This is a genomic window from Sphingomonas panacis, from assembly GCF_001717955.1.
Taxonomy (GTDB): domain Bacteria; phylum Pseudomonadota; class Alphaproteobacteria; order Sphingomonadales; family Sphingomonadaceae; genus Sphingomonas; species Sphingomonas panacis.
Genome location: NZ_CP014168.1, coordinates 2132844 through 2188641, shown reverse-complemented (window position 1 = coordinate 2188641; position 55798 = coordinate 2132844). Strand labels below are relative to the sequence as shown.

The 55798-nt window shown below is 66.8% G+C and carries 58 protein-coding genes (2 of these 58 only partly in view); 21 read left to right on the top strand and 37 right to left on the bottom strand.

Features of this window, described 5'->3' with window-relative positions; genetic code table 11:
- A protein-coding gene (locus tag J0A91_RS09925) for a LacI family DNA-binding transcriptional regulator (protein ID WP_069204789.1) crosses the window boundary here: on the top strand, window positions 1-1037 show its 3' portion. 1 nt of this gene lie to the left of the window's left edge; only the last 1037 of its 1038 coding nucleotides appear in the window; its start codon straddles the left edge of the window (only 2 of its three bases are visible, at window positions 1-2); it ends in the stop codon at window positions 1035-1037.
- 115 nt (window positions 1038-1152) lie between these two features.
- Here J0A91_RS09925 and J0A91_RS09920 read toward each other — a convergent pair whose 3' ends face one another.
- The 17 genes from J0A91_RS09920 to J0A91_RS09840 form a co-directional block, all read right to left on the bottom strand.
- Entirely contained in the window at window positions 1153-1362 is a 210-nt protein-coding gene (locus J0A91_RS09920; protein ID WP_169833117.1) for a hypothetical protein, read from the bottom strand.
- A gap of 108 nt (window positions 1363-1470) precedes the next feature.
- Complete coding sequence (locus tag J0A91_RS09915) at window positions 1471-2460, bottom strand: SDR family NAD(P)-dependent oxidoreductase (RefSeq protein ID WP_069204787.1); 990 nt, start codon at window positions 2458-2460, stop codon at window positions 1471-1473.
- Window positions 2457-3758: a UDP-glucose dehydrogenase family protein gene (locus tag J0A91_RS09910; protein ID WP_069204786.1), complete on the bottom strand. Its 1302-nt coding sequence runs from the start codon at window positions 3756-3758 to the stop codon at window positions 2457-2459. The genes J0A91_RS09915 and J0A91_RS09910 overlap by 4 nt, the downstream gene beginning before the upstream one ends.
- A 67-nt stretch (window positions 3759-3825) precedes the next feature.
- Window positions 3826-5055, bottom strand: a complete 1230-nt coding sequence (locus tag J0A91_RS09905; protein ID WP_069204785.1) for an outer membrane beta-barrel protein — start codon at window positions 5053-5055, stop codon at window positions 3826-3828.
- A gap of 14 nt (window positions 5056-5069) precedes the next feature.
- Window positions 5070-6221 (bottom strand): glycosyltransferase family 4 protein, encoded by a 1152-nt coding sequence (locus tag J0A91_RS09900; RefSeq protein WP_069204784.1) that lies wholly within the window; start codon window positions 6219-6221, stop codon window positions 5070-5072.
- A complete protein-coding gene (locus J0A91_RS09895; protein ID WP_169833116.1) occupies window positions 6221-7216 on the bottom strand; it encodes a glycosyltransferase family 2 protein in 996 nt (331 codons plus the stop codon). Before J0A91_RS09895 ends, J0A91_RS09900 begins: the two co-directional genes overlap by 1 nt.
- A gap of 9 nt (window positions 7217-7225) precedes the next feature.
- Complete coding sequence (locus J0A91_RS09890) at window positions 7226-8374, bottom strand: acyltransferase family protein (RefSeq protein WP_069204782.1); 1149 nt, start codon at window positions 8372-8374, stop codon at window positions 7226-7228.
- The gene (locus J0A91_RS09885) at window positions 8371-9579 is read right to left on the bottom strand and encodes a glycosyltransferase family 4 protein (protein ID WP_169833115.1); all 1209 of its coding nucleotides are present in this window, start codon (window positions 9577-9579) and stop codon (window positions 8371-8373) included. The genes J0A91_RS09890 and J0A91_RS09885 overlap by 4 nt, the downstream gene beginning before the upstream one ends.
- A 100-nt stretch (window positions 9580-9679) precedes the next feature.
- The gene (locus tag J0A91_RS09880) at window positions 9680-10564 is read right to left on the bottom strand and encodes a glycoside hydrolase family 16 protein (RefSeq protein WP_069204780.1); all 885 of its coding nucleotides are present in this window, start codon (window positions 10562-10564) and stop codon (window positions 9680-9682) included.
- A gap of 72 nt (window positions 10565-10636) precedes the next feature.
- Window positions 10637-11905 carry a glycosyltransferase gene (locus J0A91_RS09875; protein WP_169833114.1) on the bottom strand — a complete coding sequence of 423 codons (1269 nt, stop codon included), beginning with the start codon at window positions 11903-11905 and terminating at the stop codon, window positions 10637-10639.
- A gap of 298 nt (window positions 11906-12203) precedes the next feature.
- Window positions 12204-12932 (bottom strand): exosortase C-terminal domain/associated protein EpsI, encoded by a 729-nt coding sequence (locus tag J0A91_RS09870; RefSeq protein ID WP_069204778.1) that lies wholly within the window; start codon window positions 12930-12932, stop codon window positions 12204-12206.
- Window positions 12929-13825: an exosortase/archaeosortase family protein gene (locus J0A91_RS09865; RefSeq protein WP_069204777.1), complete on the bottom strand. Its 897-nt coding sequence runs from the start codon at window positions 13823-13825 to the stop codon at window positions 12929-12931. The genes J0A91_RS09870 and J0A91_RS09865 overlap by 4 nt, the downstream gene beginning before the upstream one ends.
- A complete protein-coding gene (locus J0A91_RS09860; RefSeq protein WP_069204776.1) occupies window positions 13822-14640 on the bottom strand; it encodes a CpsD/CapB family tyrosine-protein kinase in 819 nt (272 codons plus the stop codon). The genes J0A91_RS09865 and J0A91_RS09860 overlap by 4 nt, the downstream gene beginning before the upstream one ends.
- A complete protein-coding gene (locus J0A91_RS09855) occupies window positions 14637-16031 on the bottom strand; it encodes a GNVR domain-containing protein (protein WP_083224602.1) in 1395 nt (464 codons plus the stop codon). Before J0A91_RS09855 ends, J0A91_RS09860 begins: the two co-directional genes overlap by 4 nt.
- Before the next feature lie 15 nt (window positions 16032-16046).
- Window positions 16047-16862, bottom strand: coding sequence for a polysaccharide biosynthesis/export family protein (locus tag J0A91_RS09850; RefSeq protein WP_083224601.1), 816 nt, complete (start codon window positions 16860-16862; stop codon window positions 16047-16049).
- On the bottom strand, window positions 16859-17734 hold the full coding sequence (locus tag J0A91_RS09845; protein ID WP_150126878.1) for a peptidyl-prolyl cis-trans isomerase: 876 nt from the start codon (window positions 17732-17734) through the stop codon (window positions 16859-16861). The genes J0A91_RS09850 and J0A91_RS09845 overlap by 4 nt, the downstream gene beginning before the upstream one ends.
- Window positions 17735-17861: 127 nt before the next feature.
- On the bottom strand, window positions 17862-18458 hold the full coding sequence (locus tag J0A91_RS09840) for a hypothetical protein (protein WP_150126877.1): 597 nt from the start codon (window positions 18456-18458) through the stop codon (window positions 17862-17864).
- A gap of 305 nt (window positions 18459-18763) precedes the next feature.
- Between J0A91_RS09840 and J0A91_RS09835 the strand changes: the two genes are divergently transcribed.
- Entirely contained in the window at window positions 18764-19858 is a 1095-nt protein-coding gene (locus J0A91_RS09835; protein WP_069204772.1) for an acyltransferase family protein, read from the top strand.
- A gap of 5 nt (window positions 19859-19863) precedes the next feature.
- Here the strand turns inward: J0A91_RS09835 and J0A91_RS09830 are convergent, their stop codons facing one another.
- The gene (locus J0A91_RS09830; protein ID WP_069204771.1) at window positions 19864-21198 is read right to left on the bottom strand and encodes an O-antigen ligase family protein; all 1335 of its coding nucleotides are present in this window, start codon (window positions 21196-21198) and stop codon (window positions 19864-19866) included.
- 178 nt (window positions 21199-21376) lie between these two features.
- On the opposite strand from J0A91_RS09830, the gene J0A91_RS09825 reads away from it, so the two are divergent.
- From J0A91_RS09825 to map, 3 genes are all read left to right on the top strand, one after another.
- Window positions 21377-22846, top strand: coding sequence for a lipopolysaccharide biosynthesis protein (locus J0A91_RS09825; protein ID WP_150126876.1), 1470 nt, complete (start codon window positions 21377-21379; stop codon window positions 22844-22846).
- A gap of 66 nt (window positions 22847-22912) precedes the next feature.
- The gene (locus J0A91_RS09820; RefSeq protein ID WP_069204769.1) at window positions 22913-23119 is read left to right on the top strand and encodes a ParD-like family protein; all 207 of its coding nucleotides are present in this window, start codon (window positions 22913-22915) and stop codon (window positions 23117-23119) included.
- A 1-nt stretch (window position 23120) separates the two neighbouring features.
- Window positions 23121-23900 carry a type I methionyl aminopeptidase gene (map, locus tag J0A91_RS09815; RefSeq protein ID WP_069204768.1) on the top strand — a complete coding sequence of 260 codons (780 nt, stop codon included), beginning with the start codon at window positions 23121-23123 and terminating at the stop codon, window positions 23898-23900.
- Between the two features lie 15 nt (window positions 23901-23915).
- Here the strand turns inward: map and J0A91_RS09810 are convergent, their stop codons facing one another.
- The 4 genes from J0A91_RS09810 to J0A91_RS09795 all read right to left on the bottom strand — a co-directional run bounded on the left by J0A91_RS09810 (window position 23916) and on the right by J0A91_RS09795 (window position 25596).
- Complete coding sequence (locus tag J0A91_RS09810) at window positions 23916-24266, bottom strand: DUF3147 family protein (RefSeq protein ID WP_069204767.1); 351 nt, start codon at window positions 24264-24266, stop codon at window positions 23916-23918.
- Window positions 24267-24315: 49 nt separating this feature from the next.
- On the bottom strand, window positions 24316-24534 hold the full coding sequence (locus J0A91_RS09805) for a hypothetical protein (protein ID WP_069204766.1): 219 nt from the start codon (window positions 24532-24534) through the stop codon (window positions 24316-24318).
- 116 nt (window positions 24535-24650) lie between these two features.
- The gene (locus J0A91_RS09800) at window positions 24651-25043 is read right to left on the bottom strand and encodes a MerC domain-containing protein (RefSeq protein WP_069207195.1); all 393 of its coding nucleotides are present in this window, start codon (window positions 25041-25043) and stop codon (window positions 24651-24653) included.
- 154 nt (window positions 25044-25197) lie between these two features.
- Window positions 25198-25596 carry a VOC family protein gene (locus J0A91_RS09795; protein ID WP_069204765.1) on the bottom strand — a complete coding sequence of 133 codons (399 nt, stop codon included), beginning with the start codon at window positions 25594-25596 and terminating at the stop codon, window positions 25198-25200.
- A gap of 86 nt (window positions 25597-25682) precedes the next feature.
- On the opposite strand from J0A91_RS09795, the gene J0A91_RS09790 reads away from it, so the two are divergent.
- The 4 genes from J0A91_RS09790 (at window position 25683) to rpsI (ending at window position 28753) form a co-directional block, all read left to right on the top strand.
- Window positions 25683-26414 (top strand): helix-turn-helix transcriptional regulator, encoded by a 732-nt coding sequence (locus J0A91_RS09790; protein ID WP_069204764.1) that lies wholly within the window; start codon window positions 25683-25685, stop codon window positions 26412-26414.
- Between the two features lie 122 nt (window positions 26415-26536).
- A complete protein-coding gene (locus J0A91_RS09785; protein WP_069204763.1) occupies window positions 26537-27586 on the top strand; it encodes a COX15/CtaA family protein in 1050 nt (349 codons plus the stop codon).
- A gap of 139 nt (window positions 27587-27725) precedes the next feature.
- Window positions 27726-28205: a 50S ribosomal protein L13 gene (rplM, locus tag J0A91_RS09780; protein ID WP_083224599.1), complete on the top strand. Its 480-nt coding sequence runs from the start codon at window positions 27726-27728 to the stop codon at window positions 28203-28205.
- Complete coding sequence (gene rpsI / locus J0A91_RS09775) at window positions 28205-28753, top strand: 30S ribosomal protein S9 (protein WP_083224598.1); 549 nt, start codon at window positions 28205-28207, stop codon at window positions 28751-28753. Before rplM ends, rpsI begins: the two co-directional genes overlap by 1 nt.
- Window positions 28754-29011: 258 nt before the next feature.
- Here rpsI and J0A91_RS09770 read toward each other — a convergent pair whose 3' ends face one another.
- From J0A91_RS09770 to J0A91_RS09750, 5 genes are all read right to left on the bottom strand, one after another.
- Window positions 29012-29824 (bottom strand): pyrroline-5-carboxylate reductase family protein, encoded by an 813-nt coding sequence (locus tag J0A91_RS09770; RefSeq protein ID WP_069204762.1) that lies wholly within the window; start codon window positions 29822-29824, stop codon window positions 29012-29014.
- Between the two features lies 1 nt (window position 29825).
- Window positions 29826-30326 (bottom strand): type III secretion system chaperone family protein, encoded by a 501-nt coding sequence (locus J0A91_RS09765; RefSeq protein WP_069204761.1) that lies wholly within the window; start codon window positions 30324-30326, stop codon window positions 29826-29828.
- 108 nt (window positions 30327-30434) lie between these two features.
- Window positions 30435-30701 carry an accessory factor UbiK family protein gene (locus J0A91_RS09760; RefSeq protein ID WP_069204760.1) on the bottom strand — a complete coding sequence of 89 codons (267 nt, stop codon included), beginning with the start codon at window positions 30699-30701 and terminating at the stop codon, window positions 30435-30437.
- 24 nt (window positions 30702-30725) lie between these two features.
- Window positions 30726-31283 carry a TspO/MBR family protein gene (locus J0A91_RS09755; RefSeq protein ID WP_069204759.1) on the bottom strand — a complete coding sequence of 186 codons (558 nt, stop codon included), beginning with the start codon at window positions 31281-31283 and terminating at the stop codon, window positions 30726-30728.
- Between the two features lie 89 nt (window positions 31284-31372).
- Window positions 31373-32122: a TlyA family RNA methyltransferase gene (locus tag J0A91_RS09750; RefSeq protein ID WP_069204758.1), complete on the bottom strand. Its 750-nt coding sequence runs from the start codon at window positions 32120-32122 to the stop codon at window positions 31373-31375.
- A 196-nt stretch (window positions 32123-32318) separates the two neighbouring features.
- Here J0A91_RS09750 and J0A91_RS09745 point away from each other — a divergent pair, with 196 nt between their 5' ends.
- On the top strand, window positions 32319-32996 hold the full coding sequence (locus J0A91_RS09745) for an RBBP9/YdeN family alpha/beta hydrolase (RefSeq protein WP_069204757.1): 678 nt from the start codon (window positions 32319-32321) through the stop codon (window positions 32994-32996).
- An 80-nt stretch (window positions 32997-33076) separates the two neighbouring features.
- Here the strand turns inward: J0A91_RS09745 and J0A91_RS09740 are convergent, their stop codons facing one another.
- Window positions 33077-33781 (bottom strand): Crp/Fnr family transcriptional regulator, encoded by a 705-nt coding sequence (locus J0A91_RS09740; protein ID WP_240502249.1) that lies wholly within the window; start codon window positions 33779-33781, stop codon window positions 33077-33079.
- A gap of 80 nt (window positions 33782-33861) precedes the next feature.
- Here J0A91_RS09740 and J0A91_RS09735 point away from each other — a divergent pair, with 80 nt between their 5' ends.
- Window positions 33862-34077, top strand: a complete 216-nt coding sequence (locus J0A91_RS09735) for a hypothetical protein (protein WP_069204755.1) — start codon at window positions 33862-33864, stop codon at window positions 34075-34077.
- Between the two features lie 81 nt (window positions 34078-34158).
- Here J0A91_RS09735 and J0A91_RS09730 read toward each other — a convergent pair whose 3' ends face one another.
- The 3 genes from J0A91_RS09730 to J0A91_RS09720 all read right to left on the bottom strand — a co-directional run bounded on the left by J0A91_RS09730 (window position 34159) and on the right by J0A91_RS09720 (window position 36654).
- Window positions 34159-34860 carry a hypothetical protein gene (locus tag J0A91_RS09730; protein ID WP_069204754.1) on the bottom strand — a complete coding sequence of 234 codons (702 nt, stop codon included), beginning with the start codon at window positions 34858-34860 and terminating at the stop codon, window positions 34159-34161.
- 138 nt (window positions 34861-34998) lie between these two features.
- Complete coding sequence (locus J0A91_RS09725; protein ID WP_206365011.1) at window positions 34999-35349, bottom strand: DNA primase; 351 nt, start codon at window positions 35347-35349, stop codon at window positions 34999-35001.
- 75 nt (window positions 35350-35424) lie between these two features.
- Window positions 35425-36654, bottom strand: a complete 1230-nt coding sequence (locus J0A91_RS09720) for a multidrug effflux MFS transporter (RefSeq protein ID WP_083224596.1) — start codon at window positions 36652-36654, stop codon at window positions 35425-35427.
- A 106-nt stretch (window positions 36655-36760) separates the two neighbouring features.
- Between J0A91_RS09720 and J0A91_RS09715 the strand changes: the two genes are divergently transcribed.
- The 4 genes from J0A91_RS09715 to J0A91_RS09700 all read left to right on the top strand — a co-directional run bounded on the left by J0A91_RS09715 (window position 36761) and on the right by J0A91_RS09700 (window position 41249).
- Window positions 36761-37261 (top strand): hypothetical protein, encoded by a 501-nt coding sequence (locus J0A91_RS09715; protein WP_069204753.1) that lies wholly within the window; start codon window positions 36761-36763, stop codon window positions 37259-37261.
- Window positions 37262-37423: 162 nt separating this feature from the next.
- On the top strand, window positions 37424-38377 hold the full coding sequence (locus tag J0A91_RS09710) for an isopenicillin N synthase family dioxygenase (protein WP_069204752.1): 954 nt from the start codon (window positions 37424-37426) through the stop codon (window positions 38375-38377).
- Window positions 38378-38542: 165 nt separating this feature from the next.
- Window positions 38543-39829 carry a homoserine dehydrogenase gene (locus tag J0A91_RS09705; RefSeq protein ID WP_069204751.1) on the top strand — a complete coding sequence of 429 codons (1287 nt, stop codon included), beginning with the start codon at window positions 38543-38545 and terminating at the stop codon, window positions 39827-39829.
- A 370-nt stretch (window positions 39830-40199) separates the two neighbouring features.
- Window positions 40200-41249: an aspartate-semialdehyde dehydrogenase gene (locus tag J0A91_RS09700; protein ID WP_069204750.1), complete on the top strand. Its 1050-nt coding sequence runs from the start codon at window positions 40200-40202 to the stop codon at window positions 41247-41249.
- Window positions 41250-41267: 18 nt separating this feature from the next.
- Here J0A91_RS09700 and J0A91_RS09695 read toward each other — a convergent pair whose 3' ends face one another.
- The 4 genes from J0A91_RS09695 to J0A91_RS09680 are packed head-to-tail and all read right to left on the bottom strand — an operon-like array spanning window position 41268 to window position 43417.
- Window positions 41268-41612 carry a hypothetical protein gene (locus tag J0A91_RS09695; RefSeq protein WP_069204749.1) on the bottom strand — a complete coding sequence of 115 codons (345 nt, stop codon included), beginning with the start codon at window positions 41610-41612 and terminating at the stop codon, window positions 41268-41270.
- Between the two features lie 57 nt (window positions 41613-41669).
- On the bottom strand, window positions 41670-41987 hold the full coding sequence (locus J0A91_RS09690; protein ID WP_240502248.1) for a PilZ domain-containing protein: 318 nt from the start codon (window positions 41985-41987) through the stop codon (window positions 41670-41672).
- 36 nt (window positions 41988-42023) lie between these two features.
- Window positions 42024-42452, bottom strand: coding sequence for a CoA-binding protein (locus J0A91_RS09685; RefSeq protein ID WP_069204747.1), 429 nt, complete (start codon window positions 42450-42452; stop codon window positions 42024-42026).
- Complete coding sequence (locus J0A91_RS09680; RefSeq protein WP_069204746.1) at window positions 42452-43417, bottom strand: Mrp/NBP35 family ATP-binding protein; 966 nt, start codon at window positions 43415-43417, stop codon at window positions 42452-42454. Before J0A91_RS09680 ends, J0A91_RS09685 begins: the two co-directional genes overlap by 1 nt.
- 71 nt (window positions 43418-43488) lie before the next feature.
- Between J0A91_RS09680 and hflK the strand changes: the two genes are divergently transcribed.
- The 3 genes from hflK to J0A91_RS09665 all read left to right on the top strand — a co-directional run bounded on the left by hflK (window position 43489) and on the right by J0A91_RS09665 (window position 47137).
- On the top strand, window positions 43489-44637 hold the full coding sequence (hflK, locus tag J0A91_RS09675; protein WP_069204745.1) for a protease modulator HflK: 1149 nt from the start codon (window positions 43489-43491) through the stop codon (window positions 44635-44637).
- Between the two features lie 41 nt (window positions 44638-44678).
- Window positions 44679-45497, top strand: a complete 819-nt coding sequence (gene hflC, locus J0A91_RS09670) for a protease modulator HflC (protein ID WP_069207190.1) — start codon at window positions 44679-44681, stop codon at window positions 45495-45497.
- Between the two features lie 98 nt (window positions 45498-45595).
- Complete coding sequence (locus J0A91_RS09665; protein WP_069204744.1) at window positions 45596-47137, top strand: Do family serine endopeptidase; 1542 nt, start codon at window positions 45596-45598, stop codon at window positions 47135-47137.
- A 96-nt stretch (window positions 47138-47233) separates the two neighbouring features.
- Here the strand turns inward: J0A91_RS09665 and J0A91_RS09660 are convergent, their stop codons facing one another.
- Window positions 47234-47824 (bottom strand): TetR/AcrR family transcriptional regulator, encoded by a 591-nt coding sequence (locus J0A91_RS09660; RefSeq protein ID WP_069204743.1) that lies wholly within the window; start codon window positions 47822-47824, stop codon window positions 47234-47236.
- Between the two features lie 129 nt (window positions 47825-47953).
- On the opposite strand from J0A91_RS09660, the gene J0A91_RS09655 reads away from it, so the two are divergent.
- The 3 genes from J0A91_RS09655 (at window position 47954) to J0A91_RS09645 (ending at window position 55404) form a co-directional block, all read left to right on the top strand.
- Window positions 47954-51367, top strand: coding sequence for an acyl-[ACP]--phospholipid O-acyltransferase (locus J0A91_RS09655; RefSeq protein ID WP_069204742.1), 3414 nt, complete (start codon window positions 47954-47956; stop codon window positions 51365-51367).
- Window positions 51368-51477: 110 nt separating this feature from the next.
- Complete coding sequence (locus tag J0A91_RS09650; RefSeq protein ID WP_069204741.1) at window positions 51478-53895, top strand: TonB-dependent receptor; 2418 nt, start codon at window positions 51478-51480, stop codon at window positions 53893-53895.
- A gap of 249 nt (window positions 53896-54144) precedes the next feature.
- Window positions 54145-55404 (top strand): MFS transporter, encoded by a 1260-nt coding sequence (locus J0A91_RS09645; RefSeq protein ID WP_069204740.1) that lies wholly within the window; start codon window positions 54145-54147, stop codon window positions 55402-55404.
- A 6-nt stretch (window positions 55405-55410) separates the two neighbouring features.
- Here the strand turns inward: J0A91_RS09645 and J0A91_RS09640 are convergent, their stop codons facing one another.
- Window positions 55411-55798, bottom strand: the 3' portion of a protein-coding gene (locus J0A91_RS09640) for a PilZ domain-containing protein (protein WP_069204739.1). 269 nt of this gene lie beyond the right edge of the window; only the last 388 of its 657 coding nucleotides appear in the window; its start codon lies off the right edge, out of view; it ends in the stop codon at window positions 55411-55413.

Here is a 55798-nt window from a genome sequence, read left to right as displayed (position 1 = left end):
TGGAGAAGACCGGCCAGCCCACCATCAACGATGTCGCGCGGATCGCCGGCGTGTCGAAAAAGACCGTCAGCCGCGTCATCAACCGCTCCCCCCTGCTCAACGAGGATACCCGCAAGCGCGTCGAGGAGGTGATCGGCGACCTCGGCTACATCCCCAACCCGCAGGCGCGCGCGCTGGCGCTGGGACGCAATTTCCTGATCGGCCTCCTCCACGACAACCCCAACGCGCAGACCGTGATGAACGTGCAGCAGGGTATGCTCGAAGCCTTGTACGATACCGAGTTCGAGATGATCGTGCGCCCGCTCGACCGTGGCTCGCTGACCATGCTCGAGGATCTGCGCCATTTCCTCGAACGCCAGCGGCTGTTCGGCGTGTTGCTGATGCCGCCGATCAGCGAGAATGACGCGATCGCCAAATTATGTGCCGATATCGGCTGCCGCTATGTGCGGATGGGGTCGGCCGAACTCGACAGCAACGAGCATATGGTCGCCTCGAACGATCGCGAAGCGGTGCGTGACGCGACTCGCTATCTGATCGATCTGGGGCACCGGCGCATCGGGCTGGTGTCCGGCCCGCACGGCTTTCGCTCGGCGCGTGAACGCCGGCTCGGCTTCGAGGATGCGCTGCGCGACGCCGGTATCGCGCTCCCGCGCAGCATGATCGCGGACGGCGACTATCGTTTCGAATCCGGGCTGGTCGCCGCCGACCGGCTGCTCGATGTCGTGCCGCGCCCGACCGCGATCTTCTCGTGCAACGACGAGATGGCGGCGGGCGTCATCCACGCCGCCTGCCAGCGCGGCCTCACCGTGCCGCGCGACCTTTCGGTGATCGGGTTCGACGATACGCCGATCGCCGCGCATATGTGGCCACCGCTGACGACGGTGCGCTGGCCGATTGCGACGATGGCGCGCTCGGCGGCGCTCAAGCTGATCGCGGGCGTGACCGCGCACGAAGCCGATGCGGCGGTGAGCGAACCGTCGCTGTTCCGCTCGACCCTGATCCGCCGCGCCTCGGTCTCGGCACCCGCAGCGGAGTGACACGGCGGACACTATGCCGGCGGCTACGGTTGCACTCGTCTGGTATCGCCGCGCCGATTATGCGCGTGATGGCGGAGGCGCGCACTGGCCGGCCAAGCCATCGCCCGTCAACGGATCAGCGCAACTCGTCCTTCTTGCGGCTGACGAGGCGCACCGCGATCGACACGCTCGCGAGGATCGCCGGGTAGAGCCATTTCCCGCGAATTGAATCCCACAGACCGCCAGGCTTGCGCCGCAATGCCTGCGGCCGCTTCGACGCGGCCCGCGTATCGGCAGACTGGCCGAGACCCGGCAGCCGGACGACCGGCGACCCGGCCTGAGACATGGAGCCTTTGCGCGACTTCGCCATCCGATACCACCGATCCCTGAAAACGCCCGTTACGCCGGAGCGCCCATATGCCACGGATCGGAGGAGATCGACACCTTTCCGACGTTATTCCGGCACCGCATAGAACGCGCGATACCAGTCGGCGAAGCGCTTCAGCCCATCCTCCAGCATCACCTGCGGATGATAGCCGGTCAACGCATGCAGCTTGGACACGTCGGCATAGGTCGCGGTCACGTCGCCGGGCTGCATCGGCCGCATGATCTTCCGCGCGGTCTGGCCGAGCGCGGCCTCAAGCGCTTCGATCATCTCCATCAGCCCGACCGGGCGGCTGTCACCGATGTTCAAGATGCGGTGCCCGTCCGTGGCCGGCGGATGATCGAGCGCGCCGATGATGCCGTCGACGACGTCGTCGATATAGGTGAAGTCTCGCGCCATCTTGCCCTCGCCATACACCTCGATGGCATCGCCCTTGAGGATCTTCTGCGTGAAGCCGAAATAGGCCATGTCGGGCCGGCCCCACGGGCCATAGACGGTGAAGAAGCGCAACCCCGTCTGCGGAAAGCCGTAGAGCCTGGCATAGCTCTGGCTCATCAATTCGCACGCGCGCTTGGTGGCGGCGTAGAGCGAGACCGGATCGATCGCCGGCTCGTCCTCGGTGAAGCCCGCCCCGCCCATCGGCTTGTCGCCATAGACCGACGAGGATGAGGCATAGACGAGATGCTCGAAATCGGGCGCGTGCCGGCTCGCCTCGAGCAGCGACAGATGCCCGGCGAGGTTCGAGCGTTCGTAGGCGAACGGGTTCTCGATGCTGTAGCGAACCCCCGCCTGCGCGGCGAGGTGGACGATCCGCTTCACCGCGTTGTCGCGCACCAGCGCGGCGATCGCGGCGGCATCGGCGATGTCGAGCTTGTGGAAGCTGAAGGTTTCCACCCCCTCGAACGTCGCCAGCCGCGCCGCTTTCAACGCCGGATCATAATAATCGTTGACGATATCGACGCCGATCACGCGCTCGCCGCGGGCGAGCAAGGCATGTGCGGTGGCGTGACCGATGAAGCCGGCGGCGCCGGTGACGAGCACTGGATCGGTACGGCTCACCGGCCCACCCCCGTGTAGGCGAAGCCTGCTGCCTCGACCATGTCGCGCGGATAGATGTTGCGCAGATCGACCAGGATCGGCTGCGACAACAGCCCCTTCACCCGCTCCAGATCGAGCGCGCGGAACGCATCCCATTCGGTGACGATGACGAGCGCATCGGCCCCCTCCATCGTCTCATAGGCATTGCCGCAATAGTCCACTTCGCTCAGCACCCGTTTCGCCTGTTCCATCCCCTCGGGATCATAGGCGCGTACCGTCGCGCCGGCATCCTGCAAGGTCTGGATAACCGAGATGGCGGGCGAATCGCGCATGTCGTCGGTATTGGGCTTGAAGGTGAGGCCGAGCACCGCGACCGTCTTGCCGCGCACGTCGCCCCCCATCGCCGCGATCACCTTGCGCCCCATCGCGCGCTTGCGGTTGTCGTTGACGGCAACCACCGCCTCGACGATCCGCTGCGGCGCGTCGTAATCCTGGCTGGTCTTGAGCAAGGCCAAAGTATCCTTCGGGAAGCACGAACCGCCATAGCCCGGCCCGGCATGGAGGAACTTCGCGCCGATCCGGTTGTCGAGACCGATGCCGCGCGCGACCTCCTGCACGTCGGCGCCGGCCTTCTCGCACAGATCGGCGATCTCGTTGATGAAGGTGATCTTCACTGCGAGGAAGGCATTCGCGGCATATTTGGTCAGCTCGGCGCCACGCCGGCTCATCTCCACGATCGGCGAGCGGTTGAGATACAGCGGGCGATACACCTGCCGCATCACCTCCAGCGCGCGCGGATCGTCACCGCCGATCACGATCCGGTCGGGCCGCTTGAAATCGTCGATCGCGGCGCCTTCGCGCAGGAACTCGGGGTTGGAGACGACCGCGAAATCGGCGTCGGGATTGGCTTCGCGCACGATCCGCTCGACTTCGTCGCCCGTGCCGACCGGCACGGTCGATTTGTCGACGATGACGGTGAAGCCGGTGATCGCCTGCGCGATCTCGACGGCGGCGGCATAGACATAGGACAGATCGGCATGGCCATCGCCACGCCGCGACGGCGTGCCGACCGCGATGAACACCGCGTCGGCGCCGCTCACGCCCGCCGCGATATCGGTGGTGAACGACAGCCGCCCGGCCGCGACGTTGCTGGCGACGAGCTGGTCGAGCCCCGGCTCGAAGATCGGGATTCGCCCCGCTTCGAGCGCAGCGATCTTCGCCGCGTCCTTGTCGACGCACACCACGTCATGCCCGAAATCGGCGAAACAGGCTCCCGATACCAGGCCGACATAGCCTGAACCGATCATCGTGACCTTCATGGAATAACCCCCGGTTGCGTGTGCGATATGCAGAAAAGGTTACGGATTTGGCGCGGTGTCGGTCGCATCACGAGCCGAACGCACGGGTGACGGAGAACGTCACCGCATCCGCGACATAGGGAAAGGCGACCTTGGTGGAATCGCGCTGGGCATGGTCGTAGGTGAGGCTCAGCGTGAATTTGGAGCCGGTGACATAGGAAAGCCCCGCGCTGGCCCGCGTCGTCACTTCGTTGCGATCGAGCGCGAGCGGCGCCGGCGCCTGCACGTCGTAGCGGAAGCGCCGGCTCCCCCGGCTCAGGGCGAGGTTGAAATTGACCCGGCCGAACAAAGTCTCGCTCGCGCTGATGCCGTAGCTCGTCACCTGCACGCCGTTGGAGAACACCCGGCTCTCGGTCGAAAAACCACGGCGGAAGCTCGGCGTGATGACGAGGCCCGGCAGCGGCGACCAGACCAGGGCGATATCGGCCTGGATGCCACGACCGTCCTTGTCGAGCACCGAGCGATCGTCATGCCAGGTATAGCCGAAGCTGCCGCGCAGACTGGTGATGCCGGTGAGCTGATAGTCGATGTACGAGACCACCGACCGTTCCCGGAAATCGCTGCGATAGGGCGCCAGCCCGGTGCCGGTCTGGATCTGCGTGGTGGCGAGCCCGTGCGCGCGTTGTTCCGCATATTCGAGCGTGACGCTGTTGCCGGTCGGCGAGAAATAGCCGAACCCGCCCGAAAAGCGGACGATGCGGGTGCCGTTCGCCTCAAGCTCGCGGCTGCCGATCGTCGAGCGCTGATAGCCACCGCGCCCGACCGCACGGAAATTGCCGAGCAGATTGCGCGAGGCGACGATATTCACATCGGCGGTCGAGCGCAGCGTCTTGTGGGTGATGAACGCATCGTCGAACACCACGGGCTCGTGCAGATAGGATGCTGTCGCATCGACCTGGCCCTGCCCGGTCTTGTACGTCGCCGACGCGCTGCCGGCGTAATTCAGCGCGTTGAAGCGCGGGTTGTAGGCGTGGATGCGCTGCCCGGCGGTGCCCTTGAGGTTGACCGCGACCACGCCGATCCGCGTCGCCACCCCGCCGCGCACGACGAGATAGGTGACGACTTCCTCGCCGCTGTTGGGCAGGGTTTTTCGCAAGCCCGAGGGGACGCGATACAGGTTGTCGTCATATCGGATCGACACGGTCGCGGCGAGATCGTGGCTTTGCGCCCGTGCTGCCGATGGCAGCGCCGCCAGCGCGAGGCCGGCGAGCAGCGCGCTCCCGGCACACGGCATCACGCCATTCGCCGGCGTCGGCATTCCCTCTCTCCCCTTCATGCGGAAACCCCGCCGAGCAGTTCCGGGAAACTGTCCCGCGCGCACTTCGCCCAGGTGAAGCCGCTCGCCCGGCCGCGCGCCGCCGCACCGCGATCCGCCCGCAACGTCGCGTCGCCCGCGTAGATCGCGATTCTCGCGGCGAAGCTCTCGATGTCGCCATCCGCGACGAGCGATCCGGTATCGCCCAGCACTTCGGGAATGCCGCCGGTCGCAGCGGCGATCGAGGGGCAGCCCTGCGCCGCCGCTTCGAGCAAAACGAGTCCGAACCCCTCGATCTTGCCCGGCAGCGCGCGCGCGAACAGCAGATGCGCGGCCGAACGGCGATAGACGCGCTTGATGTCGTCGATCGACAGCCGCCCAGGCATCACGATCCGCACGCCGACATCGCGCGCCGCGTCGCCGATCGCGCGCGCATAGCCCTCGTCCTCGGCGCGGCCGATCACGACATAGACCGGGTCGGCCATGCCGTGCCGGTCGCGCGCCAGCGCGAGCGCGGCGAGCGTCTCGACATGCCCCTTGCGCGGTTCGAGCCGGCCGACGCTGCAAAACAGCGGCGCGTGCTGCGGCAGAGCGGCCAGCGCCGCGTCGTCGAACGCGCCACGCGCTGGCGGATCGAACCAGTCGCGCCCAACGCCGAGATAGGCGATCGCCTCGCGTCGCGGCCGGCCGAGCTGCGCGCGGAAAATGTCGCGCGTCGCGCGCGAATTATAGGCGACCAGTTCGGCGCCGAGATAGGCGTTGCGCACGCTTGCGAGCTTCACGCCACCGCTGCGGAACTTGCTCGCCTCGCTGCCGTGAACCATCACGCGGTAGCGGCGACGGTGCAGCGGTTGCAGCAGCCGCACCAGCAACAGGCTGCGGATATCGGCGGCGAGCACGATCGCCCCGGCCGGCAGGCGCCGCAGGATCGCGAGCAGCGCCGGCACCGCGCGCGGCGGGATGGCATGGTGGCGCAGGATGCAATGATGTTCGACATCCTCAGGCAGCGCCGTCGCGGCGCCCTCATATGCCGGTGCGATCACGACGACGCGGCATCCGGCAGCGGCGAGCGCGCGTGCGAGTTCGACCGAATAGGTGCCGATCCCGCCCGAGAACGGTGCATATTCGCAGGTGATGATGGCGACGGTTCGCCCGGAGCGCTGCAACATCACGCCGCCCCCAGCGCGGCTTGCCGCGCGCGACCGCCGCTACCGAGCAACCGCAACGCCAGCGCGGGAAACAGCGTCGCGGCGAGCAAAGATTGCCACGCGCGGCGGTTGCTCGGATCGAGCCGCACCGCCAGCCGCAACAGCCGCACCGCCCCGGCGCGGTCGCCCAACAGGAAGCGCTGGTTGCCGAGCTTGCGCGCCCGCTCGGCCAGCCGGCGCGGGACGAGCGGCAGCAAAGCCGGTTCGTCCGCCGCCGCCTTCAAGGCGACGAACGCGTGATGCGCCATCAGATCATTGCGCCCGCCGGTGATGCTGCTGCCGCGCTGCCGCTTGTAGAGCAAAGGCGCATCGACCAGCGCGAACCGGGTGACGCGCGCGAGCCGGAGGTAGAAATCGGTATCCTCGAACACGCGCACCGCCGCGTCGAACCCGCCCGCCGCGTCATAGGCGGTGCGGCGCAGCATGGTGGTGGACGGGATGATCGGCGGATCGTTCAGGAAATAGGCGTGTGATAGTCGCGCGGCGCCGGTGATGTCGAGCACGCCGGCGCGGCGCGCGGCGGCGAGGTTCTGATTGGGGAACACGCAGAAATCGGCATAGACCAGCCCGATTGCGGCATCGCCGGCCAGCACCGGCAGTTGCCGTTCGAGCTTGTCGGGCGTCCACAGATCGTCGCCGTCGAGGATCGCCAGCACCGGCTCATCGGTCTCGGCGATCGCGTTGCGCCGCTGCCCCGGCAGGCCCACGCCGCCCGGGCCGTACAGCACGCGAATTCGCGCATCCCAGCCTTCGATCTCGCGCAGCACCGCCAGCGTTTCGGCGTCCGATCCGTCATCGGCGATCACGATCGCGGTGATCCACTCGGCCCGGCTTTGGTCGAGTACGCTGCGCACCGCCGCGCCAATATACGGCCCTTCATTATAACAGGTCATGATCACCGCGACGCCGGGCGGCGCGGCAGGCTCCGGCATCGGCCGGGCGTCTGGCTGGGTCATGGTCATCGCTCAGGCGACCGGCGCTTCGACCGGCCGCGTCGCCGTGATCGGGGTGGGTCGGGCGAACCGCTCGAACAGCCGCTGCCCCGGCAGCTCGATCCAGCGGTAGCTCAGCATCGCCAGCCCGATCACCGCCCCGGCATAGGCAAAAGCCAGCAGATCCATCGTCCCCGGCGGCCCGAAGTCCATCAGCATACCGCCGCCGACATTCCGGTACAGCGGCACATGCAGCACGCCCTGCGCCGCCCGCACGACCCCACCGAGCACCGACAGCAGCACGAAATGCAGCAGATACATCGAATAGGAGATTTTCCCGAGCAGCGCCCAGGGTTGCCCGGCCAGCACACGCGACACCGCCCCGCCGTCGAACGCGAACACCAGCACCACCAGCGCGAACACGAGGATCGACGCGACGCCTTCGAGCGGCGCGAACCAGTACAGCCCCGCGATCAGGACGACCGCCGCCACCTCGATCGCGGTTGCATACGGGAGCCGCCCGCCGCGCAGGCGCTGGAAGATGCGGTACACGACGTGCCCCGCGAAGAAACCGCAGATACAGCTCGCCAGCCCCTTGAACTGCGTTTCGTGCCAGTCCGGGTGGTACAGCTCGAGCGCGACCAGCGCGGCGCCCGCCATCGCCACCAGCAGCATCGCCGGCACGAGCGTCCGGCCGCGAAACGTCACGGCAACCGCACCGAACAACAGACAGGTGTAGAATTCGACGCTGATCGACCAGCTCGGCCCGTTCCAGCTATAGTCGGGCAACGGGATGATCGCCTGCAGCAAAAAGACGTTGGCGATCAACGAACCAATGCCGTTCGCGCCGTGGAACGGCGGCTCGCCGCTTGGCAGGCCGACCCGCACCAGTGCCCATTTGACCAGTTCGAGCGCCACCAGCACGCCGAGCGTCACGATATGCAGCGGATACAGCCGCCCGATCCGCCGCACGACGAACCGGCGAACCTCTCCGCCGCCAGCCAGCCGCGCACCGTACGCATGCGTGATGACGAACCCCGACAGCACGAAGAAGAACGGCACCGACAGCCCGCCATGCCGCACCGGCGGGAAGGCATGGAACGCGCCATTGGCCGACAAATGGAAGAACAGCACGAGCAGCGCCGCCACCCCGCGCCAGGCATCGAGCGCATGGAACCTCATGCGCCCCGCTCCTCGATCAACCTACTCCGCACGGGCAGCGATGCCCTCGCCTGCGGATCAGGTGGCACGCTGGCGATCGCCGCCAGCGTGCGTTCGGCGATCGCGTCGATCCCGATATTGTCCTGCGCGAAGCCGCGCGCGGCGAGCGACATCTCACGCCGCCTCGCCGGGCTGAGCGCGAGCGCCCGGCGCATCGCCTCCGCGAACGCATCCGGTGTCGCCGCATCGACGATGAAGCCATTCCCCCCGTGCGCCACGACCTCCGCGACGCCGCTCGCCCGGAACACGATCGGGATGACACCAGCCGACATCGCTTCCAGCAGCGCATTCGACTGCCCCTCGCGCTGCGACGCGCACACGAAGAAGTCGCTCGCCTGCAACTCGGGATAGACATCGGCGACGAAGCCCGCGAACGTCACCGGCGATCCAGCGGGTTCGCGCGGCGCAAGCCGGTCTTTCTCCGGGCCGTCACCGACCAGTCGCAAGCGCAGCGTTACGCCCGCCGCCGCCAGCGCCGTCGCCGCCTGATACAGCACATCGACGTTCTTGTCGGGGTGAAGCCGCGCGGCGTAGATGAAGCCCAGCCCATCGCGCTTGGCCATCGCCCGGTGCAGGTCGTCGAGCGGCGGCAAGGCGACGCCGTTGGGGAATTCCGCGATCCGTGCCGGCGCGACCCCCAGCGTGCGCAATTCGGTCGCGATCTGCTTGCTGTTGGCGACGAAGACATCGACACGCCACCGCAGCAACCGTTCGACCAGCCGTCCGTACAGGAACTTCTTACCGCGCAACGCCGCGAACTCGGACGCCTCGCCGCCGCCGCCGAGCTTCACCAGCAGCGGCGATGCGTTGCGCCACGCCGCCAGCGCCGGCCCCAGCGCATGCAGCCGCGCGTGGAACACATAGACCGGCACGCCGCGCCATTCCGGGCCGCGCAACCGCCACGGCACCCAAAGGCTCCACGCCAGAAAGGACAGGATGTTGCGGCCACCGAGGTTGGGCCAGGCCGCCACGCGTTTGCGGACGATCCGCCCGAAGCCGGTCCACTCCTCCAGCGGCACGTCGCGCGACAGCGTCGGCGCGACCAACGTCACCGTCACACCCCTGCGCCCCAGCGCCTCGGCGAGAATGCGCGCCTGCCGCTCCGCGCCACCATAACTGTCGGGGAAATAGGTCGCCACCGCGAGGACCAGGGATCGATCAGCCATCGTAGCAGCCGATCGCGTGCCGGGCCGGACGCGCGCCATCGCCTTCGCTGTTGTCGTGAATCTTGCGCATCGCCGCCCCCTCAGACGAACTCAGGACCAGTTATTTGTAGACTCGCAGATCATCGAAGGAGACCGACTGCGGCAGCGTCCTGACACTATCCTGAGGATTGATGGATAGGGTCATGTTGACGTAAAACGGTCGCGTGAAATAGTCGGCGTCCGCCGCAATCCGCGCGACTTCCTTGCGGTCCATGTACACGACCAACGCCGGCTTCCCGTCGAGCGTCGCGATCCCGCGCAGATCGACGCCGTAGATGTGCCAGCCGAAATCGGCGATCGCATCCATGCCGGTGTAATCGGATCGCTTGATATGGCCGTCCGGCTCCTGTGGTCCCCAGCGGTGGATCGAGTGATGATGACCGCGCTTGTCGCCCGCGCCGAAATATTCGATCGCATCGACCTCGAGATGGCCGCGCTGGCGGGGATCGTCGGGCGTGAGCAGCCAGAAACTCGCCCAGGTGCCGCGCGCATTCGGAAACCGCGCGCGCACCTCGAAATAGCAGCCGACGCAGGTGAAGCCGTTGGTGCCCGGCACGATCTGCGCACCCTGATAGGCTTGATTGGCATTGGTCGACTGGACGGTGCCGCTGTGGATTCCGTCCGAACTCTGGTAGGCACGCAGCGTCAGGATTCCGCCATTGCTCGCATACGCGGCGCCACCCGGCGGATCGAATTTCTCCAGCCCGACGTCGGCATGTTGCTTCGCCCACAGGATCGGCCCGTTCAGCGCGCGCGCGGTACTGAACTGATCTTCGAAGATCAGCTTCGCTCTGCCGAACACGAGCCCGCTGCCGCGCAGCACCTCGCTCCAGCCGTTGTCGGCGGACGCGGCGCCCGGCCACAGACCGAGAACCGGCGCGAGCAGCAGCGCGACCAGCGACGATCTGGCACGGCCGATCGGCCCGCGAATGTCCAATGCCTTCATCACTCGAACCCCTGTCACCGTGGCCTTTGCCAATCGGCATCCTCTCCCGAACCTCGGCGTCGCCATGCGGCCTCAGGCCCAGCGGTAGACCTCTTGCTCGCCACGCGTCGCATGGCGCGCGGCCAGCCGCGCCGACACACGCGGCAACGCCAACGTCTCGCGATAGGCCTGGTCGAGTTGCGCGAACATCGACGCGAACGTCCAGCCGTCGACCGGCGCGCGCGAGGCCGCATGAGTCATCCGCGCGAGCCGCATGTCGTCTCGCACCAGATTGGCTGCCTCACGCGCGACCGATTCGGCGTCGGTACGCCGCACGACGATGCCGTTGACGCCACTCTCGATGATCTCCTCGATACCGCGCAACGGACTGACCACCGCTGGCTTGCCGCCCGCCAGGCTCTGCACGATCGTGCGCGGCAGGCCTTCGCGAAGCGACGCGAGCGAGCAGACATCGGCGAGCGCGACGAGCCGTTCGGGGTCCGAGCGATGCCCGAGCAACTTCACCCGGTCACCGACATCGAGCGCCGCCACCAACGCGGCGAGCCGGTCGCGCTCGGGTCCGTCGCCCGCGATCAGCAGCCGGATGTCCTCCCCGCGCTGCGTCACCTTGGCGAAACCGGTGATGAACTCGGCCTGCCGCTTGCGCACCTCGAGCACCGCCATCATCAGGATCGTGCGTGGCTTGGCGGCGTCAGGTCCGACCCCGATCAGGCCCCGCCAGTCTTCGGGCCACGCGGCGTTCTGGTATCGGTCGATATCCATTCCCGAGCGCACCACCGAATGCAGCCGATTGCCGCCGAGCCGCGCGAGCGCATAGGCGTCGCGCGTGCCGTGGCTGACGTGGATGAAATGGTCGGTCATCGGCGCAGCGATATGTTCCGCCGCGAGGTAGACCGCTTTTTCCGCCAGCCCGACATTGCTGAACGGCAGGATGTGGACGCCGTGAACGATCGCCGGCACCCTGGCGTTGCTTGCCGCGAGCCGGCCGACGATCCCCGCCTTGCTGGTATGGGTATGCACGACATCGGCCTGGATTTCCCCGAACAGGACCGACAACCGGCGATACGCGGCGATATCGCTCTGCGCGGACACCTCGCGAACCATCTCGTCGACGAGATGCACCCGAACCGGCGTGCCGCGCCCCGCATATTCCTCCACATCCGAGGACCGCCCGCAAAACAGATGCACGACATGCCCGGATTGCGCCTGATGGACGCACGATGCCCAGGTGTTCTCCTCCGCGCCGCCCGATCGATTCATCCGTGTCTGAACATGCGCGATGACCAGCGGCTGCTCGAAGCGAACCGACCTTGCGACATTCTCCCGCGCTCGCTGCATCATGACGATTTCCCCAATTTCGCGCACCATCGCTTGCAATCGCTATGAAGCGGATCGCATTTCGGTTCTGCCACTGAATTTTCGTAAGTATCACGATCACTAACGACGCGATCTTGAACCTATTTTTACGGTTTCCGCGTTTTCGCGTCAATGATCTGCGTTGTACTTACACGTATGACTTAGCCATTTTGGACGCATCGACTTCCGCCTATACTCAAAGATAAAGCCGATGATGGCGGGGCGCCAATGCGACAGCGTCGGTTCCGTGCCTATGCCCGCGCGCGATCACGGATACCGCCCGTCAACGCTGAAAGCCGGTCGCGGACTGGTGTAGCGCACCGCCGACCAGCATCTCCCACAGCGGCCGCCCTGCGCCGGCAAGCAGCGCCCGGAAGAACGCGGCGAGAAGCTTGTCCGCAGCGGCCGGATCGTCGCTGTCCAGCTCGTCGGTCAGGAACGAGGCGCGCACCATCACCCCGTCCGGCAGGCGCAGCGCCAGGCTCTGGCGGAACAAGGCGGCGCGCACCGCCAACGACCCGGCCGGCAGCGCGTCACCGATCCGCATGAAATACCCGACCAGTTCGTTGCGCCCGGCGCGATCACCGATGAAGCGCGTCACGATCGGCCCGTTAGCCAGCGCGAGTGGCGCCAGCCGGCGCACCTTGAAGCCCTGGGTGGCGTAGCAGAATTCGGGCCAGTGGAAGCGATCCTCCTGCCGAAGCTCGCGCTTGTAGACGATGTTGAGCATGATGCGCGGCAGTGCCGGCGCGACATAATCGCGCTCGACGACGCGGTCGTACATGTCGAGCGCGGCCGCGAAAGCGACGTCGATCTCGATCGGATCGACCATATCCGCGCTTGACGGCTGCAACTGCCACGCGCCGACGCGCGGTGGCAACTGCGTGAGCACGCCATCGCCCCCCGGCGGCACCGTGCGCTGCGCGCGCCGAAAGCCGATCGCCCCTGCGGACGCGGCGCCCGCAAGGCCGGCAAACGCCCCTGCGCCGAGCAGATCACGGCGGCGGATCATGCCTGCGCCTCCACCGGCCCGAGCGCGCGGCCGAGCAGCATGAACGCGGTCAGCACCACCCCCACCTCGACATAGGCGGCGACATCATGGACGATCGCCTCCCCCGACACGCCGAACAGCGCCGCGGTGAGGATCAGCGCGAACACCCGCAAGAAATTCGCCGCCAGTGCGATCACCGGCATCAGCGCCACGAACAACAGCCCGGCAGAGAGCGAGCGCGCCGGAAAGACATGCAGGAAGAGGAAGCCGATCGCCGTCATCGACACCATCGCCCGCAATCCGACGCAGGCGCCCGCGACGTTGAGCTGGACGAAGCCGACGTAGATGAACACGCCCGATGTCGTCACCGGAAAGCCCAGCAGCGCGGCGAGCCGTGCCGCCGAATGTGTCAGCCCCAGCCGCAGCGGCACGAGCAGCGCGTCGGCGATCGGCCCGAACCACGGCACGATGAAGATCAGCAGCGCGGCGAGCAGCAGCCAGCGCCTAGCCAGTGCCGTCCCGCCGGTCGCGAGCGCGAGGCTCGTCATCATGATCGGCAGCGACACGCCCTGGAGTTGCACCGAATCGGTTACCCGACCGACGAAGTACAGGATCAGGGCGGCGGAGATCGCCGCCGCCCCGGCGACCTGCTCGCGCTTGGTCGACGACCAGGCGAAAGCGTGCCGGTCGCGCCAGTAGCCGAACAACACCAGCGCGAGCAGCAACCCGCTATGATTGTCGTCCTCGCTCCACAGCAGCACCGCGCCATATTCGGTCAGCACCGGCACGTAGAGCGCAAGCAACCCGAACAGGATCAATCCGAGCGCGACACTGCTGCGTCCGTGCGCGGCGGGCGGCACGGCCTCCTGCCGCATGTAGCCCGAGTCCAGCGTGGCGGTGGCGCGCGGCATCATGGCCGCACCATGACGCCACCGACGATCGCGATGCCGGCGTCTTCGCACAAATCGAGCATTCGCGACGAGCGACGCGCGCGGGTAACGCCGGCGCGAGTCACGCACAACGCACCCGTCGTCGCGAGCGCGGCGATCTGGTAATCGTTCGAGGTCGCGGCTGCGGGCGTATCGACGAAGATCACCTCGAACGCGTCGTCCATCGCTTCGATCAGCGATTGCAGCGCGGACTGCATGAAGCGGTCGTACCGCAATTCGCTCAACGTCGCCGCCGGAATCACCGACAGGTTTTCAACACCGCGTACAGGCCGGTGAATCGCCCCGCATATCGGGTCAGCCAAGCTGAACTTGGTGTGGATCGCGGGGTTGCGCAGATCCGCGTCGATCAGCAGCGTGCGGACGCCCGATTGCGCGAAGATGCAGGCGAGATTGCTTGCGACGACGGTTCGGCCTTCGCGCCGGTCGGCGCTGATGATCGACAGCGCCTTGTGCTTGGGCTCGGCCAGGAACCAGCGCATCGCCAGCGTCTGCGCGACCCGCCGCAGATCGGCGACACGCGGCGAATGCGGACTCTTCAGCGCGAACAGATCGTCGCCAACGCTTACGCTGCCGGTTGCGGTCGCCGACGGCCACGCGCTCTGCCCGTGCGCGACCGAAGCGTCACCGAGCATCGCGGCGGCGCGGCGGAACAAGACGGTACGGTCCTGCGACAATCTCGCCGCCTCTTCTGGCCGATCGTCGTCGACTCGTGCCTCGGCGACGAGCAGATCGGCGATCCGCACTGACAGCTCGTCCCACTCGCGGCTGTTGTACTTCATGCCTCGACCCTCATGTTCGGCAGCAGGCCAGCCACCATTCGCGGCAGGCGCAGCGGCTGCGGCGGGCTGATGCGAATGCTGCCGAGATCGGGGATGCCGAGCCAGCTTTCCATTTCACCGCTGAAGCGGATGCGCCGGTCGAAAAAGGCGATGCCGATCACGAGCACCACGCCCGCCGCCACGCCGAACACGAGGCCGAACACCATCGTCACGAAGCGCCGTGGCAACACCGGCTTCTCGCTTGGCGTCGCTGGCGAGAGGATCGAGATGTTGGTCTGCGCGGTCGTGTCGAGCACCTGCAATTGCGCGCGGCGCTGCGCGATCTGGTCGTAGGACGCCTGTTGATTGGCGATGTCCTGCTGCAGGATCGACACTTCGCTCTGCGCGGCGCGAACCTTGGTGACGCGATCGCGCTGCGCGGCGACCGCGCCGCTCAGTCCGGCTTGAACCGTCCGCGCCTGCGCCGCGCTCGCCGCCGCCGACCGACGGATCAGCGCCTCCTGCCCGGCAAGCTGGCCGCGCATCGCGGTGATCTGCGCGACGAGCTGGCGATAATCGGGATTGTTGGGGCCGGCGGTCGTGCTGAGCTGGCTGCGTTGCGCTTCCAGCCGCGCGATCTCGGTCTGCAGGCCCATCACCACCCCGCTCGCCATCGTATCGGGCAGCGCGGCGCCGCCGACATGCGACGACGCCGCGACGCTCTGCGTCTGCGCCGCAGCGAGTTGCGTCGACAGCGCGTTGAGCCGGGCGCTATCGGGGTCAGCCTCGCCCTTGCCGGCGACGAGATTGAGCGCGCGTTCCTTGGCGATGAGCTGCGCCTGCATCTCATGCAGGGTTCGGCTCATCTCGTTGAGCTGTTTGGTATAGGATGCCACCGTGCGCCGCGCCGGATCGGCCTGGAGCTGGATGTTGACGTCGATGAACGCCGCCGCGAACGCATTGGCCATTGTCGCCGCGAAGCGTGGATCGCCGCTGAGGAAGCTGATTTCCATCACCCGCGAATTGACCGCGCTCGAATCGATCACCAGCGAGGCACGAAGCTGGCGGGCGAGGAAATCGGGCAGCGCGCCGTCCTTTGGCTTCCAACCGAACTGGCGCGCCGCGTCCGGCACGCTCGCCAGCCCGGTATCGGTGACGACCTGCCGCGCGACGCGGTCGCTCTTGAGGATGTCCTCCTGCGTCAGCAGATAATCGGCCGAAAGCTGCTCGGCGACCGATTGCGGCCCGATCGTCTCCGGCGCGCGCACCCCCGCCACCACCGTCGCGGTCGATTTGTAAATCGGCCGCGTCATCACCAGGCTCAGCACCGCAAGCGCGAGCGACACGATTACGCAAGCCACGATGATCCGCCACTTTTCGAACAATACCTTGCCGATATGCCTGGGAGTCACACTCTCGCCCCTCGCCTAGAACAGCCGCGCGCCGACCAGGATCAGGTCGCGCGGCTTGACCGGGTCTTGCAGCTTGGCGCGGATGATCGCGTCGGCGGCGCCTTCGTGGCGAGTCACCTTGAGCCGGCTGCGCGCACCGCGCTGAGTGATGCCGCCGGCCAGCGCGATCGCACGCTCCATCGTCAGCCCCGGTTCGAGCGGGAAGTTGCCTGGACGCTGCACCTCGCCCGAAATGTAGAAGGTCGCGCTTTCGGTGACGATCAGCGTGTCGTGCGGTTGCAGCATCTGGTTGGCGGCGCCCGCGAGCAACTGGTCGGCAGGCAGATCCTGCTGCGTGCCGTCGCGCCGGACCACCCGCACCGTGCCGCCGCCCACGCCGAGCGTCGCTCCCGCGCGCGCGAGCATCTCGGTGATGGTCAGCCCGCCGCGATCGAGCGGATACTCGCCCGGCTTCCCTACCGCACCCAGCACGGAGACGGTGCGGCTGCGATAGGTCTGCACCATCACGTTGACGAGCGGATCACGGAAGATCCCGCCCGATTGCAGCCGCCGCATGATCTCGTTGCCGACCTGCGCCGGTGTCATCCCCGATGCCTGTACCCGGCCGACCGCGTTCAATACGACCGTGCCATCCTCGGCGACCTCGACCACGCTGTTGTAGTCCGGCGCGCGGTATACCGTCACCGCCAGCACATCGCCCGCGCCGACCAGATAGGCGACGTCTTCGCTGCGGCTCACGGCGGGGATCGCGCCGGGCGTGGCGGTCTGCGCCTGCGCCACGGGCGAGGCCACCGAAACGAAGAGCGCGAGCGCGCAGGCGGCCCGGCTCATGACTGTGGCGCCTTGGGCGCGGTGTCGGCGACCGCTTGCTTCAGATTGGCGTTGAGAATCTCGACGTTACGGGATTTGCGCAGCGTCTTCACCGTAGCCTGCGCGATGTCCGCCACCCGCTCGGCCGCGAGACTTTGCTCGATCTTGCCCGTGGCTGCCTCCAGCGGGAGCGGCTCGACCGTGATCGATTGAATGCGGCCGAGGTGAAGCTGGCCCGGCGACTGATAGACGATCGTCGATCCGACCGTCAGCTTGTCGAGCACGTCGCGATTCTCGGGAAGTTCGTCGGTGAACCGCGCCACGACCGCCGGCTGCAGAAAGGGTATCGTGTTCGAGATCACCGCCGCGAGCGTGTTGAAGTCGCCGTGATCGAGCGCGTCGGTATAGCTGCGGAGATTGGGGATATCGCTCTTGAGGACATATTCCTCGACGATGAAGCGACGCCGGTTGGAGAACAACGCGGGATGCGCCTTGTAATAGGCCTCGACATCGCGCGGATCAGCCTTGGGCAGCTTGCCGGTCAGATTGCGGAGATAGGCTTGCGCGAGGATCGATCGCTTCGCCGCCGCGATCGCCTGGCTGTTGTCGGGATCGTCGTCCATCCCCGCCGAGACGGCGGCTTCGGCGAGCAGCTTCTCGTCGATGAGTTGCTGGAGCAGCATCCGCCGCATCGGCGCGACCGCCTCCTTCGTCACCGGCGGCATTTGCCGCAGGAGCTGATCATATTCCTGCAGGGTGACCTCGAACTTGTCGCCCTTGACGATGAGTTGCTCAGGCGCTTTGGATGCGCCACAGCCAGCGAGGCTCGCGGCAACGCCCAGCACCGCAGCGCCTTCCATCAGAACGCGAACGCGCCGGGAAACCCGGCACACTATGCCATCCTCGAACATCAACACCCCGCAAATAATCCCGTCGCCACCCACCGCGCTGGCGCGGCCGGCACACCCCCGCCTGATGAAATCGGTGCGGCCACGTCAGCGGCCGCACCGATCCGCGGCTTCAGGCAAGCGCGAGCTTGGCTTTCTGGCGACGACGGCGCGATGCCATCATCGCAGCCGCGCCGCCGACGAACAGGAAGCCCGCCGGCCCCGGTGCGGACGCCGCGTGCGAGAGCAGGCTCAGGCTGTAGGTTCCGCCCAATCCGTTCGCCGACGTACCCGTGACGTCGATGAAGTAATCGCCCGTCAAAAGGTTCGCGAAGGTCTTGGTCTGGCCGTCGGTCAATTCACCGAGGAACACATTCGGCGCGCCGACCGCGTAGAACTTTGCGCTCAGGCTGGTCAGCGCGAAGGTGATCGTCCCGAGCGTGATCGGCGGGCTGACGTTGCCGCTGCCGCCAACGTCCGACTTCAGGCCGAGCGAGAAGGTGATATGATCGCCGGGATTGACGGCGCTGCCGATAAAGCCGCCGGTGCCGGTGCCGATATTGGGCACCAGCGTTCCCAGTGCGATGGTGTTCGCCATCGCCGGGCTGGCGAGGAAAATGGCCGAAGCCCCTGCCAGAACAGCGATTTTTCTCCCAAAACCTATCCCCATTAAATCTCTCCTCAGAAACAGGCCCGAAAGCCAAGCGAATGACCAGCGCTCAGATTGCATCCCCTGCAATCAGCACTATCAAGCGCGCCATCTATACTTGCGGACCGCCGACCCATCAAACCGTATCGACCGTATTTAGTCTTCATTATGTCCAGACTGGACCATTTGTACTTCCGCAAAGGAAGCATCCATAATGGAGGAAACGCAGATCATCTTTGATTTTCGGAATGTCATTTCCACGAAATGCCCGATATCATATCCAACACCGTTCTCCGGGCCCTGGAAGGCTCCGCCGGGCCGCACTGGTCCCGCACGCTTCGGCGCCGAATCCATCCGCGCCATGACGTCCACAACGATGGGAGGCCATGTTGTCATACCGGCAGATCGGGCATGCTCCCGCGTCCGTGACTGCGATCGGGCCGGGCGACGCGTCGCCGCCCGTCCCTGCGGAACCCGCAAAGACCGTCGCGAGCGCGCACGCCTGGCGTGGCGTTCTGATCGCGCTGATCGTGCTCGGCCACAATCGCCTGTTCGAATCGCATGCCTACGGGGCCTATCGGCTCCTCTACAATTTCCACGTCGAGGCGTTTCTGATCATCCCGTTCCTGCGCCGGGCCGACCGTGACCGCCGGGTGGATTGGCTGTACCCGCTCAAGACGTATTACCGCCCGTTCTGCGTCTTCGTCACGGCCTATGCCGTGCTGTTCGCGGTGTCGGGGGTCGCCGACGCGCCGCGCTCGATCGGCGATGCCTTCGCGCGGTACGGGTCCGCGCTTACCTTGGCCAACAGCGCCGCGATCGAGCGCGCGACCGGGTTCGAGATGTTCTGGTTCCTGCCGGTGTTCATCATCCTCGCGACGATCCGGCCGCTGCTCGATCGCGCCAACGCGGGGTGGTTCGCCGTGGCGCTATTCGCCGCCGCTGCGGCGCACGCGACCATCGGCTATCTCGACGCGCGTATCGCGGCGATGCTGCCGTGGGGCGTGCCGATTGTCGCCTATATGCTGTTCCCCTGCCTGCTCGCCGCCGCTTTGGCGAAGACGGGGTGGAGCACCGCGATTCCGCTTTGGGCGGCTGGCACCGTGTTCGCCGCGATGACTGCGGTGTGCGTCATCGACAAGCTCTCGATCAACCTGTCGGACTTCAAGCTGTACGATGCCACGCATCCCGCCGGCCTGATCGTTACCGACATTCTCATGGTCTCGGCATCGATCATATTCCTGCGCGGCGGCGCACACCTGCGCGTGCGCTGGCTCGATGCGTTGGGCCGCCACTCGCTCCAGATCTATCTAATCCACGGCATCATCGGCTATGCGCTGGTACGCCTCGCCGGGCATGTGCTGATGGCGACGGCGCCGCTGCTCGCGATCACCTACGCCGCGACACTCCTGCTCTCCTTCCTTATCGCGCGGTGGATGATGCGAAGCCCGGTCGGGGCGTGGATCTTCGCTGCGCGGTAAAGGCGTCAGGCGCGGCTGCGCAGGCTGCCGGACAGGACGGGCGCCGGCACCGCGGAACCGGATCGGGCGAACCGCGCGCGCCGCGCGCGCAAGCTGCGCCCCGTCTTCGGCAGCGTGCCGACGATCACCCCTACCCCGCCGATCAGCAGCAGCATCGCCGTATCGACCGCCTCGGCATAGCAATAGCTCAGCAGCAGGATGATGCCGTAGAGCGGCATCCGGTCGAGCGATGCCGCCGCGAACCCGCCGGTGTTCGCCAGATGGCGCAGCGCCCGCCACAGCGCGAGGCCGAAGAAGCCCGCGACGATCGCGATGCCGAACACGCCGCCCTCGGCCGGGATGCGGTGGACTTCACCATGGACGTTCATCGCGAAGCCGGTCGGGCCATAGGTCGCCGCCGCCCACGCCCAATAACCGGTGGCGCCCACCCCGAACGCGGGATGATGCGTGAACAAAGTCCAGGCGTTGCGATTGACGAACTCGCGGACCATGTCGCTCTGGTCGTAGATGCTCTGCACGGTGAAGAAATAGCGCGTCGGCGTGTGCGAATAATCGCGCCCGGCGCTGGCCAGTTCGCGGTGGATATAGCCATCGTCGAGCAGCAGCGCGCTTGCCGCGACCGCGCCGATCATTCCGGCGAGGCCGAGCTTCGCACCCAGCGGAAAGCGGCACAGCGCGAACAAGGCACAGAACAGGATCAGCGCCTTGCGCTCGCCGCTCAGCAGCACGATCGCGAAGGCGAGCAGCACCAGCCCCGGAAAGAGATAGCGCCCCTTGCGCGTGATCCAGTCCTCCAGCCCGAACAGCGGCATCAGCGCCAGCGACAGGATCAGCTTGGTGTCGGACAGATATTTCCACGTGACGAGATGGTGGTGCAGCACATGCCACCCCACCAGATGCGCGGTGACGAGCGCGCACAGCACACCCATGCCTTTGAGCAGGACCTCCGCGTCGGCGCGCTTCGCCGATTGCGCATAAGCGTACAGGCCGATCAGCGCGATCACGATGATGCAGAACTGCACCGTCCGCGCCACGCCGGCGGGATAGGACACCATGAAACTCGTCACCGTCGCATCGGCGATATAGGCGAGCGCGAGCACGAACACGCTGTCGAAGCGGCGGAAGCTCGCGCGGCACGTCCAGATCGCGACGCCCAGCGCCAGCATAACGATCACGCCGAGCGCGGCGATCTTGTAGCACAATGACAGCACGAGCAGGACCATCGCCGCGAACACGGCCCGCCTGGCAAAGCGCCCGCCATCCGCAGCGCGCGGCCGCGCGCGCCTGTCGCGATCACGCCGGAGCGGCGCGCGGTGGCGATGGCTGACGACCCTGCTCACGCGCTCCCGCTGCCCCCGCTTCCGACATCACCCGCCATGCGCGGGAGCGGCATCGTGGAACAAGGCGTCCGCACCGTAACGGAGCAATCGGTTCGCACTATGTGCCCGCGTGACCTCGCCGCGCCGCTCGGCTATCGCCGTGCGACGGCCGATCGGCGTGGCGGGCAGCGGGGGTTCAGTGGCAGGCAGTCTGATTCGCCGGCTCGGCGCAAGCCGGATGGTGACGAACACCGGCGCCTATCTGCTCGGCACGGTGATCAACCGGCTGTTCCCGCTGTTGCTCGTGCCGCTCTACACGCGCGTGTGGAGCACCGGCGAGTTCGGCGCGTGGGGCTTCTGCATGACCGTGCTCAACGTGCTGCTGATCGTCTCCGGCCTCGGGCTCGATGCCGCCACGACGCGGCTCTATTACGACCACCACGACCCGCATGAGATCCGCCGCTTCCTCGTCGTCGGCTTCGTGCTGCGGATCGCGGTGGCGGTCGGCACGGCGCTGCTGCTGTTCGCGCCCTTGGTGATGATCTGGCCGTGGATCAGCGGCGGCGCGATCCCACCGCTGCCGTTCGTGCCGCTGCTGCTCGTGGGATCGTCGCTTCAGGCGGTGGTGGCGTTCAACCTCGCCAACGCCCGCGCCGAGCGCCGCGCCAGGGCGTTCATCCAGATCCAGCTCAGCCAGGCGCTGTTGCAGGCAGTCGCCAGCCTCGCGCTGGTGCTGGCCGGCTGGGGCGCGGCGGGGGCGTTCTACGGCTATGCGATCGGCGCGGGGATCGTCGCGCTCGCCGCTGGGGCGCGCTTCCTGCGCCGCAACCACACGCCGGGTCCGCTGCCGTGGGGGCAGATGCGCGAGAACCTCGCGTATGGCATCAGGACGCTGCCGGTCGCGATGTCGACATGGCTGCGGCGGATGGCGGACCGGGTCATCATCGGCCGCTCGGTATCGATGACCGACCTCGGCCTCTATCAGCTCAGCGCGAGCGGCATGGCCCCGCTGTCGGTGCTGATGGGCGCGTTCAACGCCGCCTATCTGCCGTTCTTCTACGAAAAGCGCCGCCAGGGCGAAGCCGCGCTGCCGCTGATCGCGGCGATGGACATGGCGATCGTCGCCGTGCTGGCGATGCTCTCGGTCGCGGTGATGGCGGTCACCCCCGAACTGATCCGCTTCCTCGGGCCGCCGCGCTATGCCGGCGCCGCGCACATGACACCCGCGCTGGTGCTGGCGGTGATGCTCGATGGCATCCAGTTGCAATTCACCAAGGAACTGATGTTCCACAAGCGCCCCGGCCTCGCGAGCTGGATGACGACCCCCCCTTCACTGCTCGGCGTCGTCGCGAATATTATATTGATCCCACACTATGGCGCGATCGCGGCGGCGTGGATCGCGGCGATCGTCTCTGCGACGATCCTGATCGGCTGCATCGCCGCGACCCGCCGCGTCGAGCGTACCGGCCACGACCTTCGCCGGCTCGCGCTCGCCTGCGCGCTGGTGGCGGGCTATGCGCTGGCGGCGAGCGAAGCCCTGCCGGTCACGCCGTTCCACCTGCCGGCGCTGGCGGTACGGCTGGGCAGCGGCGCGCTTGCCTGCGCGGCGATCCTGCTCATTCTCGCGCCCGGCAATATCCGTACGGTGCTGAAGGCGCTCGGCCACTAGCGGCACGCGCGTGTTGACCTTTCACTATACGAACCATATACGGTTCGTATAGTGAAAGGTAGGCATATGGGCATCGTGAAAATCGCCGACGATCTGCATGAGGAAGCGCGCCGCGCCAGCAGCGTGATGTGCCGGTCGATCAACGCCCAGGCGGAGTTCTGGATGAAGATCGGCATGCTCGCCGAAACGAATCCGACGCTCTCGTTCAACGACATCGTCCAGGCGCAGATCGCCGCCGCCAACCTCCATCTCGCCGACGCGCCGACCGCCTGACATGGTCAAGACCGCCGACGAGCTCGCGCTGATGCGCATCTCGGGCAAATTGCTCGCCTCGGTGTTCGAGATGCTCGACGGCCAGGATCTCGCCGGCCTGTCGACGATGCAGGTCAACGACATGGTCGACCGCTTCATCACCGTCGATCTTGCCGCGCGCCCGGCGAGCAAGGGGCAATATGGCTTCAAATATGTCCTGAACTGCTCGATCAACCATGTCGTCTGCCATGGCGTTCCGAACGCCGACGAGATCATCCGCGACGGCGACATCATCAATCTCGACATCACGCTCGAAAAGAACGGGTTCATCGCCGATTCGAGCAAGACCTACCTCGTCGGCAACGCCCCGCCCGCCGCGCGCCGACTTGTGAAAGTCGCGCAGGAGGCGATGTGGCACGGCATCCGCGCGGTGCGGCCCGGCGCACATCTCGGCGACATCGGCTTCGCGATCGAACGCCACGCCAGGAAGCATGGCTATGCGATCGTCCGCGATTATTGCGGGCACGGCATCGGCCGCGAGATGCACGAGGAACCGCAGGTCATGGCGTTCGGGAAGCCGGGCACGGGGCTCAAATTGCGCGAGGGAATGGTCTTCACGATCGAGCCGATGCTCAACCAGGGCACGCGCAAGGTCTCGACCGAGGACGACGGCTGGACCGTCGTCACCAACGATCGCAAGCTCTCTGCCCAGTTCGAACACACGGTCGCCGTGACGCCCGACGGCGTGGAAATCCTCACGCTTCGCCGCGACGAAGCGCCGATGCTGCAACGCCGGGCGTAACCGGCCAACGGAGATTCAGAGGCGCAGTCCGAAGCGCGGCCCGGCCCAGGTCATGGCGGCGTACAACAGGATCGTCAGACAACACCCCGCCGCCAGCGATGCCCAGAAGCCCAGGCCTTGCCGCAGCAGGACGGGAATCAGCAGGAACATCGGCAAGGACGGCAGCACGTACCAGAAGGTCGCCCCGGTATGCGCCGCCATCGTCTCGACGTCGGGCTTCTCGCTCCACAGCCAGATCATGCCGAGCACCGACACCAACGGCAGCGACGCCACCAATGCCCCGAAACCGGGATAGCGTTTGGCCAGCGTCGAAGCGGCCGCGATCAACACACCCGAAATTGCGGCTTTGAGGGCGAGGTACAGCATAGCCGGCGACGATACGCCGCATCCCGTTCCCGAACCAGAGGCGCTGGACTTATCCGTGCGTGCGCGCGGCCTTCTGCGCGCGTGCCTGCTTGGCGTAATAATGGTGCGCGGCGACACATCCCGCCATCGCGCCCATTACCGCATGGCCCTTGCCGACATAATGCCCGGCGACGCCGCCCGCCGCCGCGCCGCGAATGCAGCCCTTGGCCAGCGCCGGCGACGCCGACACCATCAGCAGCGGCAGGGCGAAAAGGGATACGAAACGCATGGCGGCTCCATTCGAACAAGATGCTTGGTCTCGCCAGTACCGGTGACGAGCCCATGCTGTTCCGTGAAGATTTGTTCATCTTGCGAACCGGGCGGGCACCCCAGGCGCGGCTGAGCCTAATTCGCCGCGCGACGGTTGAGATCATGCCCGAGCGCGAGGATTGCGACGCCGACCAGCGTCCAGATCGTCTCGCCACCGCCGCTATCATGGGGCAGCGACATCGCACCGGCCATCATGCCGAGGCCGAGCGAACCGACCGCAGCCGGCAGCATATAGCCGTGCGACACCGCGCCGCGCCCAAGCGCGATCACGCCGAGCAGGATCGCGATCGACAGGCCGACTTCGTGAAAGATCGGATTGAGCAACAAGCCGCCCGCCGACGCCGCCAGCGCGACCAACACCGAACTGGCGACGCAGTGGATCACGCACAGCCCGGAAAGGCCGATCGCAAGACCGTCGAAGCGCGACTCGATCCAGTGGATCGCGGGATGATGGACGTGAGCAGTCATGGCCAGCCGCATGTGGCATGGCGGGTTCGAAGTTACAACATATCATCGCGAGATTTTGCGGCATACGCCGGATCGACGTGTCCGTAGATGCCGCCGGACTATGCCGTTGGGCGGTTCGTTTTCAGGAAAGGCCCGCGCCACGCGGTACGGGAGCCTATCGTGATCCGAAGCGAGCCTTTGCGGCATCGGTGAAAGGCATGAAGATGCTGACGGGCGAGCCTTCAGGATCACGGACTTGGAACGTGCGATTTCCCCACGGCAGCAGTTTGGGCTCATGCACCAGCTCGGCCTTGCCTTTCAGACGATCGAAGACGGCATCGATATCCGCGACCATGAACTCCAGAATGGCGGTGCGGTTAGCGCTCGGCTCCGCGCTCCCTTCGGCAAAAGCCGCCACCGTCTCCACGCTGCCGATGGCGAGAGTCGCGGCCGGCGTGACGATCTCGGCGAATTGCGGCGCGAGCCAATCGGCGGTTTGACCCGTCACCAGCTCATAGAAGGTCACCATCGCCTTGATGTCGGCGGCGATCAGGCGGACGGATGTGAACTTCATGGCTGCATTCCCGGTTGGTTCTTGTGTGCGGTGGCGTCTTAGCGCAGCACTGCTGACACCGTTGTGTCAGCAGGAGTCATCAGCCGTTGCGTCGCGCCGAACGCCTTTTTCAGATCATCCAGGTTCTTCGCCGATCGACGCGGCCGGTAACCGCCGCCGCCGTGGCTGCTGAGTTGGAGGTTTCAACGCGCACCGTGTACCGCGATATCGCCGATCTCATGGGGCAGCGGGTGCCGATCATCGGCGAGGCTGGCCTCGGATATCTGCTGGCGGCCGAATACGACATGCCGCCGCTGATGCTGACCCAGGTGGAGTTGGAAGCCATTGTCCTGGGCGCACAGTGGGTCGCCGGGCGCGGCGATCCGCATCTCTCCCCTGCCGCGAACGACGTTCTGGCCAAGGTCGCCACGGCTGTTCCCGCGCATCTCCGGCCATTCATCACGATGCCGAGTACGGGCGTCCCACCGCGCCTTGACCCGATCGAGGAAGCCGTGGACCCGGCAACGTTGCGGGATGCGATCCGCTCGCGGTCGAAGCTACGCCTCCTCTATCGTGCCGCTAACGGCGAACGAACCGAGCGGACGGTCTGGCCGATCATCCTGGGCTATTCGGATACCCATCGCATCCTGATCGCATGGTGTGAGGTGCGACACGGATTTCGCCACTTCCGCACCGATCGGATGGTGGCCGCCGAAGCTCTGAATCAGCCGATCCCGGAGCCGAAGCGCGATCTGCATCGCCGTTGGGAGGCTTGGCGAGCGGCCGAACTTGCCAAGAGCCCGCAAGAGGATTCCCCGAAATATCATCGTGTTCGGTAGGGCTGGGGACGTGAGACGCGTCAACTACCGCCCATCCCTCCCGAATCCAGCCTGACTCGCCCCCCACGCCCTCGCCAATTTGTCCAATCGACGGCGCGCCGCGAGGTCGCTACGCATATGTGATGCTAAAGCTGCTCTCGGGCCGGCCGCTCTCAGGCCGGCCGGCCGTTCCACTCGCGATGATCCGCTGGCTCTATGTCGTCGCCGCGATGATCGTGCTGATCGTCGTGGTCGGCGGCGTCACGCGCCTTACCGAATCGGGGCTGTCGATCACCCAGTGGAAGCCGATCACCGGCGTGGTCCCGCCGCTGACGGAGAGCCAGTGGCAGGCCGAGTTCGCCAATTACCGCCGCATTCCGCAATATGAGGCGATCCACCACGGCATGACGCTGGCCGGGTTCAAGCACATCTTCTTCTGGGAATATCTCCACCGGCTGCTCGGCCGGCTGATCGGCACGGTGTTTGCGGTGCCGCTGCTGTGGTTTGCGGTGCGACGGCAGATCCCGCGCGGCTATGGCTGGCGGCTGGTCGCGCTGCTCGCGCTCGGCGGGCTGCAAGGTGCGTTCGGCTGGCTGATGGTGCGCTCGGGCCTGTCGGTTCGGACCGAGGTCGCGCCGTTGTGGCTGGCGGCGCATCTGCTCACCGCCCTGTTCACGCTCGCCGGGCTGGTGTGGACCGCGCTCGATCTGCGCGCGCTCGCCGCCAATTCCTACGCGCGACCGGCGCGGCTGACCGGGTTCGGCGCGCTCGTCGGTGCCGTGCTGGCGGTGCAATTGCTCTATGGCGCGCTGATGGCGGGGCTGCGCGCCGGGCTGGTCACCAACGAATGGCCGCTGATGAACGGGCGGTTCTTCCCGCACGAGGTGCTCGGCACGCGCCCGCTCGGCGCGTTGCTGCTCGATGATCCGTCGCTGGTCCATTTCATCCATCGCTGGTGGGCGTGGGTCCTGGTCGCGGCGCTGATCGTGCTCGCGCGGGCGGCGAAGCGCGCGCGGAACCGCATGGCTTCGGTCGCGATCCACAGCGCGTTCGGCGTGCAGATCCTGCTCGGCATCGCCACCGTGATGAGCGGTGTCGATATCACCCTGGCCGCCTTGCACCAATTGGGGGGCGCGCTGCTGGTGATCGCCACCACCTGGGGCGTGCACGCGATCGGCCGGCAGCGCCGCTGAAAACTGACAGGTATCACAATACCCGTCAGCAAACCGGCACTTTGCTTGACTTGCGCGCGGTTCTGCAACATTAGCCCGCCACCAAGCGCCGTCCATCCGTGGGCGGCGCCTTTCGTTTCGAACAAGAGGTCACAGCCCCATGAAGGCGCTCATGAAGACCACCAAGGCGGTAAAGCCGCACGAGGTGGAGAAGAAATGGCATATCGTCGACGCGGACGGCCTGGTCGTCGGCCGCATGGCGTCGATCATCGCCAACATCCTGCGCGGCAAGCACAAGCCGAGCTTCACGCCCCACGTCGATTGCGGTGACAATGTCATCATCATCAACGCGGACAAGGTTCGGTTCACGGGCAACAAGCTCAAGGACAAGGTTTATTACAAGCACACCGGCTATGCCGGCGGCATCAAGGGAATCACCGCGGGCAAGGTGCTCGAAGGTCGCTTCCCCGAGCGCGTGTTGGAAAAAGCCATCGAGCGCATGATCCCGCGCGGCCCGCTCGGCCGTGCCCAGATGCGCAACCTTCGCATCTTTGCCGGCACCGAGCATCCGCACGAAGCGCAGAACCCCGAAGTCCTCGATATCGCGGCGATGAACCGCAAGAACAAGGTGGGCGCGTAATGACCGACAATCGCCAGTCCCTTTCCGATCTCGGTGCCGTGCTCAACCAGCAGGGCGAAGTCGCCGAGGCCAATGCCGAAGTGAAGGCCGACGCGTATCTGTCGGGCCAGATCGACGAGCCGGTTCAGCGCGCGCCGCTGCGTGAGCAGGATCTCGACAAGTACGGCCGCGCCTATGCGACCGGCCGCCGCAAGGACGCCGTCGCCCGCGTGTGGCTCAAGCCCGGCACCGGCAAGATCACCATCAACGGCCGCGATCAGGAAGTGTATTTCGCACGCCCGACGCTGCGCCTCGTCATCAACCAGGTGTTCGGCATCACCGAGCGCACCGGCCAGTATGACGTGATCTGCACCGTCAAGGGCGGCGGGCTTTCGGGCCAGGCCGGCGCCGTGAAGCATGGCATCAGCCAGGCGATCACCAAGTACGAGCCGATCCTGCGCGCGCCCGTCAAGGCCGCCGGCTTCCTGACCCGCGACAGCCGCACCGTCGAGCGCAAGAAGTACGGCCGTGCCAAGGCACGTCGTAGCTTCCAGTTCTCGAAGCGCTAAGCGTCTCGGTCTCGAACGCGCAAAGGGGCGGTCCGGCAACGGGCCGCCCTTTTCGTTTATGTCGTGATGACATTATCTCCACCCGTTCGCGCTGGGTAGCGATCGAGTAGGCGCTTGCGCCCTGTGGAGATGAGCAGGTCGCGTTCTGGGCCTGTCCTGCGACACTCGATACGCGCTTCCGGCAACTCGGCAGGCACTCAGGACGAACGGAGATATTGGAGGTCGTCGCGCGTCAGGAGGCGCAGACGATCAGCAACGTTATCGCGCGGCGGCGGCCATATCGGCATTGCGGCGCGCGGACGCGGCGAGCGTCTCGCGCAGCAGCGCCTTGAGCGCATCGTCCGCGTCGAGCACGTTGAGTCCCTCGCGTGTCGAGCCACCGGGGCTGGCGACACGATCGGCCAGCGTCGCGGGCGACTCGACAGCCGACGCGGCCATGATGCCCGAACCCTCCAGCGTCGCGCGCGCGAGCCGGTCGGCCTGATCGGCGGGCAGGCCGAGCGCGGCGCCGGCCTCGGCCAGCGCCTCGGCGAAGCGGAACACGAAGCCGGGGCCGCAGCCCGACAGCGCCGTCACCGCATCGAACAGCGACTCCTCGGCGATCCATTCGACCAGCCCGAGCGGGCGCATCAGCGCCTCGGCGGCGACCTGCGCCTCGCCGTCGTCGCCGGCACCGTGCAGCGCAACCACGCCCTTGCCGATCAGCACCGGCAGGTTGGGCATCGCGCGCACGATCGCCCCGGCACCGGGGAAACGCGCCGCCAGCGAGGCTTCCTCGACACCGGCGAGGATCGACACCAGCAGACGCGGCGCGAGCCCCGGCGCGGTGGCGACGAACGAATCGAGCTGTTGCGGTTTGATCGCGAGGACCAGCGTATCGGGCGTGTACTCCGCCGGCAGCGCGTCGAGGTGCCGCACGCCGGCGGGAAGCTTCGGCGTTCCCGGATCGAGCACGGTGATGTTCTCGGGCACCACGCCCGCATCGATCCAGCGGTGCAGCATCGCGCCGCCCATATTGCCGGCACCGACCAGCAGGATGCGTCCGGGCAACCCGGCGGCGGACAGGCTCATGTCAGGCCTCGCCCTGCGTCTCGGTCATCGCGGCGGCGAGCGCTTCCTTGGGGCTCTTGCCGCCCCACAGCACGAACTGGAACACCGGGTAGAAGCGCTCGCATTCGTCGATCGCCGATTCGACCAGCAATTCGGCGGCGGCGAGCGACAGCGTGCCGCCGTCTCCGTCGATCATCGCGGCGTGGCGATAGAGCAGGATGTTGCTCGCCGACCAGATCTCGAAATGGCCGACCCAGAGCTGTTCGTTGATGAGCCCGACCGTCTCGTAAAGCGCGCTACGGCGCTCGTCGGTGACGCGGATGTCGGGAAAGGCGAGGAACTGAATGACGCTGTCCTCGTCGCGCCACAAGGCGCGCAGCTCGTACTGAGTCCAGCTTCCCTTGACCTTGGCGATGACCTCGTCATCCTGGCGCTCGTAATCCCAGCCATGCGCCGAGAAGTAACTTTCGAGCATATCGATGGGAGCGGCGTCGTCGCGTTCGTAATCGGCTTCGTCGAGCATATCGTCAGCCCTTACGCTTTAGACGGTACAGGCTCAAGCGTGGCGAAGGCCCGAAATGCCGACAAGCCCGTGTGGACGGACCTGTCGACAAAGCTGTGGATAACCGGATCAAGCTTCGGTCGAGACCCCGGCGCCGGCCTTGGCTTCGAGCGCGGCGATGCGCGCGCGCAGAGCATCGGCATCGTCGCGCGCGGCGGCGGCCATCGCCTTGACGGCTTCGAACTCGTCGCGGCTGACGAAGTCGAGCCCGCCGATCCACTCCTTGGCGCGCGCCTTGGCGCCCGCTTCGGCTTCGCGGCCGACGCCGGCGATCGTACCCGCCGCGCTGTTCATCAGCTTTACGAGATCGTCGAAGATTTTGTTGTCGGCCTGCATGATGAAAACACTTCCTTGGATGGCTTACAGAGAGATGACTTGGGTACTCGCCGACGCCGGCGCAATGGTTTCGGCGTTCGGATTGAGCCGATCGATCTGAAACAGCAGCGCACCCGCGAACGCCACCCAAGCCAGATACGGCACCATCAGCCACGCCGCCAGCGTGCGGATTCGCCCGAATATCAGCGTCGTCGCCAGCGCCAGCACGAACATCAGGGCCATGATGACCAGCGCCCAGCCGACCAGATGCATGCCGAAGAACACCGGCGACCAGATCAGGTTGACGAGCAATTGTACCGCGAACAGCGCGATCGCCGGCCCGCGCAGCCGCGATCCGCGCGCGTGGATCACCATCGCCAGCGCCAGCCCCATCAGCACGTACAGCGTCGTCCAGGCGACGGGGAACACCCAGTCGGGCGGGTTGGCGGCGGGCTTGGCGAGCATCGTGTACCAGCGGTTCTGCGATCCCGCCGGCGCGATCCGCGCCGAGGTGAAGCCGAGCAGCAGGATCAGCGGCACCGTCACGATCGCCCAGCGCAGGAACGCCAGCCTCAACTGTTGCCTAGACGCGATTTCGCTCAACCGTTGGTCCTTTACGCCCTGCGGGGTACGTGGATCGTGTATCATCGCAGGTGTGAAAGACAATTGCCGCAGCGTGCTGGAGTTCCGCGTCAGTCGGCTCCGGCTTCGGGCAAATGCCCCGTTATGAGAAACTCGACATTGCCCTCAGGCCCGGTGATCGGGCTTTCGACCAGCCCGTCGACCTGCCAGCCCCTGCCCGTCAGCCACTCGGACACCTCGGTGCAGACGCGCGCATGGACAGCGGCATCGCGCACGACCCCGCCCTTGCCGACCTCGCCCCGCCCCGCCTCGAACTGCGGCTTGATGAGCGCGACCAGCCGCGCGCCGGGCCGCGCGAAGCCGAGCGGCACGTCGAGCACCTTGGCGAGACCGATGAAACTGGCATCGCAGACGATCAGATCGACTGCTTCGGGAATGTGAGTGGGCGTCAGGATGCGCGCGCTGGTCTTTTCGTGGACGATGACACGCTCGTCCTCGCGCAGCTTCCATGCGAGCTGGTTGGTGCCGCTATCGACCGCATAGACCCGCGCCGCGCCACCCGTCAGCAACACGTCGGTGAAGCCGCCGGTCGAGGAACCGACATCGATCGCGACCGCACCCGTAACATCGAGGCCGAAGTGCCCGATCGCGTGCGCGAGCTTGATGCCGCCGCGCGAAACCCACGGATGATCGCGCCCGCGCACGTCGAGCATCACGTCGTCCGCGACCGCCTGCCCCGGCTTGTCAATCTTGCGCGTACCGGCAAACACCAGCCCCGCCATGATGAGCGCCTGCGCGCGTGTGCGACTCTCGGCGAGCCCCCGATCGACGAGGAGTTGGTCGGCGCGCATCTTCGGCATTTCGCCTCCTAACAGCGCCGTTTCGCCGACGCAAAGGCGGCGACGATTTCGGGCTGCCGCAACCCGCCTTCGCTCCGGCGCAGGCGCTATTGCCTATCGGATGAGTAGGAATATCTTCGGAGCTGGGAAGCGTGGTTATCCGGCGTACCCTAGAGCGACGGACGGCCACGTTTCCTCGAACGTCTGGAGAGGCACAATGGGCAGCTTTTCGCACTTCGATCCGGCTCAGCCGACGGTCCTGACAGTGCCGGGCCTCGGCGGCTCGGGGCCATCGCATTGGCAGAGCCTCTGGGAAGCGGCACGGCCCGATACCGTCCGCGTCGAACTCGGCATGTGGAACACGCCGCATCGCAACGCTTGGGTAACCAAGCTCGATCAGGCGATCCGCTCCGCGCAGGCGCCTGTGGTGCTGGCGGCGCACAGCCTTGGTTGTCTCGCGGTGGCGTGGTGGGCGGAACTGACTCGTCAGCCTTATGGCTGGCCGGTCGCCGGCGCCTTGCTGGTCGCCCCCGCCGATGTCGATCGCACCGATGCGCAGCAGGAACTGAAAGCGCTCGCGCCCGCGCCGCGCACGGCGCTCCCCTTCCCGTCGATCGTGGTGGCGAGCACCGACGATCCGTGGATCGACATCGACCGCGCGCACAGCCTTGCGGTCGATTGGGGCAGCCATTTCGTCGATGCCGGCGCGCAGGGGCATCTCAACGCAGCCAGCGGCATCGGCTGGTGGAGCGAGGGGCGCGAACTGCTCGACCGGGTGGTGCATGCCGCCGCCGACCGCCAGGGGAAGACACGCGCGCCGAGCGAGGCGCGCTCGATCCTGGCGATCAGCGCGGCTGATGCCGGGCGGGAGCAGTATCTCGGACCGACGGCATGAGCGGTGGACGCTGACGTAGCGGCGTTGCGCCATGATCGAGCCTACTGCCTAAGCGCCGTTATAGGCCGCCGCGCCGAACACTAATCCAGATACAGGTAGCTCGGGTCGAACTCCGCGAACCGCTTTAGCCCGGGCCAGTCGAAAATCTCGACGCTCCCCTGGCGGAACTCCACCAAACCCTGTTCCCGCAACTGGCGCAGCATGCGGTTGGCATGGACCGCCGTCAGCCCGGTCGCGTCGGCGAGATCGATCTGTGTCAGCGGCAGCGCATAGCGCATACCCTCGACCATGCCGACCCGCTCCAGCCGCAGGTACATTTCGCAGAACAGATGCGCGAGCCGCACCGCCGCCGGGCGCGCGCCGATCGAGACGATCCACTCGCGGTTGATCGCCGCGTCGATCATCGTCGAGCGCCACAGCAATTCGGTGAGCGTCGCGGATTCCATCGTCAGCACGCGGATCGCGCTATGCGGGAACAGCGCCACCTGCACAGGGGTGATCGCCGCGACATGATGTTCGAGCTGGCGGAGCGGATAGCTGTGCAGATCGACGAAATCACCCGGCACATGGATCGCGAGGATCTGGCGTCGGCCGTCTGGTGTGTCCTTGTAGCGCTGGATGAAACCGTCGAGCAGCAACGTGCATTGGCTGAGCGGTTCGTTCGGCCGCACGATCGTGCGGCGCGCGGCGAACTCGGTGGTGCGCGCGATCGCCTGTTCCAGCGCGGCGACCTCCTCCGGGGTCAGGGTGGGCGTTCTATGCGCCTGCAAGAACAACCGCGTCATCATCGCTTGAACACCCCCATCCCCAAATCACCGGAACGCCACCCAGCCATGCACGTTATTCCCGACAAGAGGTATCGTCCATGACCAAGCAGCCTGAAAAAATACCCGCCGAGGCGACTGCCGAACACGGCGAGGTGATGATCGACGGCCCGGACGGCCTCGCTCTCTCGCTCACGCCTGATGCGGCACGGCAAACCGCGCATTCAATCGACGCTGCAGCCCGCGAGGCACAGGATCAGCCCACCGGCGCGATGCCATCGGACAATCGCCGCGACAGCGACACCACCGGAGGATAGACCCTCCGCTACGCCTGCTCGCGGTTGGCGCATGACATGCGCGTCCGGTACGCCGCTTCAACCTGGTCCGCGCCGTTGGCGTCACCGTTTCTGGACCGGTTTAAGTGCGACCTGCTGGATATGCCATGTCTTCTGCGCAGCCGTCCCGCCGTCCACGTCGGAGCGCTGGAGCGTGACCGAGCCGATCTGATAATAGGGTTTGCGGGTCCGCTTTAACCGCGCATAGATCTGCACCGGCACGGTGACGAAGCGCTGCCCCGCGCCGGCATCGACCCGCCCGGGCGCGCCAATATTGGCGTGGTATTCGCTAAACTCCGAAAAGCTGTCGGCGAAATCCGCGGGCGTGAGCCGCGAGCCGGCGCCGCCGCCGCGCCACATCTGCCACGCCGGCTTGAATTTGCGCTCGCCGATCAGCGCGTAATAGCGCTCGACCACTTTCGCGGCGCCCTGCGCGCTGTCGGGCGCGGCGGGCGCCTCGGAGATCGGCGTGCGATCGTCGGGCAGTCCGCCGGGTGCGCCGGGCGGGGGTGGCGCAAGCGGCTCTTCGAGACCATCCGGAACGCTCCCGTTAGGGGTTGGCGTGGGCGACGGCATCGGATCAGTGGACGGTGGCGGCCCGACCGGATCGTTCGCGGGCAGCGGCGTATCGGGGCGGTAGGCGTTGATGCTGCTCTGCGCGCGCTCAGCTGCCGCATCGATATCGACGTCGTTGTTGATATTTGTATCGGTCTGCGGCGCGCACGCGACGATCAGCAGCAGGGGCAAAGCGGCAACAACGCGCACGGGCAAACACTTTCGACGACATCGGGTTCTCTCAACGATGCGTCACCGGCTCCGTTCCGGTCAACTCGTATCGGTGATGGAACGTTTGCGGGAGGGCGGACATCTGTGCGGCCGGCTATGCCGGCCGCACCCGGCGCGTCAGGGCTTCAGTGCGGCGTCGTCCTTGTCGTCGAGGTCGTCGTCGTCGGCGAGGTCATCGTCCTCGAAATCCTCCTGGAGCGAATCCTCGTCTTGATCGTCCTCGTCCTGGTCGGCGTCATCGTCTTCTTCGCCGACTTCGTCGCTCTCCATCTTGAGATCGTCTTCGTCGTCCTCGTCCTCTTCGCCCACGATATCGGGTTCGAGGTCGGTCAGGATCGCGCCGTCGCTCGGGCCGCCGCTGGTCGCTTCGAGGATTTCGGCGCGCTGGCTCTCGTCATAGCCTTCCTCGTCGTAGCCGTCGTCGCCCGGGCCTTCGCCGGGCACCTGATATCCACCGCTGATCGCCATCTTCGCTCTCCTGTCCCGGGAAAAATGGGGGCACGACGCCAACATCACACACGCAACTCGGTTCCCGAGAATCGCTCAGCTCGGGCGGAACAACCGGCCGCGTTCGACGATCGCGGCGATGCCGAGGCCGAGCAGCCCCGCCACGAAGAAGCCGGCGTGCAGCGCGATCGTGGTGCCGTCGAAGAAGCTGGCGATGATCGACCCGAGCACCGCGCCGCCGGTGACGACGAGCGCCCCTTGCAGGCTCGCGGCGGTGCCGGCGATCGCGCCCATATTCTCCATCGCCATCGCCGACATGTTCGATCCGGCGAGGCCATAGCCCGCCATCGCCAGCGCCTGGAGCAGGACGAACGGCACCAGCCCTTCGCGCCCCATCCCCACCGCGATGAGACCGCCAGCCGCAGCCAGCGTCATCACCACCAGCGCGGCCTGCGAGATGCGGCGCATGCCGAGCCGCATCACGATCCGCGAGTTGAGCAGGTTCGCCGCCGCCATCGTCCCGGCCGACGCGGCGAACACCGGGCCGAGCAGATGCTGGGCGTGGAAGACTCGCTCCATGATCGGCTCGATCAGCCCGATATAGCCGAACAGCGCACCCTGCACGATCATGCCCGCGATCATGTAGCCGAGCGAGGCGCGGTCAGCGAGCGTCGCGCGCCAGCCGCGCAGCAACTGCCGAACCGACAGCGGCACGCGGTTCTCGGGCGCGAGCGTCTCGGGCATGCGCCACGCGAACCACACCAGCACCAGCGCCGCCAGCCCCGCGATCACCTCGAAGATCAGCCGCCACGATCCCACCAGCAGGATGAGCTGTCCGACGCTCGGCGCCAGGATCGGCGCGGCCATGAACACCATGAAGGCGAGGCTCGACACTTTCGCCATCGCCCGGCCGGTGAAGCAATCGCGCACCAGGGCGATGGTGACGACGCGGCTCGCCGCGATCGCCACACCGCCGGCAAAACGCGCCGCCAGCAGCAAGGTGAAACTCCCCGCCAGCCCGGCGAGCAGGCAGCAGACGATATAGCCGATCAGCCCGCCGATCAGCACCGGCCGCCGCCCGTAGCGGTCGGTCAGCGGCCCCTGCATCAACTGCCCGAGGCCGAAGCCGACCACGAACACGGTGACGACGAGCGCGCGCCCACCGACATCGGGAACGCCGAGCCGCCGCCCGATTTCGGGCAGCGCGGGCAGCATCGAATCGATACCCAGCGCACCCAGCGACATCAGCGCGGCGACCAGCGCGACGAATTCGAGGAACGGAATCGGCGCGGTGTTGAGCGTGGCGGGAGGCGATTCGATCGACATTGCCCGCCTCATGCCCGACATCGCCACGCCGGTCACGCGCAAGCCGCGTTGACGTGGCGTGCGACTTCAGCTTAGTGTATTGCCACACTGACACACGGAGAGCGTCATGATCCGCCCCCTGCTCCTCGCTATCCCGCTCGCCCTGCTCGCCGCGTGCGGCGACGGCAAGGACGGCACTGCCATCACCCTCAACGCCGACGGCGCTGACGGCAATGTCGTCGCGAGCATCGATTCGAACGGCCAGATGGCGCTCAACGCGCCGGGCATTTCGGGCAGCATCAAACTGCCCGCGATCAAGCTCGACGCCGGCGATTTCGATATGAACGGCGTGCATCTCTACCCCGGCTCGACGATCAGCGGCATGAACATCGACGGGCATGACCGGCCGGGACGGGACGATGACGGCCAGGTCAAGGTCAGCTTCGAAAGCCCGGCAACTCCGGCGACGGTGCGCGACTGGTTCGCGGGCAAGCTGGGCGGCGCTGGCTTCAAGGTCTCGCCCAATGGGTCTGGCCTCGCGGGTACGACCGAGGAGGGCAAGCCGTTCCGGCTCGATCTTTCGCCGGTGGGTGGAGACAAGGCACGTGGCACAATCCTGATCGGCTGAACACACCCGTTCCCCCGCGAAAGCGGGGGTCCAGAGCCAAACAGCGCAGCGCTTGTGGCCCTGGACTCCCGCTTTCGCGGGAGAACAATGGGTAGCGGGGTATTCCCCCGCGCCCTGACCGCCTATGTTGGCCGGCCCAGTCCCCAACCAACGGTCGCGTCCATGTCCGATACCCCGCTTTCCGAAATCCCGACGCTCTCGCTCGCCGACGAGGCGGGCGACCCCGCCGGCTTCGCCGCCGCGCTGGGCGGTTCGTTCGAACGGTTCGGGTTCGCGGTCATCGCCGATCACGGCATCCCCGACGATCTGATCGCGCGTGGCTGGGCCGATACCGCCGCCTTCTTCGCACTGCCCGAGGACGAGAAGCGCCGCTATTTTACCCCCGAAGGCGGTGGCCAGCGGGGCTATACGCCGTTCAGGACCGAGATCGCCAAAGGTGCGTCGGTGGTCGATCTCAAGGAATTCTGGCACGTCGGGCGCGACCTGCCGGCCGGCCATCCGCTCGCCGACCGCATGCCGCCCAACATCTGGCCGGAACGACCCGAGCGTTTCCGCGACACGTTCCTCCAGCTTTATGCAGCGTTCGACCGCGCCGGCGACCGCATCCTCTCCGCGATCGCGCGGCACCTGCGGCTCGCGCCCGACTGGTTCGACCCCGCAGTCGAGAACGGCAATTCGATCCTGCGGCTGCTGCACTATCCGCCGATTCCGGCCGATGCCGAGGGCGTCCGCGCCGGCGCGCATGAGGATATCAACCTCATCACCCTGCTGCTCGGCGCCGAGGAGGCCGGTCTCGAACTGCTCGATCGTGATGGGCGATGGCTGCCGGTCAAGCCGCCCGAGGGCGCGCTCGTCGTCAACGTCGGCGACATGCTGCAACGGCTGACCAACCATGTTTTGCCCTCGACCAGCCACCGCGTCGTCAACCCAGCCCCCGAGCGGCGCGGCGTCTCGCGCTATTCGATGCCATTCTTCCTGCACCCCAATCCCGATTTCCTGATCGAGACCTTGCCAGGCTGCATCAGCGCGGCGCGGCCGAACCGATATGAGACGCCGATCACCTCGCACGACTACCTGCATGAGCGGCTGGTCGAAATCGGGCTGGTGAAGAAGTAACCACGTCGGGCTTGTTCCAACGCCAAGGCACCGTCTAAAGGCGCCGCACCTCAACCGTTCGTGCTGAGCCTGTCGAAGCACGTGCCGCGAACGATGGCGCTTGTGGCACGCCCTTCGACAGGCTCAGGGCGAACGGCGTTGGGGCGAGACTTTGGAAAGCCCATCATGACCCAACCGCTTCGTATCGCGCTCGCTGGCCTCGGCACCGTCGGGGGCGGCGTGATCCGGTTGCTCGACGAGAATGGCGCGCTGATCGCGCGGCGCGCGGGGCGGCCGATCGAAATCGTCGCGGTATCCGCGCGCGACCGGAACAAGGATCGCGGCGTCGATATCAGCCGCTTCGCATGGGTCGATGACACGACGGCGCTGGCCTCACGCGATGTCGATGTCGTGGTCGAACTGGTCGGCGGATCGGACGGCCCTGCCCTCACGCTGGCGCGCAGCGCGCTCGCCGCGGGCAAGGGCTTCGTCACCGCCAACAAGGCGATGATCGCGCATCACGGGTTGGAACTCGCCGAAGCCGCCGAGAAAGCCGGCGCGGCGCTCAAGTTCGAGGCGGCGGTCGCGGGTGGCATCCCGGTCATCAAGGGGCTGCGCGAGGGCGCCGCCGCCAACGAGATCAGCCGCGTCTACGGCATCCTCAACGGCACCTGCAATTTCATCCTGTCGAAGATGGAAGCGGAAGGCCGCGACTTCGCCGAGGTGCTCGCCGAGGCGCAGGCGCTCGGCTATGCCGAGGCCGATCCGACCTTCGACATCGACGGCATCGACGCTGCGCACAAACTGTCGATCCTCGCCAGCATCGCGTTCGGCACCCAGCCTGCGTTCGCGGATGTCGCGGCGAGCGGCATCCGCCATGTGCTTGCCGCCGACATCGCCGAGGCGGCAGCGCTCGGCTACCGCGTGCGGCTGCTCGGCGTGGCCGATCACGGCGCGGGCGGGCTGTTCCAGCGGGTGCATCCGCATCTCGTGCCGATCAGCCACCCGCTCGCGCACGTGACGGGCGCGACCAATGCGGTCGTCGCCGAGGGCAATTACGTCGGGCGGCTGCTGTTCCAGGGCGCGGGCGCCGGCGACGGCCCGACGGCGAGCGCGGTGGTCGCCGACCTGATCGACATCGCGCGCGGTGAGTTCGGCCCCGCCTTCGCGATGCCCTCGTCCGCGCTGCTGGCGCAGGGTGCAGCCGATTCGGGTGAGCGGCGCGGTCGCAATTACGTGCGCTTCGCGGTGGCGGACAAGGTCGGCGTGCTCGCCGAGATCGCGGCGGCGATGCGCGATGCGGGCGTGTCGATCGAAAGCCTGATCCAGCGCGGCGCGAGCGGCGACGGCAGCGTGCTCGTCGCGATCGTGACGCACGAAGCGCCCGAACGCGCGGTCGCGCAGGCGCTGGAGCGGCTGCGCGGCTCGCAGAGCCTGACCGGCCAGCCTTTGTGGATGCATATTCTGGAGTAAGGGTGTCTTCACGCTTCTCCCCTCCCTGGCAGGGAGGGGTCGGGGGTGGGTCGGTCCGCGAGGGAAGGTTCCGCCACCAACTGGCCGACCCACCCCCAGCCCCTCCCTTTCAGGGAGGGGAGCAGAAGGCGGCGAGCAAAAAGCGCGAACCCCGTTTACACCGCGCTCGTCCCTCGTTATCGGCGCTCGCCATGTCCTCGAGGGCCAAAACCATTAGCACCAAGCCGACCCGCATGCGCGGGGCGGTCTGGTCGTGCTGACGGTTCAACCCTAAGCCAACCGGACACAGCCCCGCGGTAAGCGCGGGGCGGCCTTGTACGACAGGACCGAAATACCTCCCGCGCCTCCGCATATCAGGAGACGCCTACCCATGACTTCGTTCCGCCCCTCGCCCGATCGTCTCGCCGTCGGCATCGTCGGCGCAACCGGCCTCGTCGGCAGCATGATGCTGACCATGCTCGCCGAGCGCAAATTCCCGCTCACCGCACTGCGGCTGTTCGCCTCGGCCCGCTCGGCCGGGAGCACGGTGCCGTTCAAGGGCGCGGACGTCACCATCGAGGATGCGGCGACGGCGGACTTCACGGGCCTCGACATCGTGTTCTTTTCGGCCGGCGGCGGCACCTCCAAGGCGCTGGCGGAGAAGGTCGCGGCGGCGGGCGCGGTGGTGATCGACAACAGCTCGGCCTGGCGCAGCGATCCACTGGTTCCGCTGGTGGTGGCGGAGGTCAATCCCGACGCGCTCCGCGATCTGCCCAAGGGCATCGTCGCGAACCCCAATTGCACGACGATGGCGGCTATGCCGGTGCTCAAGCCGCTCCACGACGCCGCCGGCCTGACGCGGCTGGTGGCGAGCACGTATCAGGCGGTGTCCGGCGGCGGCATGGAGGGCGTGCGCGAGCTTGAGGAGCAGATCGTCGCCGGCGCGTCGGCCTGCGCCACGCTCGCGCAGGACGGTGGCGCGGTGAAGCTGGGCGTGCCGCGCAAGTGGGCCGCACCGATCGCGTTCAACGTCGTGCCGCTCAACTACGTGCTGGTCGAGGACGGCTATACCGAGGAGGAACTCAAGCTGCGCGACGAAAGCCGCAAGATCCTCGGCCTGCCCGATCTCGCCGTCTCGGCGACCTGCGTGCGCGTGCCGGTATTCACCGGCCATTCGCTGTCGATCAACGCAGCGTTCGAGCGCCCGGTCTCGGTGAGCGAGGCCAATGGCCTGCTGCGCCGCGCGCCCGGCGTGGAGCTGGTGGCGGTGCCCAATCCGCTCGCCGCGACGGGTAAGGATGCGGTGTTCGTCGGCCGCGTGCGCCCCGATCCGACCGTCGCGAACGGCCTGTCGCTGTTCGTCACCGGCGACAATCTGCGCAAGGGCGCCGCGCTCAACGCAGTGCAGATCGCCGAAGTGCTGCTGACGCAGGCGCGCTGACGGCCGCGCGAGCGGGCGCTACGGCGCCAGCGCCCGCTCGCCCGCGACGTGCGCGCCATTGCCGTTCACGGTCGCTTTCACCCCGAAAGAGCCGCAACCGACAAGGAAGATCGATTTCTCCTCGCAATTGTCGGTACGCGCGAACAGCCGTTCGCGCTCGGCAAGCGCGCCTTCGTGCGCCGGGTCGCCGGGGTCTTGAACGATCAGCGGCGCGCGGTAGCGATCGGCGGCGCGGCGACCGCAGACCACGACATCATCGCCAGTGGGGCGCGAGCAGGCCGGCCTCGCGCTGGTCAGCGCCTGGTAGGCGGTGATCGCCGCATCATCGGGTGCGGCGATCAGCAGGAACAGCGGAAACACCATCGCGGAGTCGCCCGGAAGCCTTGGATCGCGTGAGGATGATCCGCGCGCGCAGTCGCGTCAATCACGCGATGGCGTGGCGAGCGCGACGACATGGTCGAACACCGCTTCGTGAAGCGGCCTCACGAAGGCGCAGCCGTAGAAATGGCGGCGGCCCCATTTCACCGTCGCTTCGAGACCGGCGAGGCCGGGAATCCTGAGCCAGATCGTCGCGCCCGGCTGGATGCGGTGGATCGTTTCGATCTGGAAGCCGGTGCGCGACAGGTCGGTCACGTCAATGTCGAGCTTGTCGGTGCCCATCATCCGCACCTGCGCACGGATCGCCACCGCGCTGCGGGCGGCGGCGCGGGTTTCCGGTCTGGTCTCGGCGTCTTGCATCGCGGGCAGCATAGCCGTGCGATGGTTAAGTTTCCGCTATGCGACCGGCGCGACACCGAGCCGGGGGATGTCGATCGCGGGGCAGCGATCCATCACCACTTTCAGCCCGGCCGCCTCGGCGCGCGCGGCGGCGGCTTCGTTGACGACACCGAGCTGCATCCACACCGCCTTCGCACCGATGCGGATCGCATCGTCCACCGCCTCGCCGGCAGCGGCCGAGTTGCGGAAGATATCGACGAGATCGATCGGATCACCGAGCTGGTCGAGATCGCGGAACACGAACTCGCCGTGGATATGCTCGCCAGTGATCTGCGGGTTGACCGGGATCACGCGGTAGCCGTGATCCTGCAACCGCTTCATCACGCCATAGGATGGGCGGTCGGGCCGATCGGACGCGCCGACCAGCGCGATCGTGCGGGCTTCCTCGAGCAAAGCCTTGATTCCGGCATCATCGGTGATCGGCATCAGCGTCCCTCCGTCTGTATCCACCGCGCGACAGCGTCGGCAATCGTGGCGAACGCCGCGGCTTCGGGACCGTTCCCGGCGGCGGGCGGCGTGCCTGCGTCCGACGCGGTACGGATCGCGATGTCGAGCGGGATGCGACCGAGGAAGGCGATGCCGAGTTCGCCCGCCGCCGCTTCCGCACCGCCTTGCCCGAACGGATTCGAGATTTCCCCGCAATGCGGGCAGGCGTAACCCGACATGTTCTCGACCAGACCGATGATCGGCACGCCGGCCTTGTTGAACAGATCGATCGCGCGGCGCGCGTCGATCAGCGCGAGATCCTGCGGGGTCGAGACGATCACCGCGCCCGCCGGGCGGTGCTTCTGGATCATGGTGAGCTGGACGTCGCCGGTGCCCGGTGGCAGGTCGATCACGAGCGTATCGGTCGCGCCCCAATTGGCATCCATGAGCTGCCCGAGCGCCCCCGCCGCCATCGGCCCGCGCCAGGCGATCGCCTGATCGGGCGCGACGAGCTGCCCCATCGACAGCAACGGCACGCCATAAGGGGTGGCCACGGGTTGCAGCACCTTGTCGCGCGCGGTCGGCTTGCTGCCTTCGACCGCCATCAGCTTGGGCTGCGACGGGCCGTAGATGTCGGCATCGACCAGCCCGACGCGCCGCCCGCGCGCGGCGAGCGCGATGGCGAGATTGGCCGAGACGGTCGATTTGCCCACCCCGCCCTTGCCGCTCGCCACCGCGATCGCCACGCGGCGGGTGCGCTGGCTGGTCAGCGCGACGCGCACCGTCTCGATGCCGGGAACGGAACTCGCCGCCGCGCGGACGCGCGCTTCGAGCGCGTCATGCTCGCTCGGATCGAGCCCGCTCACGTCGAGAATGATGCTGGCGCGGCTTCCCTCGATCCGCGCGGTCGCGCGGGTGCCGGCGACGGGAGCGAGTGCGGTATCAAGCGGATTTGGATCGGTCATCGTTGCGCAGATAGGGTCGTTGCGGCCGCTTGCCACTATTTTTCATTGAAACCCGTACCTATAGAGAAAGCATGACGATCCTAACGGGCTGGTTTCAGCGTCCCCCTCTCCTCAATAGCGACGACAAAAGCCCGTGGGGCAGCGGCTCCGACGGCGATGGCGCCGGCGGTGGTGGCGAAGGCCCGCGCAACCCCTGGGCGCCCAAGCCCGGTAACGGCAATGGCAACCGCCCGCGCATTCCCGGGCCGAGTGCGCTCGACGAGTTCATCAAGCGCGCGCGGGGTGCCGGCGGCGGCAATGGCGGCGGCGGCCGGCCTCATATTCCGGGCACGCCAAGCGCAGGCGCGCTCTGGCTGATCGGCCTCGGCATCATCGTCGTGTTGTGGATCGCGTTCACCTCGATCCATGCGATCGGGCCGCAGCAGCGCGCGGTGGTGACCTTCTTCGGCCGCTACGCCGGCACGCTCGAACCCGGCATCCGGCTGACGCTGCCGGCACCGTTCAACTCGGTGATGAAGGTCGACGTGCGCGAGATCAAGACCGACACCTTCCCCGAGAATGGCGGCGAGAATCTGATGCTGACCGGCGACCAGAACGTCGTCGACGTCAATTATTCGGTGCGCTGGGACATCAGCAACCCGCAAGATTACGTCTTCCAGATCGCCGATCCCAAATCGACTCTGCGCGCCACCGCCGAAAGCGCGATGCGCGCGGTGCTGGCCACCGCGACGCTCGACGACGCGATCGGATCGGGCCGCGGCGCGATGGAGGTCAAGGTCCAGCAGAACATGCAGGCGATCCTCGACAGCTACAACGCCGGCATCCGCATCCAGGGCGTCGCGATCAAGGGCGCGCAGCCGCCCGAGCAGGTGATCGATTCGTTCAAGAAGGTCTCCGCCGCGCAGCAGGAGGCGCAGGGCAACATCAACAAGGCGCGTGGCTATGCGCAGCAGATCCTTGCGCGCGCACAGGGCGAAGCAGCCTCGTTCGACGTGATCTACGCCCAGTACAAGCTCGCCCCCGAAGTAACGCGCAAGCGCATGTATTATGAGACGATGGAACAGGTGATGGCGCGCAGCGACAAGACGATCGTCGAGGCGCCCGGCGTCGTTCCCTATCTGCCGCTGCCGGGCGGCGCGCGCCGCGCGCCCGAGGCGCAGGCTCCGGCGGCACAGGCGGCCCCGGCCACCATCCCGCAGGTTCAGGGAGACGCCCAGTGAACCTCAGCTTCCGCAACCCGGTCGCGATCGGCATCGTCGCGATGCTCGCGCTGATCCTGATCGCCAGCACCTTCGCGATCGTGCCCGAGACCAAGCAGGCGGTGATCCTGCGCTTCGAACAGCCCGTCGGCGGCGCGATCAACCGTTGGAAGCCCAACGAGGTGTTCGGCCGTTCGGGTGCCGGTCTGATCGCGCGTATCCCGTTCATCGACCGCATCGTGTGGGTCGACAAGCGCGTGCTCGATGTCGAGCTCGAGAACCAGCCGGTGCTCTCGACCGACCAGTTGCGGCTCGAAGTCGATGCCTATGCGCGTTTCCGCATCGTCGATCCGCTGAAGGCGGTGGTGTCAACCGGCAGCACCTCGGTCACCGAGCAGCGCGTGATCGATCAGCTCCAGCCGCTGTTCAGTTCGGCGCTTCGCAACGAACTCGGCAAGCGCCCGTTCGCGGCGCTGCTCAGCCCCGAGCGTGGCCAGGTGATGGACAATATCCAGGCCGGGTTGCAGCGGCTCGCCGCGCAATACGGCGTGCAGATCGTCGACGTGCGAATCAAGCATGCCGACCTGCCCGACGGCGCGCCGCTGCAAAGTGCGCTCGACCGGATGAAGACCGCGCGCGAACAGGAAGCGCTGACGATCCAGGCCAAGGGCCAGCAGACCGCGCAGATTATCAGCGCCGAAGCCGACGCCAAGGCCGCGCAGATCTATGCGGAAAGCTTCAACAAAGACCCGGACTTCTATGACTTCTACCGGGCCATGCAATCGTACCGTTATACCTTCGGCGATAGCGCGAAAGGCCAGACCTCGATGGTATTGTCGCCCGACAACGCCTACCTGAAGGAGTTCCAGGGCCGGCGCTGATCGAGTCTTTCGGCGTGTTCATATTCAATAGCCGTTCAGCAACCTTGGCTAAGGTCGGTGCGTTGCCCCGATACGGCACACGGAAGGAATCAACCCAAGTGCGATACGCTTACGCCATTACTGCAGCCATCCTTCTCAGCGGCACCGCTGCCGCAGTCGCGCTGGAACCGCCCGCGCAGACCGCGCAGAACGAGCCCGGCGCGATCGCCGCCGCGGTACCGCGCTCCGGCGCGCCGATGAGCTTCGCCGACATGGTCGCGAAATTGCAGCCGGCCGTCGTCAACATCTCGACCAGCCAGCACATCAAGGTCGAGCAGCCCGCCAATCCGTTCGCGGGCACGCCGTTCGCCGAGATGTTCGGTCAGATGGGCCAGGGCGGCGGCAACGGCGGCGCGCCGATCACGCGCGAGGCGACCTCGCTCGGGTCAGGCTTCATCATCTCGCCCGACGGCTATATCGTCACCAACAACCACGTTGTCGCGCCCGGCGCGAAGGGTGCGACGGTCGATTCGATCACCGCGATCATGATCGACCGCAAGGAATACAAGGCCAAGCTGATCGGCCGCGATCCGACCTCGGACCTCGCACTCCTCAAGATCGACGCGACCAACCTGCCCTATGTGAAGTTCGGCGATTCGAGCCGGGCGCGTGTGGGCGACTGGATCATCGCGATCGGCAATCCGTTCGGGATCGGCTCGACCGTGACCGCCGGCATCGTCTCGGCGCTGCACCGCGTCACCGGCGGCGGCGCCTACGATCGCTTCATCCAGACCGATGCGGCGATCAACCAGGGCAATTCGGGCGGCCCAATGTTCGACATGACCGGCGCGGTGATCGGCATCAACTCGCAGATCTACGCCGGCCAGTCGGGCGGCAACATCGGCATCGGCTTCGCGATTCCGGCGGAAGACGCGCGCCCCGTCATCGACAAGCTGATGAAGGGCACCAAGATCGCACGCGGCTATCTCGGCGTCGGCCCGCAGCCGGTCGATGACGATATCGCGGCGGCGCTCGGCCTGCAGAAGAACCACGGCGAGCTGCTGCGGTCGATCGAGCCGAATGAGGCTGCGGCCAAAGCCGGTCTCAAGGTCGGCGACGTCGTCACCTCGGTCGATGGCAAGGACGTCACGCCCGATCAGTCGCTGAGCTATCTGGTCGCGAACGTGACGCCGGGCACGCGCGTGCCGATCGGCATCATCCGCCAGGGCAAGCCGATGACGATCAACGCGGTGATCGGCACGCGTCCGTCGGAGGACGCGCTCGCCGCCAAGGTCGCGACCGGCGATGACGACGATGCGCTGGGCGGCGATGACGGCCAGCAGCAGGGCGGCCCCTCGGCCTCGGCCAACCCGCTCGGCCTGACCGTCCAGACGCTCACCCCCGCGATCGCACGCAGCCTCAACGTCGATTCGTCGGTGCAGGGCGTCGTGATCGCGACCACCGATCCGGCGAGCGACGCTGGCCAGAAGCTCAAGCGCGGTGATGTCATCATCTCCGCCAACGGCACGACGACGCCGACCCCGGCGGCGCTGGCAGCGGTGGTCGCACAGGCCAAGCGCGACGGCCGCGATCAGGTCGCGCTGTACGTGCAGCGCGGGCGGATGCCAGCGCTGTTCGTTGCGGTGAAGCTGAAGAAGTAAAAAGATGGGGCGTGGCGGCTAAGGCTGCTGCGCCCCTTTCGATGTTCTCCCGCGAAGGCGGGAGTCAGACTGGGCTCCCGCCTTCGCGGGAGAACATTAGTGTTGCGCGCCCAAGATCTCGCGCGCCCGCGCCAGCGCCGCACCCCGCGCATCGGTCTCTCCCAACAACGCGAACGTGCCGTTGAGCGCGAACAGGCAATGGCCGTGGACCATCGCCACCAGCGAGCGCGCCAGCGCCGCCGCCGTGCCCGCCCGCGCCGGCGGCAAGATCGCGGCGATCTCGGCTTCGACCAGTCCGGTCAGTTCGGCGCGCTGGCGGAAATAATCCTCCGGGAACGGCGCGTCGGGCGGCAGGCGGTGATCGTAGATCGCCATCCACAGATTGGGATTGGCCTCGGCGAAGTCGAAATACGCCTCGACCAGCGCCGCGACCCGGTCTGCCCCTGCCGCATCGAGCCGCGCACGCACCAGCGCCGCCCAGGCGACGAAGGTGCGGCTGTTGACCGCCAGAACCAGCCGGTCGAGACTGCCGAACACATTGTAGATCGTCCCGATCGAATAGCCGATCCGCTTCGCCACCTCGCGCGCCGAGAAACGCGCAAAGCCGACTTCGGCCATCAGCGCGTGCGCCTTGGCGAGTATCAGTTCCTCAAGCTCTGCACGGCTATGATCGGATCGGCGGCCCATGCCAGCGCGATAAATCGAAAACTGAGCACTGTCCAATTTAAATATTGAACACCGTTCATTTCTGTGTCACCCAATACGCGCCAGCCACCGCAGGCAACCAATACGCGTCCGTTCCGTTCGGAGATGACAATGTCGGCACCCGATTTCTCGCTCCTCGCCAAGCGCCGCTTCGGGCCGCTGTTCGTCGTCCAGTTCCTCGGGGCGTTCAACGACAACGTCCTCAAGTTCGCGATGCTGTTCCTCGCCAACTTCACGCTCTACAGGGGCCATCCCGAAAAAGCGGAGATGCTCGCGACGATCGCGACCGGCATCTTCATCCTCCCCTATTTCCTGTTCTCGGCGCTGGGCGGCCAGATCGCCGACGCATGGGACAAGGCCAAGCTGATCCGGCTGGTGAAAACCGCCGAGATCGCGTTCATGGGCATAGGCCTCGCCGGGTTCTGGTTCCAGTCGGTGCCGCTGCTGCTCATCGCCTTGTTCATGATGGGCTGCCATTCGACGCTGTTCGGCCCGGTCAAATATTCGATCATGCCGCAACAGCTCGGCCCCCACGAGATCATGGGCGCGACCGGCGTGATCGAGGCGGGCACCTTCCTCGCGATCCTCGGCGGGCAGTTGCTCGCGGGCGTCGTGCCGCCGTGGGAAGCGGGCATGATCGCGACCGCGCTGGCGGTGTGCGGGCTGCTCGCCAGTCTCGGCATCGCGCCGGCGCCGCCCGTGCGCAAGGACGTGCGGATCGAGCGCAACCCGTTCAAAAGCACCTGGCATGTCCTCAAGACCGCGCATGACGGCGAAGGCGTGTGGCTGTGCATCCTCGGCATAAGCTGGTTCTTCGCGGTCGGTGCGATCCTCGTCTCGCAATTCCCCGCGCTGGTGACCGGGCGGCTCGGCGGCGCGTCGCCGGTGGTGACGTTGTTCCTGCTGACCTTCTCGATCGCGGTCGCGCTCGGCTCGCTGTTCGTCAACCGGCTGCTCGCCGGTGAAGTCTCGGCGCGCTATGTGCCGGTGGCGGCGCTGATGATGGCGGGCTTCATGATCGATCTGTGGCTGTCGACCTCGGCCTATGTCGTCCATGCGCCCAACCCCGGCATGCTGACCTTCGTGCGGAGCGAAGGCGCGTGGCGGGTGCTGCTCGATCTCGCCGGCATCTCGTTCGCGGGGGGCATGTTCATCGTCCCGCTCTACGCGATCCTCCAGACCGCGAGCCCGCCCGAGGAACGCTCGCGGATCATCGCCGCCAACAACATCCTCAACGCCGCCGTCACGGTGACGGTGGTCGCCGCGGTCGCCGGGTTGCAGGCGAGCGGCACGACCGTATCGGGCGTGATCGGCGCGCTCGGCTTCGCGACCTTGGCGGTGGCGCTGATCTCGTGCTGGTTGCTCCCGGAAACGGTCATCAAGGCGGTGATGCGCGGGTTGCTGACCTTGCTCTACCGCGTCGAGGTCGATGGATCGAGCAACATGCCGCAGCCGGGCGAACGCGCGGTGGTGGTGGTCAACCATGTGTCATGGCTCGACGGGCTGCTGCTCGCGGTGTTCCTGCCCGGCAAGCCGGTGTTCGCGGTGCATACCGCCGTCACCAAACGCTGGTGGATGGCACCTGCGCTGAAGCTGTTCCGCGCTTTCCCGGTCGATCCGACCAACCCGATGTCGGCCAAGGCGATGGTCCGCGCGGTGAAGGAGGGCAACACGCTCGTCATCTTCCCCGAAGGCCGCATCACCGTGACCGGCGCGCTGATGAAGGTGTTCGATGGCCCCGGCATGGTCGCCGACAAGGCTGATGCCCCGATCGTGCCGGTGCGGATCGCGGGCGCGCAGTTCACGCCCTTCTCGTATCTGCGCGGCAAGGTGCGGATGCGGCTGTTCCCCAAGATCACGCTCACCGTGCTGCCGCCGCGCCGCTTCCATGTCGAAGGCGCGATGACCGCCCGTGCACGTCGCGCCGCGACCGGGCGGCAGCTTTACGACGAGATGAGCGCGATGATCTTCGCGACCTCGCATATCGACCGCACCCTGTTCGAAGCGCTGGTCGATGCCAGCCATCTCGGCGGCGCGAACAAGCCGGTGATCGAGGATGTGAAGCGCACACCCCTCACCTACGCGCGGCTCGTCACCGGCAGTCTCGCGCTCGGCCGTGCGCTCGAACCCGGCACGAAGCCCGGCGAGGCGATCGGCGTGTTGCTGCCCAACGTGTCGGCGGTGGTGGTGACGTTCTTCGGCCTGCAGGCGACCGGGCGCGTGCCGGCGATGCTCAACTACACCGCCGGGCTCGCCAATCTGAAGGCGGCATGCGTCGCCGCCGAAGTGCGGACAATCGTGACGGCGCGTGCCTTCATCGAACAGGCCAAGCTGACGGCGGTGGTCGAAGGGCTGACCGCCGAGGGCATCACCGTGCGCTATCTGGAGGATGTCTCCGCCGGAATCGGCATGGGCGCCAAGCTGCGCGCGCTGGTCGCGACGCGCTTCGCAGCGCACCTCCATGCCCGCCGCAAGATCGCGCCGACCGCGCCGGCGGTGATCCTGTTCACCAGTGGCTCCGAAGGGCTGCCCAAGGGCGTCGTGCTCACGCATCGCAACCTGCTCGCCAATTGCGCGCAGATCGCCGCGCGGATCGATTTCAACGGGTCTGACATGGTGCTCAACGCGCTGCCGGTGTTCCACAGCTTTGGGCTGACCGGCGGCGTGCTGCTGCCGGTCCTGTCGGGGGTGAAGACATTGCTGTACCCCAACCCGCTCCACTACCGGATCGTGCCCGCGCTCGCCTATGATTCAAACGCAACGATCCTGTTCGGCACCGACACGTTCCTCGCTGGCTATGCGCGGATGGCGCATAATTATGATTTCTACGCGGTCCGCTACGTCGTCGCCGGTGCCGAACGCGTGAAGGACGAGACGCGCAAGGCGTGGATCGAGAAGTTCGGCCTGCGCATTCTCGAAGGCTATGGCGCGACCGAGGCCGGGCCGGTGATCGCGGTCAACACGCCGATGCACTTCAAGACCGGCAGCGTCGGGCGGCTGTTGCCCGGCATCGAGGGGCAGATCGACGCGGTGCCGGGCATCGACGGCGGCGGCAAGCTCTCGATCCGCGGGCCGAACGTGATGGCGGGCTATCTCAAGGCCGACCAGCCCGGCGTGCTGCAACCGCCCGAAGGCGGCTGGCATGACACCGGCGACATCGTCGAGATCGACGAGGCTGGCTTCGTCAGCATCAAGGGCCGCGCCAAACGCTTCGCGAAGATCGGCGGCGAGATGGTCTCGCTGCCGGCGGTCGAAGGCTATGCGGCGCAGCTCTGGCCCGAGGCGCAGCATGGCGTGGTGGCCCGGCCCGATCCCAAAAAGGGCGAGCAACTCGTGCTGTTCACCACGCAGAAGGATGCCAAGGCGGCGGATCTACAAGCCTGGGGCCGCGCCAACGGCATCGCCGAACTGACGATCCCCCGCGATATCCGCGTGGTTGAGGCGCTGCCGGTGCTCGGCACGGGCAAGACCGATTATGTGACGATGGGTGCAATGGCGACCGATGCCGCTGATGCAAAAACGTGACAGATTTTCGCATTCGTCGATAACATAAAACTGAAACATCCCTGACGCCGTACCGTCTTCCATCGTCTCTACGCGCCCCCTTTGTTGCAGTGCCGCAAAGGGAAAAGATAATGAAGACGGGTCTGATTTCGCTGATCGCGCTGGCCACGGGGATCGCCAGCGCCGCCCCCGTCGCCGCGCATGCCGCCGATGCCGCGCCAGCCCCGGCGGCAGCGCCCGCCGATGCCGCCGCGCCTGAAGGCGATGGCGAGTCGATCGTCGTCACCGGCCGCCGCACGCGCTCGGTGGTCGAGATGGACGGCATCCAGATCCAGAAGCAATTGCCCGGCATCAATCCGCTGAAGGCGATCCAGACGCTGCCCGGCGTCACCTTCCTCACCGCCGATCCGTGGGGCAATAACGAGCAGAACATCTCGCTGTTCATCCACGGCTTCAACGCGCAGCAGCTCGGCTACACGCTCGACGGCATTCCGCTCGGCGACCAGACCTATGGCAATTACAATGGCCTGTCGCCGCAGCGCGCGATCATCTCGGAGAACGTCGGGCGGGTGACGCTGGCGAGCGGCGCGGGCGATCTTGGCACCGCATCGACCAGCAATCTCGGCGGCACGATCGACACCTTCTCGAGCGACCCCAAGCACGAGATGGGCGGCACGATCGCGCAGACCTTCGGCAGCTACAACACCTACCGCACCTTCGTCCGCATCGACAGCGGCGATCTCGGCGCCGGCAGCGCCTTCTACCTCTCGGGCGTGCGGCAGGATTCGCGCGCGTGGGATTTCAACGGGCATCAGGGCGGCTATCAAGCCAACGGCAAGTTCGTTCATGACGATGCCACCGGCAAGCTGACGATCTACGCCGCCTATTCGGACAAGACCGAGCCGAACGAGGACGCCACCGTCATCACTCCAGCCAATCGCGCCACCGCACCGTATGCGCGCCCGTTCTTCTATCCCGATTTCGCCGGCATGCAGACCTATCTCACCTCTGGCGCGTACAAGGCGGCCGGCTCCAACTACCGCAATTACTATTCGGACGCGCAGCGCACCGATTATCTCGCCTACGCCAAGTACGACTGGCACGTCAGCGACCGGATCACCTGGAGCAACCAGGCTTATGCGCATCACGACGACGGCGTCGGCGTGGTCGCCGGGCCGATCGACGTCGCCGGACTGCCGGGGCTGTTCTCCTTTTATTATCCGGGCGTCGCGGGCAGCAGCCCGACCTCGGCGGCGAACCTCGCGCGGCTCTCGACCATCTTCGGCGGGTCGGGCCTCGCGACGCGCACCACCGAATATCAGATCGATCGCGGCGGCATCCTCTCCACGCTGAGCGCGCACCTCGGCAACCACGAGATCGAACTGGGCGGCTGGTACGAACGGCAAAGCTCGTCGGCGTTCCGGCGCTGGTACGCGCTCGACGTCAACAACCCGTCGTCGCCCTATACCCGCCCCTACGATCAGGCCGCGCCGCTCATCACGCAATATGGCAGCCGGATCACCGTCGACGAGATCCAGACGCATATTCAGGACACGTGGCACATCCTGCCGAGCGTGACCGTGCTGGCTGGGTTCAAGAGCACCTTCCAGAAGGCGCGCCAGGAGGTTCCCGTCCAGCCGATCCCCGGCTCCTTCTCGAACTCGACCGCGCTGCCGGTCGGCCGAATCAACACCGACAAGGCGTTCCTGCCCGAAATCGGCGCGACCTGGGCCGTCACCGAGCACGACCAGTTCTTCGTCAACGCGCAGCAGAACATCCGCCAGTTCCCGACCAGCGCCGCGACTGGCCTGTCGCCGTTCGCGCTCGGCAGCCAGCCGGTGTTCGAGGACTTCAAGGCGAACGTGAAGCCCGAAACGAGCTGGACCTATGAAATCGGCGCGCGCGCGCAGCATGCGCTCTCGCTGGGGCCGATCACCGCCTTCGAGGGGCAGATCAGCTATTATCACGTCGATTTCAGCAACCGCCTGCTCGCGCTCAGCCCGACCACGGTGATCACCTCGATCATCAGCGGTGCGGCGATCGTCCAGAACGTCGGCGACGTGAAGACCAACGGCGTCGATTTCGCGGCGACGCTGCACTTCGGATCGCATGTTTCGATCTACAATGCGGTGTCCTACAACGACTCGAAGTACCAGCAGAACTATTCGGTCGGGGTTCCCGCCGTGGTGGTGCCGACCGCCGGCAAGCAGGTGCCCGGTTCGCCGAAATGGCTCAACAAGACCGTCGTGTCGGCCAATTACGGCATGTTCGACGTCCAGTTCACCGGCGACTATCTCGGCCGCCGTTTCGCGACCTACACCAACGACCTGTCGGTGCCCGGCTATTTCACGCTCGCCGGGCGGATCGGCGTAGCCGTACCGCTGAACGGCGCGATGTTCGCCAAGACGCTCAACCTCAGCCTGAACGTCACCAACATCACCGACCAGAAGGGCGCTTCGACGCTCAGCATCGGCGCGGCATCGGGCACGTTCAACGAATTCCCGGTCGCCCCGCGGCAGGTGTTCGGTACGATCAGCGTCAACTTCTGAGGGGCTGCGTGTAGAACCAAGACCTTTCGCATTGAGCGAAGCTGAAATGCCTGTAACAAGCGCCCATGCCTGTTGCAGGTGTTTCGGCTTCGCTCAGCGCGAACGGGATTAGGGGCGCCATACCGTCTGCCAGACTGACCACATGGCTAGGATGCCAGCACAATCGATCGGCGCGTTCGGCGCAGAGCAATGGCCGGCGCTCGAAACCACGCTCGGCCGTTTGCCCACGCTCGCGCAAAGGGCCGATGCATGATCCTGCGCGTCCCGCCCCGCTTCTATGCCTATGTCGTCGTCGCGGTGACGTTCCTCGCGTTGCTCGTCTCGGCGGGCTTGCGCTCCGCGCCCGGCGTAATGATGGTGCCGCTGGAAATGCACTTCGGCTGGGATCGTGCGACGATCTCGGCCTCGGCGGCGATCGGTATTTTCTTCTACGGGCTGGTCGGCCCGTTCGCGGCGGCGCTGATGCAGAGCATCGGCATCCGCCGCACGATGCTCGGCGGGCTCGCGCTGATGGCGGCTGCGACGATCGCCAGCCTCCGGATGACCGAGGCGTGGCACTATGTGCTGAGCTGGGGCGTGGTGTCCGGGATCGGCAGCGGCGCGGTCGCGTCGGTGCTGGGCGCGGCGGTGGTCAACCGCTGGTTCGCGACGCGCCAGGGCCTCGTCATGGGCATGCTGAGCGCAAGCACCGCGACCGGCGCGCTGGTGTTCCTGCCGGTGCTCGCCTGGCTGTCGAGCGCGGGCGACTGGAAGCCGGTGGCGATGGCGGTGAGCATCGCCGCGCTCGCATTGGTGCCTTTGGTGTGGCTGCTGATCCCAGAACATCCCGGCGATGTCGGCACCGGCCGCTTCGGCGAGGGCGAGCCGACCACCCCGCCCGCGCTGAAACAGGCGGCGACGCCGATGCTCGCGTTCGAGGCGCTGTTCCGCGCCAGCCGCAATCCGGTGTTCTGGCTGCTGTTCAGCACCTTCTTCGTGTGCGGGCTGACCACCAACGGGCTGATCGGCACGCACATGATCGCGTTCTGCGGCGACCACGGCATCGCGCCGGTGGCGGCGGCGGGATTGCTGTCGATGATGGGGGTGTTCGACCTGATCGGCACCACCGCCTCGGGCTGGCTGACCGATCGCTACGATCCGAAGAAGCTGCTGATGGTGTATTATGGCCTGCGCGGAGCGTCGCTGATCGCGCTGCCGTTCATCGATTTCTCGGCGCTCAGCCTCACCGTGTTCGCGGTGTTCTACGGACTCGACTGGATCGCGACCGTGCCGCCCACCGTAAAGCTCTCCAATCAGGCGTTCGGCGAGCGCGACGCGCCGGTGATGTTCGGCTGGATCATGGTCGGCCACCAGCTCGGCGCGGCGACCGCAGCGTTCGGTGCGGGCGCGATCCGCGAGGCGACCGGCACGTACCTGCCTGCATTCGTGATCGCCGGCGTGTTCGGGCTGATCGCATCGGGGTTGTTCGTGACCGGTGGGCGCGGCGCACCGCAGCGCGCCGCGGCGTAACGCCGGCTATTCCACAAGTTGCGGCGGAACGCCGATATTGTGGCTGGAAACCCAGCGGCCGACATCCTCGAACGCGAGCAACTCGCTGAAGGCGATACCCGCAGCTGTATCGTCGCGCCACCGCACCGAGCCGGTGAGCACGGGCAGTCCGGCAACCGAGAGCACCACATCGTCGCCGAGCCGGTCGGGTTCGCTCAAATAGATCCGCGCGCCGCCCTGCGAGATGTTGCCTAGGGCAGCGGCCTGATAGCGCCCCCCCGAGCGCAGCCGTGCCGGCACGTTGACCGTGACGCGTGGCGCACGGGCGGCATGGCTGGGTTGCGGCTTCGGGTCGGTCAGGATTTCGCCGATGTCAATGAACTGGCTGAAACGCACGCCCATCAGTTCCGGGCGG

Excerpts from the sequence above, each read along its gene's own strand:
- J0A91_RS09875 (WP_169833114.1), bottom strand. The coding sequence starts at position 11,905 with ATGATGCAGCGAGCGCGGGAGAATGTCGCAAGGTCGGTTCGCTTCGAG.
- J0A91_RS09680 (WP_069204746.1), bottom strand. The coding sequence starts at position 43,417 with ATGACCGATCCAAATCCGCTTGATACCGCACTCGCTCCCGTCGCCGGC.
- J0A91_RS09685 (WP_069204747.1), bottom strand. The coding sequence starts at position 42,452 with ATGCCGATCACCGATGATGCCGGAATCAAGGCTTTGCTCGAGGAAGCC.
- J0A91_RS09890 (WP_069204782.1), bottom strand. The coding sequence starts at position 8,374 with ATGAGGTTCCATGCGCTCGATGCCTGGCGCGGGGTGGCGGCGCTGCTC.
- J0A91_RS09910 (WP_069204786.1), bottom strand. The coding sequence starts at position 3,758 with ATGAAGGTCACGATGATCGGTTCAGGCTATGTCGGCCTGGTATCGGGA.
- J0A91_RS09870 (WP_069204778.1), bottom strand. The coding sequence starts at position 12,932 with ATGATCCGCCGCCGTGATCTGCTCGGCGCAGGGGCGTTTGCCGGCCTT.
- J0A91_RS09785 (WP_069204763.1), top strand. The coding sequence starts at position 26,537 with ATGCTAAAGCTGCTCTCGGGCCGGCCGCTCTCAGGCCGGCCGGCCGTT.
- map (WP_069204768.1), top strand. The coding sequence starts at position 23,121 with ATGGTCAAGACCGCCGACGAGCTCGCGCTGATGCGCATCTCGGGCAAA.
- J0A91_RS09725 (WP_206365011.1), bottom strand. The coding sequence starts at position 35,349 with ATGGCGATCAGCGGTGGATATCAGGTGCCCGGCGAAGGCCCGGGCGAC.
- J0A91_RS09655 (WP_069204742.1), top strand. The coding sequence starts at position 47,954 with ATGTCGGCACCCGATTTCTCGCTCCTCGCCAAGCGCCGCTTCGGGCCG.
- J0A91_RS09735 (WP_069204755.1), top strand. The coding sequence starts at position 33,862 with ATGACCAAGCAGCCTGAAAAAATACCCGCCGAGGCGACTGCCGAACAC.
- J0A91_RS09920 (WP_169833117.1), bottom strand. The coding sequence starts at position 1,362 with ATGTCTCAGGCCGGGTCGCCGGTCGTCCGGCTGCCGGGTCTCGGCCAG.
- J0A91_RS09645 (WP_069204740.1), top strand. The coding sequence starts at position 54,145 with ATGATCCTGCGCGTCCCGCCCCGCTTCTATGCCTATGTCGTCGTCGCG.
- J0A91_RS09905 (WP_069204785.1), bottom strand. The coding sequence starts at position 5,055 with ATGCCGACGCCGGCGAATGGCGTGATGCCGTGTGCCGGGAGCGCGCTG.
- hflK (WP_069204745.1), top strand. The coding sequence starts at position 43,489 with ATGACGATCCTAACGGGCTGGTTTCAGCGTCCCCCTCTCCTCAATAGC.
- J0A91_RS09765 (WP_069204761.1), bottom strand. The coding sequence starts at position 30,326 with ATGCTCGACGAAGCCGATTACGAACGCGACGACGCCGCTCCCATCGAT.
- hflC (WP_069207190.1), top strand. The coding sequence starts at position 44,679 with ATGCTCGCGCTGATCCTGATCGCCAGCACCTTCGCGATCGTGCCCGAG.
- J0A91_RS09705 (WP_069204751.1), top strand. The coding sequence starts at position 38,543 with ATGACCCAACCGCTTCGTATCGCGCTCGCTGGCCTCGGCACCGTCGGG.
- J0A91_RS09690 (WP_240502248.1), bottom strand. The coding sequence starts at position 41,987 with ATGCAAGACGCCGAGACCAGACCGGAAACCCGCGCCGCCGCCCGCAGC.
- J0A91_RS09720 (WP_083224596.1), bottom strand. The coding sequence starts at position 36,654 with ATGTCGATCGAATCGCCTCCCGCCACGCTCAACACCGCGCCGATTCCG.
- J0A91_RS09810 (WP_069204767.1), bottom strand. The coding sequence starts at position 24,266 with ATGCTGTACCTCGCCCTCAAAGCCGCAATTTCGGGTGTGTTGATCGCG.
- J0A91_RS09760 (WP_069204760.1), bottom strand. The coding sequence starts at position 30,701 with ATGCAGGCCGACAACAAAATCTTCGACGATCTCGTAAAGCTGATGAAC.
- J0A91_RS09805 (WP_069204766.1), bottom strand. The coding sequence starts at position 24,534 with ATGCGTTTCGTATCCCTTTTCGCCCTGCCGCTGCTGATGGTGTCGGCG.
- rplM (WP_083224599.1), top strand. The coding sequence starts at position 27,726 with ATGAAGGCGCTCATGAAGACCACCAAGGCGGTAAAGCCGCACGAGGTG.
- J0A91_RS09800 (WP_069207195.1), bottom strand. The coding sequence starts at position 25,043 with ATGACTGCTCACGTCCATCATCCCGCGATCCACTGGATCGAGTCGCGC.
- J0A91_RS09740 (WP_240502249.1), bottom strand. The coding sequence starts at position 33,781 with ATGACGCGGTTGTTCTTGCAGGCGCATAGAACGCCCACCCTGACCCCG.
- J0A91_RS09900 (WP_069204784.1), bottom strand. The coding sequence starts at position 6,221 with ATGTTGCAGCGCTCCGGGCGAACCGTCGCCATCATCACCTGCGAATAT.
- J0A91_RS09820 (WP_069204769.1), top strand. The coding sequence starts at position 22,913 with ATGGGCATCGTGAAAATCGCCGACGATCTGCATGAGGAAGCGCGCCGC.
- J0A91_RS09695 (WP_069204749.1), bottom strand. The coding sequence starts at position 41,612 with ATGGTGTTTCCGCTGTTCCTGCTGATCGCCGCACCCGATGATGCGGCG.
- J0A91_RS09660 (WP_069204743.1), bottom strand. The coding sequence starts at position 47,824 with ATGGGCCGCCGATCCGATCATAGCCGTGCAGAGCTTGAGGAACTGATA.
- J0A91_RS09895 (WP_169833116.1), bottom strand. The coding sequence starts at position 7,216 with ATGACCCAGCCAGACGCCCGGCCGATGCCGGAGCCTGCCGCGCCGCCC.
- J0A91_RS09880 (WP_069204780.1), bottom strand. The coding sequence starts at position 10,564 with ATGAAGGCATTGGACATTCGCGGGCCGATCGGCCGTGCCAGATCGTCG.
- J0A91_RS09750 (WP_069204758.1), bottom strand. The coding sequence starts at position 32,122 with ATGCCGAAGATGCGCGCCGACCAACTCCTCGTCGATCGGGGGCTCGCC.
- J0A91_RS09650 (WP_069204741.1), top strand. The coding sequence starts at position 51,478 with ATGAAGACGGGTCTGATTTCGCTGATCGCGCTGGCCACGGGGATCGCC.
- J0A91_RS09745 (WP_069204757.1), top strand. The coding sequence starts at position 32,319 with ATGGGCAGCTTTTCGCACTTCGATCCGGCTCAGCCGACGGTCCTGACA.
- J0A91_RS09850 (WP_083224601.1), bottom strand. The coding sequence starts at position 16,862 with ATGAGCCGGGCCGCCTGCGCGCTCGCGCTCTTCGTTTCGGTGGCCTCG.
- J0A91_RS09860 (WP_069204776.1), bottom strand. The coding sequence starts at position 14,640 with ATGAAGTACAACAGCCGCGAGTGGGACGAGCTGTCAGTGCGGATCGCC.
- J0A91_RS09710 (WP_069204752.1), top strand. The coding sequence starts at position 37,424 with ATGTCCGATACCCCGCTTTCCGAAATCCCGACGCTCTCGCTCGCCGAC.
- J0A91_RS09840 (WP_150126877.1), bottom strand. The coding sequence starts at position 18,458 with ATGCAATCTGAGCGCTGGTCATTCGCTTGGCTTTCGGGCCTGTTTCTG.
- J0A91_RS09835 (WP_069204772.1), top strand. The coding sequence starts at position 18,764 with ATGTTGTCATACCGGCAGATCGGGCATGCTCCCGCGTCCGTGACTGCG.
- J0A91_RS09700 (WP_069204750.1), top strand. The coding sequence starts at position 40,200 with ATGACTTCGTTCCGCCCCTCGCCCGATCGTCTCGCCGTCGGCATCGTC.
- J0A91_RS09715 (WP_069204753.1), top strand. The coding sequence starts at position 36,761 with ATGATCCGCCCCCTGCTCCTCGCTATCCCGCTCGCCCTGCTCGCCGCG.
- rpsI (WP_083224598.1), top strand. The coding sequence starts at position 28,205 with ATGACCGACAATCGCCAGTCCCTTTCCGATCTCGGTGCCGTGCTCAAC.
- J0A91_RS09885 (WP_169833115.1), bottom strand. The coding sequence starts at position 9,579 with ATGGCTGATCGATCCCTGGTCCTCGCGGTGGCGACCTATTTCCCCGAC.
- J0A91_RS09865 (WP_069204777.1), bottom strand. The coding sequence starts at position 13,825 with ATGATGCCGCGCGCCACCGCCACGCTGGACTCGGGCTACATGCGGCAG.
- J0A91_RS09770 (WP_069204762.1), bottom strand. The coding sequence starts at position 29,824 with ATGAGCCTGTCCGCCGCCGGGTTGCCCGGACGCATCCTGCTGGTCGGT.
- J0A91_RS09795 (WP_069204765.1), bottom strand. The coding sequence starts at position 25,596 with ATGAAGTTCACATCCGTCCGCCTGATCGCCGCCGACATCAAGGCGATG.